The organism is Burkholderia sp. MR1-5-21, assembly GCF_053427715.1.
In genome coordinates this window covers 341643-398248 of sequence record NZ_JBSAXD010000004.1, presented here as the reverse complement: position 1 = coordinate 398248, position 56606 = coordinate 341643, and the positions used below count along the sequence as shown (strand labels likewise).

The 56606-nt window shown below is 67.2% G+C and carries 51 protein-coding genes (2 of these 51 cut by a window edge); 27 read left to right on the top strand and 24 right to left on the bottom strand.

Features of this window, described 5'->3' with window-relative positions; translation table 11 throughout:
• On the top strand, window positions 1-476 hold the 3' portion of the coding sequence (locus ACV229_RS08390) for a spherulation-specific family 4 protein (RefSeq protein WP_448082646.1). It extends 421 nt beyond the left edge of the window; only the last 476 of its 897 coding nucleotides appear in the window; its start codon lies beyond the left edge, outside the window; it ends in the stop codon at window positions 474-476.
• Between the two features lie 415 nt (window positions 477-891).
• Here ACV229_RS08390 and ACV229_RS08385 read toward each other — a convergent pair whose 3' ends face one another.
• The 6 genes from ACV229_RS08385 to ACV229_RS08360 form a co-directional block, all read right to left on the bottom strand.
• Complete coding sequence (locus tag ACV229_RS08385) at window positions 892-1383, bottom strand: hypothetical protein (RefSeq protein WP_448082645.1); 492 nt, start codon at window positions 1381-1383, stop codon at window positions 892-894.
• A 547-nt stretch (window positions 1384-1930) separates the two neighbouring features.
• On the bottom strand, window positions 1931-2143 hold the full coding sequence (locus ACV229_RS08380) for a hypothetical protein (protein ID WP_448082644.1): 213 nt from the start codon (window positions 2141-2143) through the stop codon (window positions 1931-1933).
• Window positions 2144-2174: 31 nt separating this feature from the next.
• Entirely contained in the window at window positions 2175-3710 is a 1536-nt protein-coding gene (gene opcM / locus ACV229_RS08375) for a multidrug efflux transporter outer membrane subunit OpcM (RefSeq protein ID WP_448082643.1), read from the bottom strand.
• Between the two features lie 10 nt (window positions 3711-3720).
• Window positions 3721-6906, bottom strand: a complete 3186-nt coding sequence (ceoB, locus tag ACV229_RS08370; RefSeq protein ID WP_448082642.1) for a multidrug efflux RND transporter permease subunit CeoB — start codon at window positions 6904-6906, stop codon at window positions 3721-3723.
• Between the two features lie 45 nt (window positions 6907-6951).
• On the bottom strand, window positions 6952-8169 hold the full coding sequence (locus tag ACV229_RS08365) for an efflux RND transporter periplasmic adaptor subunit (protein ID WP_448082641.1): 1218 nt from the start codon (window positions 8167-8169) through the stop codon (window positions 6952-6954).
• A gap of 124 nt (window positions 8170-8293) precedes the next feature.
• Window positions 8294-9145, bottom strand: coding sequence for an alpha/beta hydrolase (locus ACV229_RS08360; RefSeq protein ID WP_448082640.1), 852 nt, complete (start codon window positions 9143-9145; stop codon window positions 8294-8296).
• Window positions 9146-9318: 173 nt separating this feature from the next.
• Here ACV229_RS08360 and ceoR point away from each other — a divergent pair, with 173 nt between their 5' ends.
• Together ceoR and ACV229_RS08350 are read left to right on the top strand one after the other, a co-directional pair.
• Window positions 9319-10323, top strand: coding sequence for a putative multidrug efflux transcriptional regulator CeoR (gene ceoR, locus ACV229_RS08355; protein ID WP_448082639.1), 1005 nt, complete (start codon window positions 9319-9321; stop codon window positions 10321-10323).
• Between the two features lie 398 nt (window positions 10324-10721).
• Window positions 10722-11015 carry a DUF4148 domain-containing protein gene (locus ACV229_RS08350; RefSeq protein ID WP_448082638.1) on the top strand — a complete coding sequence of 98 codons (294 nt, stop codon included), beginning with the start codon at window positions 10722-10724 and terminating at the stop codon, window positions 11013-11015.
• Between the two features lie 178 nt (window positions 11016-11193).
• Here the strand turns inward: ACV229_RS08350 and ACV229_RS08345 are convergent, their stop codons facing one another.
• The 3 genes from ACV229_RS08345 to selD form a co-directional block, all read right to left on the bottom strand.
• A complete protein-coding gene (locus ACV229_RS08345; protein WP_448082637.1) occupies window positions 11194-12258 on the bottom strand; it encodes a purine-nucleoside phosphorylase in 1065 nt (354 codons plus the stop codon).
• Window positions 12259-12552: 294 nt separating this feature from the next.
• Window positions 12553-13143, bottom strand: a complete 591-nt coding sequence (locus tag ACV229_RS08340) for a LysE family translocator (RefSeq protein ID WP_448082636.1) — start codon at window positions 13141-13143, stop codon at window positions 12553-12555.
• A gap of 64 nt (window positions 13144-13207) precedes the next feature.
• Window positions 13208-14272: a selenide, water dikinase SelD gene (selD, locus tag ACV229_RS08335; protein WP_448082635.1), complete on the bottom strand. Its 1065-nt coding sequence runs from the start codon at window positions 14270-14272 to the stop codon at window positions 13208-13210.
• Between the two features lie 112 nt (window positions 14273-14384).
• Between selD and ACV229_RS08330 the strand changes: the two genes are divergently transcribed.
• Window positions 14385-15221, top strand: coding sequence for an EamA family transporter (locus ACV229_RS08330; RefSeq protein ID WP_448082634.1), 837 nt, complete (start codon window positions 14385-14387; stop codon window positions 15219-15221).
• A 25-nt stretch (window positions 15222-15246) separates the two neighbouring features.
• Here ACV229_RS08330 and ACV229_RS08325 read toward each other — a convergent pair whose 3' ends face one another.
• Window positions 15247-16350 carry a porin gene (locus ACV229_RS08325; protein WP_448082633.1) on the bottom strand — a complete coding sequence of 368 codons (1104 nt, stop codon included), beginning with the start codon at window positions 16348-16350 and terminating at the stop codon, window positions 15247-15249.
• Between the two features lie 349 nt (window positions 16351-16699).
• On the opposite strand from ACV229_RS08325, the gene ACV229_RS08320 reads away from it, so the two are divergent.
• The 3 genes from ACV229_RS08320 to ACV229_RS08310 are packed head-to-tail and all read left to right on the top strand — an operon-like array spanning window position 16700 to window position 19923.
• On the top strand, window positions 16700-17599 hold the full coding sequence (locus tag ACV229_RS08320; protein WP_448082632.1) for an N-formylglutamate amidohydrolase: 900 nt from the start codon (window positions 16700-16702) through the stop codon (window positions 17597-17599).
• Window positions 17596-18366, top strand: a complete 771-nt coding sequence (locus ACV229_RS08315; RefSeq protein WP_448082631.1) for an IclR family transcriptional regulator — start codon at window positions 17596-17598, stop codon at window positions 18364-18366. Before ACV229_RS08320 ends, ACV229_RS08315 begins: the two co-directional genes overlap by 4 nt.
• Window positions 18367-18396: 30 nt before the next feature.
• On the top strand, window positions 18397-19923 hold the full coding sequence (locus tag ACV229_RS08310) for a YfcC family protein (protein ID WP_448082630.1): 1527 nt from the start codon (window positions 18397-18399) through the stop codon (window positions 19921-19923).
• 149 nt (window positions 19924-20072) lie between these two features.
• On the opposite strand, the gene pdxR is transcribed toward ACV229_RS08310, so the two are convergent.
• Complete coding sequence (gene pdxR / locus ACV229_RS08305; RefSeq protein ID WP_448082629.1) at window positions 20073-21584, bottom strand: MocR-like pyridoxine biosynthesis transcription factor PdxR; 1512 nt, start codon at window positions 21582-21584, stop codon at window positions 20073-20075.
• Between the two features lie 128 nt (window positions 21585-21712).
• On the opposite strand from pdxR, the gene ACV229_RS08300 reads away from it, so the two are divergent.
• The 3 genes from ACV229_RS08300 to ACV229_RS08290 all read left to right on the top strand — a co-directional run bounded on the left by ACV229_RS08300 (window position 21713) and on the right by ACV229_RS08290 (window position 25937).
• Complete coding sequence (locus ACV229_RS08300; RefSeq protein ID WP_448082628.1) at window positions 21713-22996, top strand: 4-aminobutyrate--2-oxoglutarate transaminase; 1284 nt, start codon at window positions 21713-21715, stop codon at window positions 22994-22996.
• A gap of 76 nt (window positions 22997-23072) precedes the next feature.
• Entirely contained in the window at window positions 23073-24542 is a 1470-nt protein-coding gene (gene gabD / locus ACV229_RS08295) for an NADP-dependent succinate-semialdehyde dehydrogenase (RefSeq protein WP_448082627.1), read from the top strand.
• A 504-nt stretch (window positions 24543-25046) separates the two neighbouring features.
• Complete coding sequence (locus tag ACV229_RS08290) at window positions 25047-25937, top strand: hypothetical protein (RefSeq protein ID WP_448082626.1); 891 nt, start codon at window positions 25047-25049, stop codon at window positions 25935-25937.
• A 126-nt stretch (window positions 25938-26063) separates the two neighbouring features.
• Here ACV229_RS08290 and ACV229_RS08285 read toward each other — a convergent pair whose 3' ends face one another.
• Both ACV229_RS08285 and pcaF read right to left on the bottom strand, forming a co-directional pair.
• A complete protein-coding gene (locus ACV229_RS08285) occupies window positions 26064-27608 on the bottom strand; it encodes a methyl-accepting chemotaxis protein (RefSeq protein WP_448082625.1) in 1545 nt (514 codons plus the stop codon).
• Between the two features lie 350 nt (window positions 27609-27958).
• Complete coding sequence (gene pcaF, locus ACV229_RS08280) at window positions 27959-29161, bottom strand: 3-oxoadipyl-CoA thiolase (RefSeq protein ID WP_448082624.1); 1203 nt, start codon at window positions 29159-29161, stop codon at window positions 27959-27961.
• A 262-nt stretch (window positions 29162-29423) separates the two neighbouring features.
• Between pcaF and ACV229_RS08275 the strand changes: the two genes are divergently transcribed.
• Window positions 29424-30212 (top strand): IclR family transcriptional regulator, encoded by a 789-nt coding sequence (locus ACV229_RS08275; protein ID WP_448082623.1) that lies wholly within the window; start codon window positions 29424-29426, stop codon window positions 30210-30212.
• 177 nt (window positions 30213-30389) lie between these two features.
• On the opposite strand, the gene ACV229_RS08270 is transcribed toward ACV229_RS08275, so the two are convergent.
• Complete coding sequence (locus ACV229_RS08270; RefSeq protein ID WP_448082622.1) at window positions 30390-31505, bottom strand: succinylglutamate desuccinylase/aspartoacylase family protein; 1116 nt, start codon at window positions 31503-31505, stop codon at window positions 30390-30392.
• A 147-nt stretch (window positions 31506-31652) separates the two neighbouring features.
• Between ACV229_RS08270 and ACV229_RS08265 the strand changes: the two genes are divergently transcribed.
• Window positions 31653-32573 carry a LysR family transcriptional regulator gene (locus ACV229_RS08265; RefSeq protein WP_448082621.1) on the top strand — a complete coding sequence of 307 codons (921 nt, stop codon included), beginning with the start codon at window positions 31653-31655 and terminating at the stop codon, window positions 32571-32573.
• A 153-nt stretch (window positions 32574-32726) separates the two neighbouring features.
• Here the strand turns inward: ACV229_RS08265 and ACV229_RS08260 are convergent, their stop codons facing one another.
• From ACV229_RS08260 to ACV229_RS08250, 3 genes are all read right to left on the bottom strand, one after another.
• Window positions 32727-34073, bottom strand: coding sequence for an MFS transporter (locus ACV229_RS08260; RefSeq protein ID WP_448082620.1), 1347 nt, complete (start codon window positions 34071-34073; stop codon window positions 32727-32729).
• Between the two features lie 52 nt (window positions 34074-34125).
• A complete protein-coding gene (locus ACV229_RS08255) occupies window positions 34126-35313 on the bottom strand; it encodes a M20 aminoacylase family protein (protein WP_448082619.1) in 1188 nt (395 codons plus the stop codon).
• A gap of 214 nt (window positions 35314-35527) precedes the next feature.
• Window positions 35528-37336 (bottom strand): ExeM/NucH family extracellular endonuclease, encoded by a 1809-nt coding sequence (locus tag ACV229_RS08250; RefSeq protein WP_448082618.1) that lies wholly within the window; start codon window positions 37334-37336, stop codon window positions 35528-35530.
• A gap of 203 nt (window positions 37337-37539) precedes the next feature.
• Between ACV229_RS08250 and ACV229_RS08245 the strand changes: the two genes are divergently transcribed.
• Window positions 37540-38442 (top strand): LysR substrate-binding domain-containing protein, encoded by a 903-nt coding sequence (locus ACV229_RS08245; protein WP_448082617.1) that lies wholly within the window; start codon window positions 37540-37542, stop codon window positions 38440-38442.
• Between the two features lies 1 nt (window position 38443).
• Here ACV229_RS08245 and ACV229_RS08240 read toward each other — a convergent pair whose 3' ends face one another.
• From ACV229_RS08240 to ACV229_RS08230, 3 genes are all read right to left on the bottom strand, one after another.
• Window positions 38444-39331 carry a DMT family transporter gene (locus ACV229_RS08240; protein WP_448082616.1) on the bottom strand — a complete coding sequence of 296 codons (888 nt, stop codon included), beginning with the start codon at window positions 39329-39331 and terminating at the stop codon, window positions 38444-38446.
• A gap of 215 nt (window positions 39332-39546) precedes the next feature.
• Window positions 39547-40164: a glutathione S-transferase family protein gene (locus ACV229_RS08235; protein ID WP_448082615.1), complete on the bottom strand. Its 618-nt coding sequence runs from the start codon at window positions 40162-40164 to the stop codon at window positions 39547-39549.
• Window positions 40165-40249: 85 nt separating this feature from the next.
• On the bottom strand, window positions 40250-40615 hold the full coding sequence (locus ACV229_RS08230) for a hypothetical protein (RefSeq protein ID WP_448082614.1): 366 nt from the start codon (window positions 40613-40615) through the stop codon (window positions 40250-40252).
• A gap of 82 nt (window positions 40616-40697) precedes the next feature.
• Between ACV229_RS08230 and ACV229_RS08225 the strand changes: the two genes are divergently transcribed.
• Window positions 40698-41144 (top strand): MarR family winged helix-turn-helix transcriptional regulator, encoded by a 447-nt coding sequence (locus tag ACV229_RS08225; protein ID WP_448082613.1) that lies wholly within the window; start codon window positions 40698-40700, stop codon window positions 41142-41144.
• Between the two features lie 105 nt (window positions 41145-41249).
• Here the strand turns inward: ACV229_RS08225 and ACV229_RS08220 are convergent, their stop codons facing one another.
• From ACV229_RS08220 to ACV229_RS08210, 3 genes are read right to left on the bottom strand one after another with little or no spacing between them, the layout of a single operon-like run.
• Entirely contained in the window at window positions 41250-41666 is a 417-nt protein-coding gene (locus ACV229_RS08220) for a DUF1801 domain-containing protein (protein WP_448082612.1), read from the bottom strand.
• A 54-nt stretch (window positions 41667-41720) separates the two neighbouring features.
• Window positions 41721-42131 carry an SRPBCC family protein gene (locus ACV229_RS08215; RefSeq protein ID WP_448082611.1) on the bottom strand — a complete coding sequence of 137 codons (411 nt, stop codon included), beginning with the start codon at window positions 42129-42131 and terminating at the stop codon, window positions 41721-41723.
• Window positions 42128-42451, bottom strand: a complete 324-nt coding sequence (locus tag ACV229_RS08210; RefSeq protein WP_448082610.1) for an ArsR/SmtB family transcription factor — start codon at window positions 42449-42451, stop codon at window positions 42128-42130. Before ACV229_RS08210 ends, ACV229_RS08215 begins: the two co-directional genes overlap by 4 nt.
• Here ACV229_RS08210 and ACV229_RS08205 point away from each other — a divergent pair.
• The 4 genes from ACV229_RS08205 (at window position 42450) to ACV229_RS08190 (ending at window position 46158) form a co-directional block, all read left to right on the top strand.
• Window positions 42450-42848: a hypothetical protein gene (locus ACV229_RS08205; protein WP_448082700.1), complete on the top strand. Its 399-nt coding sequence runs from the start codon at window positions 42450-42452 to the stop codon at window positions 42846-42848. The two genes, ACV229_RS08210 and ACV229_RS08205, sit on opposite strands and share 2 nt — an antisense overlap.
• Window positions 42845-43765, top strand: a complete 921-nt coding sequence (locus tag ACV229_RS08200) for a LysR substrate-binding domain-containing protein (RefSeq protein ID WP_448082609.1) — start codon at window positions 42845-42847, stop codon at window positions 43763-43765. Before ACV229_RS08205 ends, ACV229_RS08200 begins: the two co-directional genes overlap by 4 nt.
• A 236-nt stretch (window positions 43766-44001) precedes the next feature.
• Window positions 44002-44784, top strand: coding sequence for an ABC transporter substrate-binding protein (locus ACV229_RS08195; RefSeq protein ID WP_448082608.1), 783 nt, complete (start codon window positions 44002-44004; stop codon window positions 44782-44784).
• A 258-nt stretch (window positions 44785-45042) separates the two neighbouring features.
• Window positions 45043-46158: a succinylglutamate desuccinylase/aspartoacylase family protein gene (locus tag ACV229_RS08190; RefSeq protein WP_448082607.1), complete on the top strand. Its 1116-nt coding sequence runs from the start codon at window positions 45043-45045 to the stop codon at window positions 46156-46158.
• Window positions 46159-46304: 146 nt separating this feature from the next.
• Here ACV229_RS08190 and ACV229_RS08185 read toward each other — a convergent pair whose 3' ends face one another.
• Window positions 46305-47114 (bottom strand): MetQ/NlpA family ABC transporter substrate-binding protein, encoded by an 810-nt coding sequence (locus ACV229_RS08185; RefSeq protein WP_448082606.1) that lies wholly within the window; start codon window positions 47112-47114, stop codon window positions 46305-46307.
• 306 nt (window positions 47115-47420) lie between these two features.
• On the opposite strand from ACV229_RS08185, the gene ACV229_RS08180 reads away from it, so the two are divergent.
• The 9 genes from ACV229_RS08180 to ACV229_RS08140 form a co-directional block, all read left to right on the top strand.
• A complete protein-coding gene (locus ACV229_RS08180) occupies window positions 47421-48572 on the top strand; it encodes a porin (RefSeq protein ID WP_448082605.1) in 1152 nt (383 codons plus the stop codon).
• 205 nt (window positions 48573-48777) lie between these two features.
• Window positions 48778-49038: a DUF2866 domain-containing protein gene (locus ACV229_RS08175; protein WP_448082699.1), complete on the top strand. Its 261-nt coding sequence runs from the start codon at window positions 48778-48780 to the stop codon at window positions 49036-49038.
• 114 nt (window positions 49039-49152) lie between these two features.
• Window positions 49153-49536: a DUF6232 family protein gene (locus ACV229_RS08170; RefSeq protein ID WP_448082604.1), complete on the top strand. Its 384-nt coding sequence runs from the start codon at window positions 49153-49155 to the stop codon at window positions 49534-49536.
• A gap of 210 nt (window positions 49537-49746) precedes the next feature.
• Window positions 49747-49974, top strand: coding sequence for a hypothetical protein (locus ACV229_RS08165; RefSeq protein ID WP_448082603.1), 228 nt, complete (start codon window positions 49747-49749; stop codon window positions 49972-49974).
• A gap of 347 nt (window positions 49975-50321) precedes the next feature.
• The gene (locus tag ACV229_RS08160; protein ID WP_448082602.1) at window positions 50322-52619 is read left to right on the top strand and encodes a TonB-dependent hemoglobin/transferrin/lactoferrin family receptor; all 2298 of its coding nucleotides are present in this window, start codon (window positions 50322-50324) and stop codon (window positions 52617-52619) included.
• A 49-nt stretch (window positions 52620-52668) separates the two neighbouring features.
• The gene (locus tag ACV229_RS08155; RefSeq protein WP_448082601.1) at window positions 52669-53757 is read left to right on the top strand and encodes a hemin-degrading factor; all 1089 of its coding nucleotides are present in this window, start codon (window positions 52669-52671) and stop codon (window positions 53755-53757) included.
• Window positions 53754-54662 carry a heme/hemin ABC transporter substrate-binding protein gene (locus tag ACV229_RS08150; RefSeq protein ID WP_448082600.1) on the top strand — a complete coding sequence of 303 codons (909 nt, stop codon included), beginning with the start codon at window positions 53754-53756 and terminating at the stop codon, window positions 54660-54662. The genes ACV229_RS08155 and ACV229_RS08150 overlap by 4 nt, the downstream gene beginning before the upstream one ends.
• Before the next feature lie 15 nt (window positions 54663-54677).
• Entirely contained in the window at window positions 54678-55775 is a 1098-nt protein-coding gene (locus tag ACV229_RS08145) for a FecCD family ABC transporter permease (RefSeq protein WP_448082599.1), read from the top strand.
• Window positions 55776-55906: 131 nt separating this feature from the next.
• On the top strand, window positions 55907-56606 hold the 5' portion of the coding sequence (locus tag ACV229_RS08140; protein ID WP_448082598.1) for a heme ABC transporter ATP-binding protein. 122 nt of this gene lie beyond the right edge of the window; 700 of the gene's 822 nt are visible here — the first part of the coding sequence; it begins with the start codon at window positions 55907-55909; the stop codon falls past the right edge of the window.

The window sequence follows — 56606 nt, the reverse complement described above, 5'->3', positions numbered from 1 at the left end:
TCAACCGCTATCTCGCGTTCTACGCGGTCGACGGCTTCTTCATCGACGAAATGGCGAGCGACACCGTCACCGCACATGTGCAGTACTACCAATCGCTGTACAACTACATCAAGGGCCTGTCCGCCGCCTATCAGGTCGTCAACAATCCCGGCACCCAGATTCCGGAAATCTATGCGAGCCTGCCGGTCGCGGACCGTTTCGTCGTCTACGAAAACGCGCAATCGAGCTACGGGAGCTATGCGCCCGCCGCGTGGCAAGCGAATTACCCGGCGAGCCGCTTCATCACGATCGTGTACAACGCGAGCGCCAGGCAGTTGAACGGCGACCTCACATTTGCGTCCGCGCATCGCGCGGGCGGCGTGTTCGTCACGTCGCTCAGGCTGCCGAATCCGTATAACGGCCTGCCGTCCTACTGGTCGCAGGAAGTCTCCGCGGTCGCTGCCGCCAACGCGGCGGCACGCACGGCCGCGAAGTAAGCGCGAGGGCACCCGCGTCCGACCGCATCGGACACGGGCCCGCACATCGCGACGCGCAATGTTGCCACGACGAACACGCGTTATACCGGCTGCCCAGCCTTGCGCGTCACCGCGTCCGGCAATCCGCGGCGATGAAATCTGAGCCGGTCGCGATCGCGGCGCCCCGCAGTTCGCCGGCGTCTGGCGAACTAGACCGTTAGTTGCAGTCTAAAGACGCGCCGTCGTGAGAAAGTGGCCTTTGTCGATTTGCGGGGATAGAGGGGGCTTGCCGAGCGTGACGTCATCGGACGATCGCACAATCAAGTGCGATCGTCATCCAATCAGGAATGCAGATGTTATCGAAAAAACGCTGCATCTCGCATGCCGGGTTGACACACCCTCATGTGTGCGGCGGCCGCAAGCGCCCCTGGACGGATCAACGTACTGCGGCCGAATAGCCGGGCAGGTTTTCCTTGATAACCCCCTGCGCGCCATTCAGCATCACTCCGCCAATTTCGCCGCCGATCCTGGAAGCGATGGTCGCCGTGCTCACTGCAGCACTCACGAGTTGCAGCCATGGCGATGGCGGAGGAGGGGGATTGTGAGTAAGCCAGTACAGGATGACGGACCACGGCACCGAGCCGCACGTGTCGTCGAAGAAGCCGGATGCGGCACTCTCGACGGTGCCGCCCAACTCCGCAATGCTGCCGTCCAGCGTTTCCAATTGCTGACCCGCCTGGAACAATTGAATGGCCTGCCACATGCTGGCAATCAGTTCTTGCGACATCAGTTCGTGCTGCGGTGTTTCAACGACCCTCAATGAGGCAAAGGCGGTGGGATGCGGACGGGGAATCGGTGGACGTCCGGGCGGCTTGGTGCCACACCAAGGGCCGTCTTCTGCGACCGCAACAAGCTCCTCGAGATTCATGTGATCCTCCATTGATCAAAGCGTGCTGTCCACTGCGTTTGAAGCAAGGCCACACCCTGCAAATCGCCACCTTATTCATCCTGGCCAATTTTCGGCCGCCCTTTCGGACAGCGCTTGCGGCGCTCGCCCTGGGCGATGGCGTACCTGACGATCTGAGTCGGGGGAGGCATCAAATGATCGTTCGTGACTTGCGCCGATTCCAATTCTCGACTGTCTCGAGCGGCAATCTCGCTCGGCATGGCGATCTTCTTTGAATTTTTATTGGAATTTGCGTATGCAAGGGTGCGTTAAGTAATCTAGGTTTACCACACCGCCATATCAACGCCGGGTAAACCCCTTTTTCATCCAATAGCACCGACATTCGGCGAATTCATAGATTACTTACTGAAGAAATGCTTGACGCTGCGTGCATGCCTGCCACGGTCGGCGGCACAGCAGCGAAAAACAGGGCGACGCATGGAAACATCTCCGCTCATTCCATGTCAGCCATATGAAACCGACAGGCAATGGACGATTTTCCGGAAAATCCGCCCCGTATATTTTCATGTCAATTACGACATTCACATAAATGCAATTTTTTTGTCGGTTTTTGCAGATTAAAAAGTGCCAGGGTAAAGAAGAGCAAACCACCGTTCCACGCCGCCCGTTTTCCGGTACCGATCATCCGTTGCGCGGCACGCTGATCCTGATATTGATTTGGCGAAACAAAACCCCGGTTACGCAGCTCTTCGCCGCGTGCCGGGGTTTCTTTCAGGATCATTCACGGGCGACGCATCGCCCGCCGTACACACTCAACGCGCGGCGACATCCTCCTTGCCGCTTGCCGCATCGCCGACCGCAGCCGGCGCGTCACCCCACCCGCCGCCGAGCGCGCGGATCAGGTTGACGGTCGACACCGCCTGCGTACCCGTCAGCGCATTCGCCTGCAGCTGCGACACGAGCACCGACCGCTCGCTGTCGATCACGTCCAGATAGCTGACCTCGCCTTCCTGGTACTGCGTGCGCGACAGCTTCGCCGCGCGGCGCGACGCGTTGACGGCCGCGTCCTGCGCGCGGATCTGGTCGTCGAGCAGACGCAGGTCCGCGAGATTGTCCTCGACCTCGCGGAACGCGACGAGCACCTGTTGCCGGTAGTTCGCGACCTGCTCGTCGTACTGCGCGCGCGCCTGCTGCACGCCCGCCGCACGCCGGCCGCCGTCGAAGATCGGCAGCGTCAGCGCGGTGCCCGCGAACGGCCCGAGCAGGAACGTGCGGCTCGACCACATGAACAGGCTGCCGAGCGTCGACGCCTCATAGCCGAACGCACCCGTGATGTCGAGCTTCGGGAAGTACGCGGACTTCGCGAGGCCGACGCGCGCGTTCGCCGCCGCCATCGCGCGTTCGGCCGCCGACACGTCGGGCCGCCGTTCGAGCAGCGCGGACGGCAGGCCCGCCGGAATCTTCACGCCGACCGGCACGATCGGCGTCTCCTTGAAGGTGAAATCCGCGGGCGCCTTGCCGAGCAGGATCGCGAGCGCATGCTCGGATGCCGCGCGGCGGCGCGCGACGCCGACCGCATCGGCCTGCGCGGTCGCCAGTTCGTTCTTCGCGCGCGACACGTCGAGCTCGCTGATGTCGCCTTCGTTGAAGCGGCGCTGCACGAGGTTCAGCGCTTCCTGACGCAGATCGACGGTGCGGCGATACAGGTCCTGATCGGAATCGAGCTGGCGCAGTTCGAAGTAGTTCTGCGCGACGTCCGCCTGCAGCGCGAGCTGCACCGAGCGGAACAGCGCCTGGCTCTGCGCCTCGTCCGCGCGCGACGCTTCGACGTTGCGGCCGACGCGGCCGAACAGGTCGGCCTCATACGACACCGTGCTCTGTGCACGCCACAGCGTCGCGGTCGTCGGCCCCGTGCCCTGCGGCTGGAACTGCGACGCCGACGACAGCCCCTCGCGCGTCGGCCCGAAGCCGACGCCGACCTGCGGGAACCACTGCGAGCGCGCGGCGCGCGTCGCCGCGCGCGCTTCCTCGACGCGCGCCGCCGCGGCCTTCAGGTTCTGGTTTGCAGCAAGCGCCTGCGTTTCGAGCGAGTCGAGCACGGGGTCGCCGAACACCTTCCACCATTCGCCGCGAAGCGCGGCATCCGACGGTTCGGCTGTCTTCCACGTGCCGGCCTGCTCGCCCGGCGCGAGCGCGGGCGCTTCCTTGAACGCGGCGGGCGTCGCGACGTCCGGCCGCTTGTAGTCGGGGCCGACCGCGCACGCGGCGAGCAGCGACACGAGCAATCCGCTCGCCGCCGCGAGCTTCGCGATGCGCATCAGGCCGTTGTTGTTTCGCATGTTGTCCATCTTGTTGTCCTCAAGCATCCGGAGCCGGCAGCCCGTAGCCGGCCGAGTCCTTCCCGGCGACGTGAATCTTGCCGCCCGCGAGCGTGCGCAGCACGACGTAGAACACCGGCGTCAGCATCAGCCCGAACAGGGTCACGCCGAGCATCCCGAAGAACACCGCGACGCCCATCGCATGCCGCATCTCCGAACCCGCGCCGGTCGACGTGACGAGCGGCACGACGCCCATGATGAACGCGATCGACGTCATCAGGATCGGCCTCAGCCGCAGCCGGCTCGCCTCGATCGCGGCCTCGAGCGGCGTCCTGCCGTCGTGCTCCAGTTCGCGCGCGAACTCGACGATCAGGATCGCGTTCTTCGCCGACAACCCGACCAGCACCATCAGGCCGATCTGCGTGAAGATGTTGTTGTCGCCTTGCGTCAGCCACACCCCCGTCAACGCCGACAGAATGCTCATCGGCACGATCAGGATCACCGCGAGCGGCAGCGTCAGGCTCTCGTACAGCGCAGCGAGCACGAGAAACACGAGCAGCACGCTGATCGGGAACACCCAGAACGCTGCGTTGCCCGCGATGATCTGCTGGTACGTCAGGTCGGTCCATTCGAACTTCACGCCACGCGGCAGCGTTTCGTGCGCGATCCGCTCGACCGCTGCCTGCGCCTGCCCCGACGAGTAGCCGGGCGCCGGGCCGCCGTTGATGTCGCCCGCCGTGTAGCCGTTGTAGCGCACCACCATCTCGGGGCCGAACGTCGGCGTCACGGTGACGAGCGACGACAGCGGCACCATCTCGCCCTTGTCGTTGCGCGTCTTCAGCTGCAGGATGTCGTCCGCGCGCTGGCGGAACGGCGCATCCGCCTGCACGCGCACCTGGTACACACGGCCGAAGCGGTTGAAGTCGTTCACGTACAGCGAGCCGAGGTACACCTGCATCGTGTTGAATACGTCGGTGACCGGCACGCCGAGCTGCTTCGCCTTCACGCGGTCGAGATCGACATTGAGCTGCGGCACGTTGATCTGGTAGCTCGTGAACAGCGGGCCGAGTTCAGGCGCCTGCTGCGCGCGCTTGATGAAGTCGTTGGTCGCATCCGCGAGTCGCGCGTAGCCGACCGCGCCGCGATCCTCGATCTGCATCTTGAAGCCGCCGAGCGTGCCGAGGCCGAGCACCGGCGGCGGCGGGAACACCGCGACGAACGAGTCCTTGATGCCCGCGTACTGCTGGTTCAGCGCACCCGCGATCGCGCCGGCTGACAGCGCCTTGCCGTGCCGCTCCGAGAACGGCTTCAGCGTGACGAACACGATGCCCGCGCTCGAGCTGTTGGTGAAGCCGTTCACCGACAGGCCCGGAAACGCGACCGCGCTCTCGACGCCCGGCTGCTTCAGCGCGATCGACCCCATGTCGCGGATCACCTTCTCGGTGCGGTCGAGCGACGCACCGTTCGGCAGCTGCGCGAACGCGATCAGGTATTCCTTGTCCTGCGCAGGCACGAAGCCGCCCGGCACCGCCTTCGACACGAGCACCGTCGCGCAGACGAGCACGACATACACGCCGAGCATCACCGCCTTGCGCGACAGCACGCCGCGCACGCCGTGGCCGTAGTGCTCCGCGCCGCGATGGAACACCTTGTTGAAGCGCTTGAAGAAGCCGCCCAGCGCACGATTCATCACGCGCGTCAGCCAGTCTTCCTTGTCGCCGTGGCCCTTCAGCAGGATCGCGGACAGCGCCGGCGACAGCGTCAGCGAGTTGAACGCCGAGATCACCGTCGAGATCGCGATCGTCATCGCGAACTGCTTGTAGAACTGGCCCGTCAGGCCCGACATGAACGCGAGCGGCACGAACACGGCGACGAGCGTCAGCGCGATCGCGATGATCGGCCCGCTCACTTCCTGCATCGCCTTGTAGGTCGCCTGCCGCGCGGTCATCCCGCTCTCGATGTTGCGCTCGACGTTCTCGACCACGACGATCGCATCATCGACGACGATCCCGATCGCGAGCACCATCCCGAACAGCGACAGCGCGTTGATCGAATAGCCGAAGCCGAGCAGCAGCGAGAACGTGCCGACGATCGACACCGGCACCGCGATCAGCGGAATGATCGACGCGCGCCACGTCTGCAGGAACACGATCACGACGATCACGACGAGCGCGATCGCTTCGAGCAGCGTATGGATCACCGCCTTGATCGACGAACGCACGAACTGCGTCGGGTCGTACACGATCTTGTAGTCGACGCCCGCCGGGAAGTCCTGCTTCAGCTCGGCCATCGTCTTGCGCACTTCGTCGGAAATCGCGAGCGAGTTCGCGCCCGGCGACTGGTTGATCGCCATCGCGACCGCCGGCTTGTTGTCCAGCAGCGAGCGCAGCCCGTACTCGGATGCGTCGAGTTCGACGCGCGCGATGTCGCGCAGGCGCGTGACGGCGCCGTCCGGCGCGGTCTTCACGACGATCTCGCCGAACTCGTCCTCGTTCTGCAGGCGGCCGCGCGCATTCACCGACAACTGCAGCGGCGTGCCCGGCAGCGACGGCGACGCGCCGATCACGCCGGCCGCGACCTGCACGTTCTGCTCGCGGATCGCCTGCACGACATCGTTCGCGGTCAGGCCACGCTGCGCGACCTTCTGCGGATCGAGCCACACGCGCATCGCGTAGTCGCCCGAGCCCCACAGCTGCACCTGGCCGACGCCCTGGATCCGCGACAGCCGGTCCTTCACGTTGATCAGCGCGTAGTTGCGCAGATACGTCATGTCGTAGCGGTTGTCGGGCGAGATCAGGTGCACGACCATCGTCAGCGTCGGCGAGCTCTTCACCGTCGTGATGCCGAGCCGCTGCACGTCTTCCGGCAGGCGCGGCAGTGCCTGGTTCACGCGGTTCTGAACGAGCTGCGTGGCCTTGTCCGGATCGGTGCCGAGCTTGAACGTGACGGTGATCGTCATGTTGCCGTCGCTGTTCGCCTGCGACTGCATGTACAGCATGTCCTCGACGCCGTTGATCTGTTCCTCGAGCGGCGACGCGACTGCTTCAGCAATCACCTTCGGGTTCGCACCCGGATACTGCGCCTTGACGATCACCGACGGCGGCACGACTTCCGGATACTCGGAAATCGGCAGCAGGAACATCGCGATCACCCCGCCGAGCAGGATGATGACCGATAGCACGCCCGCGAAAATCGGCCGGTCGATAAAGAATTTGGATATGTTCATGGATGGCTCTGTCTGGTTGAACGCGAATGCGTAGCGCGCGTGCGCTTACGAATCCGCCTTCGCCGGCGCAGCGGGCTTCGCGTTGGCCGCGAGCGGCGCGGACGGTGCATCTCCGCCCGTCATCGGCACCATGTGCGGCTTCACCTGCTCGCCCGGCCGCACGCGCTGCGTGCCGTTCACGATCACGCGGTCGCCGGCCGCGAGGCCGCTGACGATCACGCGCTGGTTGCCGTGCTGCAGGCCCGGCTGCACTTCGCGATACGACACGCGGCCCTGCTGGTCGACGACGAACACGAACTTCTTGTCCTGGTCGGTATTGATCGCCGAATCGTCGACGAGCAGCGCCGGGTGCGGCGCGCTGCCGCCGACCTTCACGCGTGCGTACAGACCGGGGACGAGCGTGCCGTCCGCGTTGTCGAAGCGTGCGCGTACGCGGATCGTGCCGGACGACGTATCGAGGCGGTTGTCGACCGAGTCGATCGTGCCGCTCCTCGAATAGCCGCTCTCGTTCGCAAGGCCGAGCTCGACCGGCACCTTGCGGCCGTCACGCGCACCGTTGATGTATTGCAGGTAGGTCTGCTCGTCCGCGTCGAACGATGCGTAGATCGGCGACACCGACACGAGCGTCGTCAGCGGCGCGGCCGATGCGCCGGCCGACACGACGTTGCCGAGCGTGATTTCCGCGCGCGACACACGGCCCGCAACCGGCGCGACGATCCGCGTATAGCCGAGGTTGATTTGCGCGGTCTCGAGCGCAGCCTCGGCCGCCTTCAGGTTCGCGGTCGCTTCGCGCGCCGCGTTCTGCTTCTCGTCGTAGTCGCGCTTCGCGATCGCGTTGTCGCCGATCAGCCGCTGCGCGCGCTGCCAGTCGCTTTGCGCGTAGCCGTTGCGCGCCTGCGCAGCGGCGAGCTGCGCGGCCGCGCGGTCGACTTCGGCCTGGTACGGGCGCGGGTCGATCACGAACAGCACGTCACCTTTCTTCACGAGCGCGCCGTCCTTGAAGTTGACCGACACGATCGTGCCGGGCACCTGCGGGCGCACGTCGACCTTCTCGACCGCTTCGAGGCGGCCGGAATAGCTCTGCCAGTCGGTGACGGTCTGCGGCACGACGGTCGCGACGTCGACTTCGGTCAGCGGCGGTGCCGATTTGTCCGGGGCGCTCGCGCCGACGCGCATCGCGCCGAACGTGCCCAGGCCGACGACGGCGAGCGTCACGATCGCGGCAACCGCGATTCGGGAACGTGGGGTGCGTAGGATGGCCATGTAGATCTCCGGTAAGCGTGGATTGGATTGGTTATTCGGTTCAATTCGCGGTTCAATTCGCGGTTCAATTCGCAGTTCGATTCGCGGTTCGCTTCGCAGTCCGATCCGCAGTCCGGTTCGCGCTTCAGTTGGGCTGGCGCGCCTGGAAGCGGCACTGGAAGAAGCGCACGGCCTCGTCGAAAGCCGCGTCGTGCGTCGCGAGCGCCGCGTGCGTGATGTCCGGGTAGCGGATCACCTGCGTGAGCACGCCGGACGAGATCAGGCAGCTCGCGTACTTCTCCGCCTCGACGTGCAGCACGTCGTTCTGCGCGGTGACGATCAGCGTCGGCGGCAGGCCCGCGAGGCGCACCGACTCGAGCGGCGCCGCATACGGGTGCATGCGCTGCGACGCCTGCGGCAGGTACGCGCGGTAGCACGCCGCGCATTCCCGCGCGGTAATGTCGGACGACAGGCGCTCCGCGTCGCCGATGCGCGTCATGCTCGGATCGAGCATCGGGCCGAACAGCGCCTGCGCGACGATCGGCACGTCGCCGCGGTCGCGCGCGATGAAGGCAAGACAGTTCGCGAGCTGCCCGCCCGAGTCGTGGCCCGCGACGCCGATCTTTTTCGGGTTGCCGCCGAACGCGCGCGCACGCGTCGCGGCCCACACCGCCGCGCGATACGCATCCTCCGGCGCAGCCGGAAACGGATAAGCCGGCGCGAGCGAATAATCGACCGACACTACGAGAGCTGGTAAGCGTTCTGCTAAAAAGCGCGCAGCGAAATCGGCGTCGTCGAGCGTGCCGCGCACGAAGCCGCCGCCGTGGAAATAAAGCACTACTGGCAACCCGGTCTTGTCCGCGCGGCGATAGAGCCGCAACGCGATGTCCTGCGCGTAGCCGGGGATTTCGACCTCGGCGACCGTCAGAGCCGCGCCGCTATTGGCTTCGGCCGGCAGTGCGGCTTTCAGGAATTTGCTGAATTCAGAAGCGTCCATGACGATGCAGCGTCCATTTCGAGATGGAACGAATTCTGGGTCCGGCAGACATCCGGATAAATGCCTATAATCCGGCAACACAATTCAACGACCCCGAACAATCAGAGGCTGCGTCGCCTACAAAGCGACGCGGCCTCTTTGTTCCGTCTGTCCAGATAAGTACGGAGGTTGTGATGGACCGGCTTCAGGCCATGCAGGTGTTTACTCGCGTCGTCGACACGAACAGCTTCACCAAGGCGGCAGAAACGCTCGCCCTGCCGCGCGCATCCGTCACGACGATCATCCAGAATCTCGAAGCATTCCTCGGCGTGCGGCTGATGCACCGGACCACGCGCCGCCTGTCGCTGACGCCCGACGGCGCCGCGTACTACGAACGCTGCGTGCGGATCCTCGCGGACGTCGAGGAAACCGAGGCGAGCTTCCAGAACAACAACCGCAAGCCGCACGGAAAGTTGCGTATCGACATGCCGGGCTCGATCGGACGGCAGCTCGTGATCCCTGCGCTGTGCGAATTCCGTTCGCGCTATCCGGACATCGACCTGCAGCTCGGCCTGTCGGATCGTCCGGTCGACCTGCTGCAGGAAGGCGTCGACTGCGTGATCCGCGTCGGCGCGCTGCAGGACTCGTCGCTCGTCGCACGCCGCATCGGCCTGTTCGAAGGCGTCTCGGTCGCATCGCCCGCGTATCTCGACAAGTACGGTGAACCGCAGTCGATCGAGGACCTGGGCCAGCACCGCGCCGTCAACTATTTCTCGAGCCGCACCGGCCGCACGATCGACTGGACGTTCCTGATCGACGGCAAGGAAGTCGAGGTCAAGATGGAAAGCGTCGTGTCGGTGAACGACGCGGACGCGTACGTGACCTGCGGGCTCGAGGGCTTCGGGCTGATCCAGCCGCCGCTGTTCATGGTGCTGCCGCATCTGCGCGAGGGCCGGCTCAAGGAAGTCCTGCCCGGCTACAAGCCGCTGCCGATGCCGATCTCGGTCGTCTATCCGCACAGCCGCCATCTGTCGCCGAAGGTGCGCGTGTTCGTCGACTGGATCGCCGAAGTGTTCGACCGCTGCCCGCTGTTGAGCGGCAAGGGCTCCCTCGACGCGACGTGCAGCAAGCGCACGTTCGAGGAAGCCGAGCGCGCGCCCGCGCTCGACACGCCGGTCGTCAACGAGTGGGTGGCCTGATCTTCTGAACAAGGACACGCCGGCCGCGCAGCCGGCGCGTTGGCGATGCGCGGCCGCGCGCCGCACGGAACGCGCGCGTTCCGTCACCCGATCTTCTCCGGTCTTCCGGAATTCACACCACACCTTTGCAGCCGCAGACATAATCGCGCGCGCATGGTTCGCGTGCGCCGGAACGCGGCATCGACAACCGCGCGCTCGCCGCGTCACCCGCGTAACACAAGGGTTCCCGCGGGATTCCCGCGCGTTCATGCGATAACCCTGCCGGCAATGCGGATCGCGATTGTTCCTGTCCGGCGACAATTCAATTCACCGCAACGCCATTTATCGTCGTGACGTCGGCCCATAGAGTAGATCCTGTCGCGCAGCAGCATGCGCACCGAATCGACAGGAGTCCCATCATGAAACGCCGCGGTCTGCTCTCCGCTCTCGCCCTCGCACTCGTCGTGTCCGCGCCGGCTTTCGCCGACACCGACACGGGCCACGCCGGCGATTACGGCAACACGTCCTGGTACACGCAAAGCAACGGCCCCCGTACCCGCGCCGAAGTACGCGCGGAACTCGAACAGGCGCAACGCGACGGCACCGTCGCCTACATCCGCAAGGCCACGTCGTACGCGCAAGGGCTCGATCTCGTGCCGCGCCCGTATCGTCCGACGCAGGAAGGCAACCAGCTCGCCGGCGCGGGCCGGTAAACGAACAACGCCGCGCGTCGGGTCGCCCCGCGCGCGGCGTCGTGAATCCCATCAGTCAATCAGTTGCAGGAGTTTCGCATCATGAACGATCAACTGCCCTCGCCGCTCGACCATTGGAACAGCGATACGCCGGTGTGGACGCCGTTCCGCCCGTCCCACCAATCGCACTGAAGCCGCATCACCGGCGCGGCACCCCGCCGCGCCATTCGCCCCAGTGCGTGACGATGTCCTGCACGAGCGGATTGCCCGCACGGTACAGGTTCTCGGTCGCCGGGGCGAAGCCGCCCTGGTCCGCATAGTTCAGCAGGTTGTCGGCGCTCGTCTGGCCTTGATAGGGCCGGTCGAAGTCGGAGCCCGTGCGCAGCACCGCGACGCGCGACAGGTCGACCCGTTTCACGCTCGCCGCACGCTTGAGCGCTTCGAACGTCGCGTTGTCCTCCTGCGCGGTCATGCAATAGGTGCCCTTGCCGTCCGTCAGGATCTTCGTCCACTGCCGTGCGCGCTCGCCGAGCAGCGTGCCGGAGAACCACGTATTGCCCGACGACGTGTCGCAGCGGATCACCGACGGCGGCTGGTTCGCGGGCGCGTAGCTGAATTTCGCGCGTGTGGCCTGCGCCTGCGCGCTGTCGGCGAGCGTGACGTTGCGCGACAGCGCGTACGCGGCATCCGCGAGCTGCGGATTCAGCTGGAACACTTCGGTGCGGTAGTCGAGCGGCGGCTTGTCCGTCGGGCTCTTCGTGTTGATGCCGAGATAGCCGGTGTTCCAGCCGGCGGGGATCTCGCGCGCATCGAGTTCCCATTGCAGGCCGAAATCGACGAGGTAGTTCGCCCACGCGGCGGAGCCCACTGTCCCTTGCGCGGGGTCGACGCCCGCGATGCCGGAGATCAGGAAGTACGTGTTGCGCAGATCGAAGCGCGACGAGAACGTCAGCGCCATGATCGACGCCGCGGCATTCGCGTAGCCCATGCCGGTCGTGATCACGCACACGTCCTGCTTGTTGCAGTGGACCGCGGGGTAATCGGGCGACAGGCCCGGCACCGTCACGTCGCGCCACGGGCCGAGACGGTCTAGCCAGGCCTGGCCCTCCGGCCCGAACATCGTGATGATCATGACCTTGACCGGGCGGCCCTGTGCACCGGTGTCGGCAAACGCATTGTTCCCGTTGTCCTGCGCGATCGACGGCGCGGTCGCGCAAGCTGCGAGCGAGAACGCAGCGGCAGAAAGAATGGAGCGAGTCAGCATCGGCGTTCCTTGTGTAGGTGATGTTGAAGTGAGAACGACTCTCGGAGACTGCGCCGGGAGTATAAATCGGCCAATGCCCGACAAGAAATTCATTTGCGGTCGATACGGTCATCCGGTTCAGGAAGACGACGATACGCACGGGGGAATTTCAGGCACATGGCAGATCGCACAACAACCTAAGGAATGCCATCTAATTGGTCGAAGCGGGCGTCACACCCTGCATCTCGCGCGGCAGACAGTCGCTTTCGCGCCAATGGATTGCAGATTCGTCGCATTCCGCTGCAACGCTGCGGCCTACAGCCGCGCGAGCCCCGCGACGCCGTACCCGAGCACGACGAGCGCCGCGACGACATGGCTCGCGGCGAGCAGTGCGGGCGACTTGACGATGCGGCCGATCACGCTGCCGCCGAACGCGAACACGAGCTGGCCCGTGAGGCTGCCCGCGAACACGCATGCGGCGCCGAGCAGCCAGTGGCGATGCCCGGCGGCAGCGGCGGTCGCGTAGCCGTAGAACAGCAGGATCGTGAGCGGATTCGCGAGCGTGACGAAGAACATCGACGTAAACGGGCGGCTGCCCGGTGGCGTTGCGTGGCCGTCGAGCGTGCGGCGGCGGTCGCGCAGCGCCTGCCACATCATCCGCGCGCCCATCGCGAGCAGCACGAGCGCACCAACGAGACGGAACAGCGACAGGTGCGACGCGAGCGTGCTCGCGAGCATCGCGCCGATCGTGAACGCGACGACCGCGTAGCAGCCGTCGGCCGTCGCGACGCCGACCGCCGCGCGCACGCCGCTCGCCGTGCCCGCGCGCATGCCGTAGTTCGCGATCATCAGCGCGACAGGCCCGACCGACAGCGCGATCATCAGCCCGAACAGGAAATCGTTCATCGGGAATCGACGTTCAGCGTGCAAAACGCCGATTCTAGCGATCGCCGCGCGCGCGGCAAACCTGTCAATTTACGTCGACGCGGGCCGGCCCGTCCGTCATCTCGCCGATCACCGCCGCGCGGTCGAAACCGTCCGCACGGAAGCACGCGAGCACGTCGTCGACCGTATCGGGCGCACACGCGACGAGCAGGCCGCCGGACGTCTGCGGATCGGTCAGCAGCGCCTGCGCGACGGGCGGCAGCGCGTCGCCGAGCCGCACGTCCGCGCCGTAGGCCGTCCAGTTGCGCCCCGACGCGCCCGTGAACACGCCGGCCGCCGCCAGCGCCTCGACGCCCGCGAGCCATGGCAGCGCCGCATAGCTCACGCGCGCGGTGAGCCCCGCGCCGCGCGCGAGTTCCAGCGTATGGCCGAGCAGGCCGAAACCCGTCACGTCGGTCAGCGCGTGCACGCCCGGCAGCGCGGCGAGCTCGGTGCCCGGCCGGTTCAGCTTGGTCGTCGTCGCGATCATCTGTGCATAGCCCGCATCGTCGAGCTGGTTCTTCTTCAGCGCCGCGGACAGCACGCCGACGCCGAGCGGCTTGCCGAGCACGAGCACGTCGCCCGCGCGCGCCGCCGCGTTGCGCTTCACGCGCGACGGATGCACGACGCCGATCGCGGCGAGCCCGTAGATCGGCTCGACCGAGTCGATCGAATGGCCGCCCGCGACCGGAATCCCGGCTTCCGCGCACACGGATTCGCCGCCGCGCAGCACCGCCGCGATCGTCTCGTGCGGCAGCACGTTGATCGGCATGCCGACCAGCGCGAGCGCGAGCAGCGGCTTGCCGCCCATCGCGTACACGTCGGACAGCGCGTTGGTCGCCGCGATCCGGCCGAAGTCGAACGGATCGTCGACGATCGGCATGAAGAAATCGGTGGTCGCGACGATCGCCTGCTCGTCGTTCAGGCGGTAGACCGCGGCATCGTCGGACGTCTCGGTGCCGACGAGCAGGTCAGGGAACAGCGCGGGCGGCGTCGCGCGCTTCAGCAGCTCGGACAGCACGCCCGGCGCGATCTTGCAGCCGCAGCCGCCTCCGTGCGACAGGCTCGTCAGGCGCGGAACGGCGGGCGGGGTCTGGGTGGTTTCGTTCATCGTCGGCATCCGGTGAATAACAACGTTCTATTATCGACAATTCCGCGCCCGGGTGCCGGCCGCCCACATAATGACGGCGCCGCTTCGTCCCTCCACCCGTCGACCGTCTTCCATGGATCACCTGTTCATCGGCCTCGTGCTGTGCTCGGCGCTGCTGCACGCCGTCTGGAACGCCTTCCTGCACGTCAGCGAGGACCGGCTCGTGCAGCTCGGCACGATGTCGCTGCCGTATCTCGCGTTCGGCCTTGCGGCCGCATGGCTGCTGCCGGCGCCCGATCGCGCCGCGTGGCCGTACATCGCCGCGTCCGCCGCGCTCGAGGTCGCGTACTGCTTCACGCTCGCGCGCGCGTACCGCAGCGGCGAATTCGGCCAGATCTACCCGATCGCGCGCGGCCTGTCGCCGCTGCTGGTGTCGGGGCTCGCGTTCGCGGCGCTGCACGAGCGGCCGACGCCGTTCGGCTTCGCCGGCATCGTGCTCGTGTCGTTCGGGATCATGTCGCTCGCGCTGCGGCGCGGGTTCAGGTTCTCCGGGGAAAGCGTGCCGTATGCGCTGCTCACGGGCGTGTTCATCGCCGCGTATTCGATCTGCGACGGCATCGGCGCGCGCGCGGCCGGCAACGCACTCGGCTACGTCGCATGGGTGTACCTGCTGTGGAGCGTGCCGCAGATCGTGCTGGTATGCGCGGTGCGGGGCGGCCCGCGCGGCGTGTTCGGCTCGCGCGACGCGGTCCGGCAGGGCATGGTGGCCGGCACGATCTCGCTCGTCGCGTATGGCATCGTCGTGCTCGCCTACCGGCACCTGCCGGTCGCGACCGTATCGGCGCTACGCGAAACGAGCTCGATCTTCGCGGTCGCGATCGGCTGGTTCGCGATGCGCGAGCGGCCCTGCGCGCAGCGGCTCGTCGCGTGCGCGCTGGTGGTCGCGGGCGCGGCGATGATCCGGCTGTAATCGCGCGCGCCCGGCCGGTGCGGCGTCAGAACTTGTGGCGGATGCCCGTCACCGCGACGATCTGCGTGCGCGTGCTCGACGGGTTCGAAATCCCCTCGATCGCCGCGACCGCGTTCGACGACGCGCGCTGGTAAAACGCGTTCAGGTAGACGTCGGTGCGCTTCGACAGGAAGTACTGCGCGCCGGCGCTCGTCTGCAGGTAGTGCGAGCTGGGCGTCGGGCTCTGCGACGCGAGCACCTGCGTGTAGGTCTCGCCGAACGCGACCTGCAGCGCCGGTGTCACCATGTAGTGCACGCTGCCCTCGAAGTTGTTGAAGCGCTCCGCGCCGCCCGTCTGCAGGTTGAACAGCGAACTCGTGTACAGCAGCCCGAACGTCGCGTTGCCCCACGCATACGCACCGCCCGCGCCCCAGATCTGCTGGCGCGTCACGCCCTTGATGAACGTGTAGTAGTTGTCGGATGCGACCGCGCCCGTCGTGTCGAGCGCCGGATGGTCGACGCGCACGTACGCCGCACCGAGCTGCAGCGGCCCGTGCTCGTAGCTCGCGCCGACGCTCCACACGCGGTTCTCGGCGAACGACGTCGTGTTCGAGAAGCCGACCATGCCGATCGCGCGCAGCCCGCCCCACGACGGCGTCTGGTACTGCACCGCGTTGTTGGTGCGGAACGTGTTGTTCAGGTCGTCGGTGTCGAACGGATGCAGCGCGTACTGCGTGAGCGCCGTCGTCGCGCCGATCTGCAGCGGCTCCAGCACTTCCTGCGCCGCGTTGTACTGGCGGCCCATCGTCAGCGTGCCCCAGCGGTCGTTCGCGAGGCCCACGTACGCGCGGCGCCCGAACAGCCGCCCGCCCTGGCTCGCGGCACCCGTCTCGATGTTGAAGCCGTTCTCGAGCCGGAACACCGCACTCGTGCCGCCGCCCAGGTCCTCCTTGCCGGTGAGGCCCCAACGCGTGCCCTGCTCGTTGCCGCCCGTCGCCTGCCAGGTCGCGTGACCCTTCTGGTTGTTCGTGTACGTGATGCCCGAATCGACGATCCCGTACAGCGTCACGCTCGTCTGCGCGCAGGCATGCGATGCGCCCGCCCCGAGCGCGACACCGATCAGCGCCGCCGCCATGTCCGTCCGTTTCATCTCTGACCCCTTTGTCGGTTTGTATGTGGGGAGCGATTCAATTCGCTCGAAACGTGTTTTAATGAATAAAACATCGTCTTATTAATTGTCGATTTTGGATGTTTCGGGCGTCAATCGATCCCAAAATTCGCGCACATGCTTGCGCCATGGCCTGTTCCGCCACCGTTTCGATGAATGAAACAAACCCAATACAACAAAGGGAAAGCGGGGAATCAACCGGCCCAGACGTAGCGCCGCAAAAAGCGCTTGACCGGATTTTTCAGCTGTTGTGAAATATTGATACGCTGTTTTAATGATTAAAACGCTCATTCGGAATGAGCGGAGAAACTAGGTAAAGAACCTGATCCCCATGGTGACGTTTAATTGCAACACCGCCGCTTCCGGCGAGCCGCCCGCGTTCTTCGTCGCGCAGCCGGCGGCGGCCGCGCTGCCGATCGTCGTCGACTCCCCGCACAGCGGGATCGCGTATCCGCCGGACTTCGCGCCCGTCGCGCCCGACGACGCGATCCGCACGTCGTGGGACGCGTACGTCGACGAGCTGTGGGCCGGCACGCCCGCGCGCGGCGGCACGTTGATCGGCGCGACGTTCCCGCGCGCGTACATCGACCCGAACCGCGCGGAGACCGACATCGACGCCGAGCTGCTCGCCGAGCCGTGGCCGGCGCCGCTCGCGCCGCAGGTCTACACGCAGCGCGGGATGGGGCTGATCCGGCGCTTCGCGCTGCCGGGCGTGCCGCTGTACGACCGCAAGCTGCCGCTCGACGCGGTGCGCCGGCGCATCGACGCGTACTACCGGCCGTACCGCCGCGCACTGGCCGACGCGGCCGAGCCGCTCTACGCGGCACACGGCGCGCTGTGGCACATCGACTGCCATTCGATGAAATCGCGCGGCAATGCGATGAACGCCGACGTGGGCGCCGAGCGGCCGGACGTCGTCGTCAGCGACCGGCGCGGCACGAGCGCGGACCCGGCGTTCACCGCGTGGACCGCGCAGTGGTTCGCCGATGCCGGCTATCGCGTGCAGATCAACGAGCCGTACCAGGGCGGCGACCTGCTGACCGCGCTCGCCGATCCGGCGCGGCGGCGTCACAGCATCCAGATCGAATTCAACCGGGCGCGCTACATGGACGAGGCGAGCTTCGACAAGCATGCGGGCTTCGATGCGCTGAAGCGCTCGGTCGACGCGTACCTCGATGCGCTCGCGGCCTACGTGCGCATGCAGCTCGCCCAACCCGGAGGCACGCGATGAACTACATCGTCGATGCGGTCGACAGCGCGCTGAAGCTGCTGACCTACGTGGCCGAGCACCCGAACCTCGGCGTGACCGAGCTTGCGTCGCAGCTCGGCATCAACAAGTCGCGCACCTACCGGATGCTGTGCACGCTCGAGCTGCACCGCTTCGTCGTGCAGGATCCGCGCTCGTCGACCTACGCGCTCGGGCCGCAGGCGTTCGTGATCGGCGTCGCCGCGTCGCAGCAGAACGCGCTCGTGCGCGCCGCGCACCGGCACATGCTCGCGCTCAACCAGGCGATCAACGAAACGATCGTGCTGCGCGTGCGCGAAGGACTCGAATCGGTGTGCGTCGCGCGCTGCGAGACGACACACGCGGTCCGCACGGTCGGCTCGGTCGGCAACCGCCGGCCGGTCAGCTTCGGTGCATCGGGCAAGGTGCTGCTCGCGTTCGCGCCCGATGCGTTGCGCGACGAGTTTGTCGCGCAGTTGGGCAAGCGCGGGCTGGCGGCCGATCCGGCGAAGCTCGCCGCCGAACTCGATGCGGTCGCGCGCAAGGGGTACGCGGTGAGCAGCGGCGAGGTGACGCCCGGCGCCGTCGGGATCGCGGTGCCGGTGCGCGACCTGACCGGCGCGACGGTTGCGTCGGTCAGCGTGACGGGCCCGGAGGTACGCGTGAGCCATGCCGACATCCCCGACTACCTCGAACGCCTGCAGGCCTGCAGCCAGGCGATTTCCGCCGAACTCGGCTACGTCCCGGCGCGCGCCGCGCTGCAACCGGCCTGACGGCCCTATCCCCGACTCCGCGAGGACCCGATGCTCGCCTCCTCCCCGAACCCGTCCGGCGCACGCGCGGCCGAATCCCCAGTCGACAGCCCGGCCGCGAACGCGCCGCACGGCGGCTTGCCGAGCGCCGGCGCGCGGCCGGCCGGCGAGCCCGCCGGCCGTGAGCCGCGCCCGCCCGGCAAGATGCTGCATCCCGTCGTGATGATGCTGTGGGTGCTCGCGGCCGCGATCGCGCTCACGTGGAGCGTCGACTCGGGCCGCTTCGAGCGCAACGGCCGGCTCGTCGTGCCGGGCACCTACCACGTCGTGCCGAAGACGACCGCGCTCGCGACGCTCGTCGCGCCCGCCGTCAGCCGAAGCACACCCGAGCATGCGATGCCCGCGAGCCTCGTGTCCGCGTTCGTCGCGGTGCCGCAGGGCCTGCTGAAGAATGCGCCGCTGATCGTGATGGTGATGTTCGTCGGCGGGATGTTCGGCGTGATGCGCCGCACCGGCGTCGTCGATGCGGGCATCGACCGGCTGCTGCAGCTCACCGGCAACAACGCGTACCTGCTGACGCCGCTGCTGATGATCCTGATCGGGCTCGGCAGCACGCTGCTCGGCTTCATCTCCGAGTACCTCGTGATCATTCCGATGGTGATGGTGATCGCGCGCCGCCTCGGGCTGTCCGACCTGTTCGCGGTCGCGCTGGTCGCGATCGCCGCGAAGGTCGGCTACATCGCGTCGGTCACGAACCCGCTCGCGCTCGCGGTCGCGCAGCCGCTCGTCGGCGTGCCGCTGTTCAGCGGCGTCGCGCTGCGCGCAGCCGTGTTCGTCGTGTTCCTGACGGTCGGGATCCTGTATCTGCTGCGTCACGTGCGCAACAGCGGCTATCGGGCGGGACAGTCCTCCGCGGGCGCGCAAGCGCCCGCGAAGCTGTCGCTCCGGCACAAGGCGACGCTCGTCGTGTTCGCCGCGGCGGTGGCGATGCTGATCGTCGGCACGCGCGACCTGAAATGGGGCAATGTCGAGCTCGCGGCGTTCTACGTGTTCGTCAGCCTCGTCACCGCGGTGATCGGCGGGCTCGATTCTCGCAGCGCGTCCGACGCGTTCGTCGACGGGATGAAGAACATGATGCTCGCGGCGCTGCTGATGGGGCTCGCCGCGTCGGTCGAGCTGCTGCTGCAGAACAGCCTCGTGCTCGACACGCTGATCCACTTTTTCACGCGGCTCGCGGACGGCCAGTCGCCGGTGTGGGTCGCGAACGGGCTGATGGTCGTGCAGATGGTGCTCGACGTGTTCATTCCGTCGGTGTCCGGCAAGGCCGCGGTCAGCATGCCGATCATCGGGCCGATCGCGCAGCTGTCGGGCGTGAGCGGACAGACGTCGGTGCTCGCGTTCGTGCTCGGCGGCGGGCTGACGAACCTCGTCACGCCGACGTCGGGGATGCTGCTCGCGTATCTCGCGACGGCGCGCGTCGATTTCGGCGTGTGGATCCGCTTCGTGCTGCCGCTGTTTCTGACGCTGCTCGCGCTGTCGTGCGCGGTGCTGACGTTTGCGGTCTGGAGCGGGTATTGAGGTTCGGGGACGGATGCTCGCGACAGGGGGAGCGATCGCGTGGCAAGCGGGAATTCACGCCGCAGTGCGGAGAGAATTCAACCGGCAGGCCGGTCGCCGCATGCGCAACGGCGTACGGCGCGACACTTCGCAGCCATTGCCCGTGCCCGTCAGGCAGCCACGACACCCGCACGCCCGAACGCCCGCTCGTCGATCGCCTCGGCAAGCGTCGCGAACGCCGGCGCGATCTCTTCCTCCGGCACGCACGCATAACCGAGCAGCAGACCCGACGCCGCGCGCGACCGGTCCGCGTAATACCCGGACAGCGGCCGCACGACGATGTTGCGCGCGAGCGCGGCCTGCGCGACCGCGCGATCGTCGACGCCGTCGGGCAGCCGCGTCACGAGGTGCAGCCCGGCATCGCTGCCGGCCGCCTGCAGCGTGTCGCCGTAACGGCGCGCGACCGCGTCGAGCAGCATTTCGCGGCGCTGCCCGTACAGCGTGCGCATCTTGCGGATGTGCGACACGAAGTGCCCTTCCGCGATGAATTCCGCGAGCACCGCCTGCTGCAGCAGTTGCCCTTCGCGATACAGCTCGGCGCTCGCCGTCGCGAAACTCTCCGCGAGCGGCTCGGGCGCGACCAGGTAGCCGACCCGCAGCCCCGGGAACAGCGTCTTGCCGAAGCTGCCGACATAGATCACCTGCCCGGCCGTGTCGAGCCCCTGCAGCGATGCGAGCGGCCGGCTGCCGTAGCGGAATTCGCTGTCGTAGTCGTCCTCGATGATCCAGCAGCGGTGCTGCCGCGCGTATTCGAGCAGCATCCGCCGGCGCGCGAGGCTCATCACCATCCCGAGCGGGTACTGGTGCGACGGCGTGACCAGCATCAGCTTCGGCGGCTCGGCGAGATCGTCGGCCGACGGCGCGATCCCTTCGTCGTCGACCGGAATCGGCCGCGTCGTCAGCCCCGACACGTTCAGCACGCTGCGCACGCCCCAGTAGCACGGATCCTCGGTCCAGATCGCGTCGCCGGGATCGGTCAGCAGGCGCACCGCGAGGTCGATCGACTGATGAATGCCGGTCGTGATGACGATCTGCTCCGGCGTGCAGCGCACCGAGCGCGACGTGCGCAGGTAGTCGGCGAGCGCCTCGCGCAGCAGCGCGAGCCCGCCGCCCGGCGCATAGGTCAGCAGATCGGGGCGCAACCGCCGCCAGTATTTGTTGTGCAGCCGCGTCCACACGCGCGCCGGAAAGCGGGACACATCGGGCACGCCCGGCATGAACGCGCCGCCCTGCCGCTTCGACACGCCCGCGCCCTCGACGAGCCGCGCGCCGCGCGCGGACAGCGGCCGCGCGGCCGTCGGCAGCGCGACGGCCGGGCTCGCAGGGTCCGGCGGTGCGCCGACGATCTCGTCCGGCGCGCTGTCCGCGACGAACGTGCCGCGCCCGGTCGCCGAACTCACGTAGCCTTCGAGCGCGAGCTGCTCGTACACCTGGGTAACGGTGTTGCGCGCGATCCCCAGTTCAGCCGCTAGCAGCCGCGACGACGGCACCCGCGTGCCGGCCGGCAATTCCCGCGACAGGATTGCCTGCTGCAGCAGCCGGTGCAGTTGCCGGTAGATCGGTTGTCCGCCGCCGCGCACGAGACGCTGTGCCAGCCAGTCCGACAACACGCTTGCCCGCATGATTGGCTCCTAACTAATTATTGAAATGGCTCTGAAGTTCAGAGCCAAATGTGATTATAGTCGCCTCCATGGGCAGCCGGAGCGCGCCCGACTCTTCCCACCGGATACGAACCATCAAGGAGATGACCGTGAAGAATGCCGACCTGCAGGCCCGCAAGAACGCCGCCACCCCGCGCGGCGTCGGCGTGATGTGCGATTTCTACGCAGCCCGCGCCGAGAACGCGGAGCTGTGGGACGTCGAAGGCCGCCGTTTCATCGATTTCGCTGCCGGCATCGCGGTGCTGAACACGGGCCACCGTCACCCGAAGATCGTCAAGGCGATCGCCGACCAGCTGAACAGCTTCACGCACACCGCGTACCAGATCGTCCCGTACGCGTCGTACGTCGAGCTGGCTGAAAAAATCAACGCGCGCGCGCCGGGCGACTTCCCGAAGAAGACCGCGTTCTTCACGACCGGCGCCGAAGCCGTCGAAAACGCGATCAAGATCGCACGCGCGTCGACCGGCCGTCCGGGCGTCATCGCGTTCTCGGGCGGCTTCCACGGCCGCACGATGATGGGCATGGCGCTGACCGGCAAGGTCGCGCCGTACAAGCTGAACTTCGGCCCGTTCCCGGGCGACGTGTTCCACGCGCCGTACCCGAACGCGCTGCACGGCGTGACGACGGCCGACTCGATCAAGGCGATCGAGATGCTGTTCAAGGCGGACATCGATCCGAAGCGCGTCGCCGCGATCATCTTCGAGCCGGTCCAGGGCGAAGGCGGCTTCAACCCGGCGCCGGCGGAATTCGTGCGCGCGCTGCGCAAGATCTGTAACGAACACGGCATCCTGCTGATCGCCGACGAAGTCCAGACCGGCTTCGCGCGTACCGGCAAGCTGTTCGCGATGCAGCACTACGACGTGCTGGCCGACCTGATCACGATGGCGAAGAGCCTCGCGGGCGGCATGCCGCTGTCGGGCGTCGTCGGCCGTGCTGACGTGATGGACGCGGCGGCCCCCGGCGGCCTCGGCGGCACGTACGCGGGCAACCCGCTGGCCGTCGCGTCGGCGCATGCGGTGCTCGAGATCATCGACGAAGAGAAGCTGTGCGAGCGCGCGACGCAGCTCGGCGACGTGCTGAAGGCGAAGCTGAACGCGCTGCAGGCCGACGTGCCGCAGATCGCCGACGTGCGCGGCCCGGGCGCGATGATCGCGGTCGAGTTCCTGAAGCCGGGCACGGGCGAGCCGGACGCCGACTTCACGAAGCGCGTGCAGGCACGTGCGCTCGAGCGCGGCCTGCTGCTGCTCGTGTGCGGCGTGTACTCGAACGTCGTGCGCTTCCTGTTCCCGCTGACGATTCCGCAAGCCGTGTTCGACGAAGCGCTCGTCATCCTCGAGGAAGTGTTGAAGGAAACGGTCGGCGTGCCGGCCTGAGGTCCCGCCCACTGATCGCGCCGCCGCCGTCCGTCCGGGCCGCGGCGGCCTTCGACTCTGCAAAACAGGCACCACCATGAGCACTGTTCAAGAAACCCTGGCACTGAAAGATCCGTCGCTGTTCCGTCAGCAGGCGTACGTCAACGGCGAATGGCAAGGCGCGGCGAACGGCGAGACGTTCGAAGTCCGCAACCCGGCGACGGGCGGCCTCGTCGGCACGGTGCCGGCGATGGGCACGGCCGAGACGCGCCACGCGATCGATGCCGCGAACGCCGCATGGCCGGCATGGCGCAAGAAGACCGCGAAGGAACGCGCGGCGATCCTGCGCAAGTGGCACGACCTGATGATGGAAAACGCCGACGACCTGGCGCTGATCCTGACGACCGAGCAAGGCAAGTCGCTGGCCGAGGCGAAGGGCGAGATCGGCTATGCCGCGTCGTTCCTCGAATGGTTCGCGGAAGAAGGCAAGCGCGTGTACGGCGACACGATCCCGACGCCGGCGAGCGACAAGCGCATCGTCGTGACGAAGGAGCCGGTCGGCGTGTGCGCGGCGATCACGCCGTGGAATTTCCCGGCGGCGATGATCACCCGCAAGGTCGGCCCGGCGCTCGCGGCAGGCTGCCCGATCGTCGTGAAGCCGGCCGAGGCGACGCCGTTCTCGGCACTCGCGATGGCCGTGCTAGCCGAGCGCGCGGGCGTGCCGGCCGGCGTGTTCAGCGTCGTGACGGGCGACCCGAAGGCGATCGGCGGCGAGCTGACGTCGAACCCGGTCGTGCGCAAGCTGTCGTTCACGGGCTCGACGCCGGTGGGGCGCCTGCTGATGGCGCAGTGCGCGCCGACGGTCAAGAAGGTGTCGCTGGAACTCGGCGGCAACGCGCCGTTCATCGTGTTCGACGACGCGGACCTCGACGCGGCGGTGCAGGGCGCGATCGCGTCGAAGTACCGCAACAGCGGCCAGACCTGCGTGTGCACGAACCGCTTCTACGTGCACGAGGCCGTGTACGACCAGTTCGCGGAGAAGCTCGCGGCGGCGGTGGGCCAGCTGAAGGTCGGGCGCGGCACCGAGCCGGGCGTCACGCAGGGCCCGCTGATCAACGAAGCGGCCGTGCTGAAGGTCGAAGCGCACATCGAGGACGCGCTCGCGAAGGGCGCGACCGTCGTGACGGGCGGCAAGCGCCACGCGCTCGGCCACGGCTTCTTCGAGCCGACCGTGCTGACGGGCGTCACGCCGGCGATGAAGGTCGCGAAGGACGAGACGTTCGGCCCGCTCGCGCCGCTGTTCAAGTTCAGCAGCGACGATGAAGTGATCCGGTTCGCGAACGACACCGAGTTCGGTCTTGCCGCGTATTTCTACAGCCGTGACATCGGTCGCGTATGGAAGGTCGCCGAAGCGCTCGAGTACGGGATGGTCGGCGTGAACACGGGCCTGATCTCGAACGAAGTCGCGCCGTTCGGCGGCGTGAAGCAGTCGGGCCTCGGCCGCGAAGGCTCCCACTATGGGATCGACGATTACGTCGTGATCAAGTACCTCTGTCTCGCTGTCTGACATCGTTTGACACCGGCCGACGCTGTCTGACGGCCTGGCCGCCCGGCCGGAAAACCGGGCAGCCCGACGCGGGCCGGTGCCCCTCTCCGCCGTGCCCGCGTCATCTCCCCTGCATTCGATGTCGACACGTTCTACGTGCGCGACTTCGATGCCGCCTCCGCCACGCGTCGTTTTGCGCGCGAATTTCGTTCAGGTCTCATTTCTCGTTCCGGCGGAAGCCGATAGATTGAGCGTTCTGCCTCGATCCGGTTTGCCCACACATGAACGCTTCGCCCGACGGTTCCGCCTGCGCGCGACAAACGCGCCGCGCCCTCATTCCGTTTCCTCGCGCTTGCCCCGACATCCGCATCGCGCGCCGCTCGCTTCACCGCGTCGGCGACATGAATCGGTACGGTCGCACGCTTGCCGACACCTGTATCGCGCCGTCGCGCAGCCAGGGGCAGGGACGCCATGACGCGAACATCGGATCGTCGAAGCCTCCCTTCGACGGTAAACTCCAGCGATATGAGCAATCACGAACAGTTCAATGTCGTCTACGACGGCCCTGCACTCGCCGAGCATCGGATGGACGTGCGCGACCTCGCTCCGGCGCTCGTCGCGATCGCCGATCTGTTCTCGGCCGCCAACAAGGAACTCAACGGCGACAACACCGAGGTCCGCCTCGAGGTGAAGGGCAGCTTCAAGTCGGGCTCGTTCCACTCCGAGCTGATCTTCATCCAGTCGCTCGCGAGCCAGATTCGCGACATATTCGCGGGCCCGAGCGCCGGCGCGTTCAGCAACGCACTCGCGATCCTCGGCGCACTCGGCATCGTCGGAGGCGGCGGCCTGATCGGCCTGATTCGAAAGCTGCGCGGCAGGAAGCCGCACCGCATCGAGCCGGCCGGATCGGATATCCAGATCTGGATGACGGAACAGGAATCCTTCTCCGTCGATGAAGCCGCCTATCGCCTCTACCGAAACCGGACGGTCCGCGCCAGCCTGCAGAAAACGCTGTCGCCCCTCGAACGGGAAGGCATCACCAGCTTCGGCATCGTCCGCGGCGATGCCGTGGAACTCGCGATCGAGAACGACGAACTCGGCGCCTTCGCAAGTAGCGACGACATCGGCGAAATCGCAACGGACACAGTCGCGCGCAAGGTGCTGCTGCTCGAATCCGTCGTATTCAAGGACGGCAACAAGTGGCGCGTTCACGACGGTTCGTTCGCGTTCTTTGCCGCGCTGGACGACGAGCAGTTTCTCGCGAAGGTCGACGCCGGGGAGCGCTTCGGGAAAGGTGACGTGCTGGTAGTCGATCTCCGCCAGACGCAGATCATCACCAACGAAGGGCTCCGGAACGAATACCGTATCGTCAAGGTTCACGAGCATCGCGCACCGTTGCAGCCGTCGCTGATCTGACGGTCGGCAACGTTCGCCGCACGGTTCGGCGGTGCGCCGCGCGGCGCCCGCCGGTCCGCAGCGATCGTCGGTATGACGCGCGGGCCGGTGCCCCTCTCCGCCGTGCCCGCGTCATCTCCCCCGCGTTTAGCGAAACACATTCACCGCATCGACGAGCCGCGTCGCCTGCTGCTTCAGGCTCTCCGACGCCGCCGCGCTCTGCTCGACCAGCGCCGCGTTCTGCTGCGTGATGCTGTCGAGATGCACGACCGCCTGGTCGACCTGCGAGACGCCCGAACTCTGTTCGGTGGTCGACGCGCTGATTTCCGCGATCAGGTCCGACACCCGCTTCACTTGCGCGACGATGTCCTCCATCGTCCGTCCCGCGTCGTCGACGAGCTGCGCGCCTGACGCGATCCGCCCGACGCTGTTCTCGATCAGCGTCTTGATCTCCTTCGCCGCGTTCGCGCTGCGCTGCGCGAGCGCGCGCACCTCGCCTGCGACGACCGCAAAGCCGCGCCCCTGATCGCCCGCGCGCGCGGCCTCGACCGCCGCGTTCAGTGCGAGGATGTTGGTCTGGAACGCGATCCCGTCGATCACGCCGATGATGTCCGAGATCCGGCGCGAGCTCGCGGTAATGTCGTTCATCGTATTGACGACCTCCGACACCGCGTGCCCGCCGCGCTCGGCCGCGTCGCTCGCGGACACCGCAAGCTGGTTCGCCTGCAGCGCGGTTTCCGCGTTGCTGTCGACGGTCGCCGTCATCTCCGCCATCGACGCCGCCGTTTCCTGCACGCTCGATGCAGCCTGCTCGGTACGCGCGCTCAGGTCGTTATTGCCCTGCGCGATCTCGTTGCTCGCGCGCTGCACGTTGTGCACCTGTTCGCTGACGTCGTCGACGAGCCAGCGGAACATCAGCCCGAGCTGGTTGATCGTGCGCAGCGTCATGCCGATCTCGTCGACACGGTTCATCCGCACGCCGCGGCGGCTCTCGCCGGTCGCGACGTTCAGCGCCTGGTCGCGCAGCCGCTTCAACGGACGCACGATCTGCGCGTCGAGCCACGCGCCGGCCGCCACCGCGATCCCGGCCGTCGCCGCCGCGAACGCCGCGAGCGGGCCGCCCGTCAGCCCGCAAGCCCAACCCGCGCCGATAACGGCCGGCGCCAGCACGAGCAGCGCCGAATGGATCCGCCAGCGCACCGACATCGTCTGGAACAGCGACGCGATGCGGAACGGGCCCGTGCGGACGATCAGCCCCTTGTGGAAACGGCGGTTGCCGGCCTTGCCTTCGCGGAATTCGCGATACAGCGCTTCGGCGGCCGCGATCTCGTCGCGCGGCGGCTTCGTGCGCACCGACATGTAGCCCTGCGGCTCGCCGTTGCGCATCACCGGCACCGCATTCGCACGCACCCAGTAGTGATCGCCGTTCTTGCGGCGGTTCTTCACGAGCGCGGACCACGCCTCGCCACCCTTCAGCGTCGCCCACATGTCGGCAAACGCCTCCTTCGGCATGTCCGGGTGACGCACGGTATTGTGCGGCTGGCCTTCGAGCTCGTCGCCGGTAAATCCGCTGACCTGGAGGAAGGTCGCGTTTGCGTAGGTGATGATGCTGTCGGCATCGGTGGTCGACATCAGCGTCGCGTCATCGGGAAACTCGAATTCGCGTTGCGTGACGGGCTGGTTGTTGCGCATGGTGCAGGGCTCCGAATGGCGGGTCTCGCGCCCGCTTCAGGATTAACGATTCGGGACCGATCGCATGCGGGACGCGTCCGCACGGTTATGGTCCGACCCCTGTACTTTCGGCAATCTTTTCGAAAACCTTACCCCTCGCGCGGAGAAACACGCCGAAAACCTGCATGTTTTGATTTGCGTCAATCGTCGCGTCCGGCAATCCGGCCGGAGCCCGTCCTGGACGGCCGCTCCCGGTCAGCGCGACTTATTGCGGGTCTCACTGGCGCGCTCACCCATGCGCGGCGCCACAATCAAAAACGGCGAAGCGGCCCGCCACAGGCCGCTTCGCCGCTTCACCGAGTCGTCACGCGTCAGACGCGCTCGATCGCGATCGCGATGCCCTGACCGACGCCGATGCACATCGTGCACAGCGCGTAACGCCCGTTCGTGCGATGCAGCTGGTACATCGCGGTCGTCACGAGACGCGCGCCGGACGCGCCGAGCGGGTGGCCGAGCGCGATCGCACCGCCGTTCGGGTTCACGCGGGGATCGTCATCCGCGACGCCGAGCATGCGCAGCACCGCGAGCCCTTGCGACGCGAACGCCTCGTTCAGCTCGATCACGTCGAACTGGTCGATCGTCATGCCGAGCCGCGCGAGCAGCTTCTGCGTCGCCGGCGCCGGGCCGATGCCCATCACGCGCGGCGCGACACCCGCCGTCGCGATACCGAGCACGCGCGCACGCGGCGTCAGGCCGAAACGCTTCGCGCTTTCCTCGTTTGCGAGCAGCAGCGCGGCCGCGCCGTCGTTGACGCCCGACGCGTTGCCGGCCGTCACCGTGCCGTCCGGGCGCACGACACCCTTCAGCTTCGCGAGCGCTTCGAGCGACGTCTCGCGCGGATGCTCGTCGCGCGTGACCACGAGCGGATCGCCCTTCTTCTGCGGAATCGTCACGGGCACGATTTCCTGTGCGAGCGTGCCATCCTGCTGCGCGCGCGCGGCCTTTTGCTGGCTGCGCAGCGCGAACAGGTCCTGGTCGGCGCGGCTGATGTTGTAGTCGGTCGCGACGTTCTCGCCCGTTTCCGGCATCGAATCGACGCCGTGCAGCTGTTTCATCAGCGGATTGATGAAGCGCCAGCCGATCGTCGTGTCGAAGATGTCGGCTTGCCGCGCGAACGCGCTGGCCGACTTGCCCATCACGAACGGCGCGCGCGTCATGCTCTCGACGCCGCCCGCGATCATCAGCGCGGCCTCGCCGGACTTGATCGCGCGCGCGGCGGAGCCGACCGCGTCCATCCCGGAGCCGCACAGGCGGTTGATCGTCGAGCCCGGCACGGCCTGCGGCAGGCCCGCGAGCAACAGCGACATGCGCGCGACGTTGCGGTTGTCCTCACCGGCCTGGTTCGCGCAGCCGTAGATCACGTCGTCGACCGCGGACCAGTCGACATCGCGGTTGCGCTCGACGAGCGCCTTCAGCGGCACCGCGCCCAGGTCGTCGGCGCGCACGCCGGACAGCGCGCCGCCGTAGCGCCCGATCGGCGTACGGATCGCGTCACACAGAAATGCTTCGGTCATCAATGTCTCCAGTCGAACGGAGTTGGCGCATTAGCGCTTACTCCGGTCCCATGCAAAGCTGGGTAATGGAACGGGCGCCCCCGTTGCATTGATCGCCGGGATGCGCTTAAATGTTCTATATACGAACATAAGATCGTGTATCGAACGTTCAGGGCATCATAGGGAGTGCAGGGACGACCTGTCAAGCGCCGGCGGCCGCCGCGCGGTTGGCGTGTCTGGCCCCATGCGCTATCTTCTCGGCTGCACGATATTCCGACAGGTCATGACTACCGACGACATCCACGCCAAACCCGGCGATTCCTACGTCCAGTCGTTCGCGCGCGGGCTCGCGGTGATCCGCGCGTTCGACGCGAACCGTCCCGAACAGACGCTCACCGAAGTCGCGTCGGCGACAGGCCTGACGCGCGCGGGCGCGCGCCGGATCCTGCTCACGCTGCAGACGCTCGGCTACGTCGAGGCGGACGGCCGGCTGTTCCGGCTCACGCCGAAGATTCTCGAGCTCGGCTTCGCGTACCTGACGTCGATGCCGTTCTGGAACCTCGCCGAACCGGTGATGGAGCAGCTGTCCGCGCAGATTCACGAAAGCTGCTCGGCGGCCGTGCTCGACCGGACGGAGATCGTCTACGTACTGCGCGTGCCGACGCACAAGATCATGACGATCAACCTGTCGATCGGCAGCCGGCTGCCCGCGTACTGCACGTCGATGGGCCGCGTGCTGCTGTCGTCGCTCGACGACGCGGCGCTCGACGAGACGCTCGCGCAGAGCAACATTCGCGCGCACACCGCACGCACGGTCACGGACCTCGGCGAACTGAAGGCCGCGATCGCGCAGGTGCGCCAGCAGGGCTGGGCGATCGTCGACCAGGAACTGGAAGTGGGCCTGCTGTCGATCTCGGCGCCGATCCGCAACCGGCGCGGGCAGATCATCGCGGCGATGAACGTCAGCGGCAATGCGCAGCGGCATACCGCAAAGCAGATGGTGAAGGAATTTCTCGAGCCGTTGCAGCAGGCTGCGCAGACGGTGTCGGAGCTTGTTGCGAGGCGGGGGTGAGCGAGCGACCGGTTGCGGCGCCGGCCTGACGAGCCTGAGCAATCTGCAACATCAAAGGCGGCCAGCATCCCGCTATCCAATTGTCGTATCAGTGATACGACAATTCGCACATAAAAAGACGGGCAGCAGGCCGCCCGCTCAACTCGCTGACCGGACGCGTTTCGCTACCCGCGCCGCTCACGCGCCAAGCAGCACCCCGCTGCGCACCGGCACCGCTCCCGTCACGCGGCCGAGCGGCGCGCCGGCCGTCACGAAGCGGATCGCGCGCCGCATGTAGAACACGCCGTCGGTCTGGCTGCGCACCGTCGTGATCGCTTCGGTCAGCGGATCGACGATGTCGAACAGCGGGTCGCCCGCGCGGATCGTCGCGCCGACGGCCGCACGATGCACGAGGATGCCGCTCGCCGGCGCGTAGAACTGCTCGCTGCCGGCGAGCGGCGTCGCGGGCGTCGCGAGCGACGGCAGCGGCGCGGGCTCGCCGCGGATCGCATCGCACCAGACGAGGTAATCGACGAGCGCATCCGCGTCGCGCTCGGCGAGCGCATACGTGACGTCGCGCTGGCCGCGGCATTCGACCGTCACGGCCACGGTGCCGGCCGCGAGCGGCGTACCTTCCGGCAAATGCTTGCGCAACTGCGACCACAGCAGGTGGTGCGCGTCGTCGAACGCATGCCCGCCCGAATCCTCCGCAAGCAGCGACACCTGCGCGCCGAGATAGCGCGCGAGCGGTTCGACCTGTGGCCACGCAGTATCGCTCGTGTACACGTGCATCACCGCTTCCAGCGAACAATGCAGGTCGATCACGACGTCCGCATCGTGCGACAGCTTCAGCAGCGCAAGCTGCAGCGCGTCGAATTCGGTGCGCGGCACGATCGCGTCGAGCGCGCTGCCGACACATTCGCACACGATCGCGCGATTGCGTACCGGGTCCGCGCCAAGCCGCTCGCGCGCGCGTTCAGCAATCGTCGCGAGCGGCAGGAAGCCGCGATTGAAATTGCGGCCGCTCGCCAGGTCGAAGCGGCCGATGAACTGGCCGAGCACGTGATGATTGAGGCCGACCGGATTCGCGACCGGCACGAGCACGATCTCCGCGGCGAGCCGCCCGTCCGCATCGAGTTGCGCGAGCCGCTGCTTCAGCATGAACGCGGTCAGCATCGCCGGCGTCTCGTCCGCATGCAGCGCGGCCTGCAGATAGAACTTGCGGCCGCTGCCGGCCGGCCCGAAATGAAAGCTCGTCAGCGAGCGTTGCGTGCCGATCGACGGCGACAGGAGCGGGGTGGTGCGAATCTGCATCGGCAATCCCGGTGAGGACGGTTCGGAAGGAGGAACGGTGGACAGGCGGCGCGAGCCGGACTGCAGACGATCGTAGTGCGCGCGCCGCCGCCCGGGAATCTGCGCCTGCCTTATCATGATCAGTCTTTCCGATCACCAGCCCCCTCCATGGCGCTTACGCTGTCGCAGCTCCGCATCTTCCGGGCCGTCGTCGAACACGGCAGCCTGCGCGCGGCGGCACGCGCGCTCGATCTCGCGCAAAGCGGCGTTACGCAGCAACTGCAAGGCCTCGAAGCCGCGCTCGGCGCGACGCTCGTCACGCGCACCAACCGCGGCATCGTGCCGACGCCCGTCGGCCAGCGGCTGCTGCTGCGCTCCGGCGCGATCCTCGGCGAATGCGAGCAGGTCGAGCGCGAAATCCGCCAGTTGAGCGGCGCGTACGAAGGCACCGTCACGCTCGGCCTCGTGACCGAGCCGCTGATCGACGCGTTCGCGCCGGTGCTGACCGCGTTCCGCGCGCGCTTCGACCGGATCGACGTGCACCTGCGCACCGGCACGTCGCGAATGATGATCGGCTGGCTGCGGGAGAACACCGTCGACTTCGCGATCGCGCTCGTGTCGAAGGAAACCGACACGACCGATCTCGCGGTCACGCCGCTCTATGCGTCGGCGCCCGTGATCGTCTGCCGCAACGGCCATCCGAACGCGCACGCGCGCTCGCTCGCCGAGCTGGCGGGCTGCGCGTGGGTCTCGACGCGCTCGCCGAACCTGAGCGCCGATCCGGTCGTCAACCGGCTGCTCGCGTATTTCGACACGCACGGCGAACCGCCGCCGACGATCCTCGCGACGGTCGAAGGGATGTTCGAGACGTTGCAGCTCGTCACGCAGACCGATTGCCTGTCGCTCGAATCGGAGGCCGTGACGCGCCACGGGCCGTTCGCATCGTCGCTCGCGGTGGTGCCGGTGCGCGAGCGCGCGGCGGCGCAGGACGTCTGCCTGCTGCAGCGCGCCGCCGTGCCGCTGACGCCCGCCGCGCAGGAACTCGCGTCGATGCTCGCGTCCTATCTGCGGATGGTGCGCAGCAAGTAAGCGGGCGCCATGCGACCGGCAAGCGGCCGACCGCGTCGATGCGGTCGGCGCAGCGCGCCCTTTACGCCCTTTACGCCCTTTACGCCCTTTACGCCCTTTACGCCCCTTACGTCCCTTACGCCCGCCGCGCCGCGCACGCGGTTTCAATCCGCTTCACTCGCCCCCGTCCCGCGCCGTCTCGCGCAGCATCGACACCGCCGCCAGCGACACCAGCACGCACACCGCGACATACCCGGCCGGCGCGAGCTTGCTGCCCGTCGCCTGGACGAGCCACGTCGCGACGAGCTGCGACGTGCCGCCAAAGATCGTCACCGCGAGCGCATACGCGATCGAGATGCCCGTCGCGCGCACGTGGCGCGGGAACGACTCGCACATCAGCGCGAACTCCGACGCGGAGCCCATCGAATAGAACACCAGCATCAGCGCGGTCGCCGGCATCATCACCGACAGCGTCGGATGGTGGTTCATCAGCCAGAACGCCGGAAACAGCAGCGCGACGAGCACCCCGCGGCCGACGAAGATCGGCAGGCGGCGGCTGCCGATCCGGTCCGACAGCCAGCCGAACAGCGGACACATCACCAGCGTCACGCATCCCGACGCGACGCCGACGAACATCGACAGCTTCATCGGCAGCCCGAGCGTATGGATCGCATAGGTCGGCATGTAGAAGGTCAGGATGTATGTCGACACCGTGCCGCCCATCACCGTGAGCGTCAGCAGCAGCACCGTGCGCCCGTGCTGGGCGAACAGCTCGCGCAGCACGCCGCCGTCGAGCCCATGGTGGCCGTCGCCGGGCGCATCGTCGGCGAGCCGCCGGCGCAAGTACATGCCGACCGGCGCGATCAGCACGCCCGCGAAGAACGGCAGCCGCCAGCCCCAGCTTTCGAGCGCGTCCTTCGCGAGCGTGTTCGACAGCAGCGCCGCGAACCCCGAGCCCATCAGCGCCGCGCCGCCCTGCGTCGCGAGCTGCCAGCTCGCGCGGAAACCGCGCCGCGACACACCGCCCTGCTCGAGCAGCGTCGACGTCGCCGCACCGAACTCGCCGCCCTGCGAGAAGCCCTGAATCAGCCGGGCGAACACGACGAGCAGCGGCGCGGCCACGCCGATCTGCGCATACGTCGGCGCGATCGCGATCAGGCCCGTGCCGAACGCCATCAGCATGATCGTCAGGTTCAGCGCGGCCTTGCGGCCCTTGCGGTCCGCATAGACGCCGAGCACGATGCTGCCGAGCGGCCGCGTGAAGAAGCCTGCAGCGAACGTCGCGACCGACAGCAGCAGCGACGTCGTCGGGTCGCTCGACGGGAAGAACAGCTTGCCGATCAGCACCGCGAAGAACCCGTACACGGTGAAATCGAAGAACTCCAGCCAGTTGCCGATCACCGCCGCCGCGATCGCGCCGCGCCGGGGGACCACCGGCGCATCCGGCCAGGCATCCGCGGTCACGGTCGCCGGCGGTACGGCCGGCGCAGTCGCATGCAGCGCGAGATTGTCTTTCTGCATCGTCAGGTCTCCTCTCGAAGCGGCCGGAGGCGCCGGCCGCGCCCTGCCGCCGTCACCGGCCCAGATAGCGTTCCACGAGGCGCGTCCAGAACGCCGCGCCGATCGGCAAGTTGCGATCGTTGAAGTCGTATTTCGGGTTGTGGACCATGCAGCCGTCCTCGCCTTCGCCGTTGCCGAGCCGCACGAACGAACCCGGGCGCTGCTGCAGCATGAACGCGAAATCCTCGCTGCCCATCAGCAGGTCGGTCTGCTCGACGACGTTCGCGTCGCCCACCAGCTCGCGCGCGACCTGCGCGGCGAAATCGGTTTCCGCATCGGAGTTGACGACGACCGGATAGCCTTCGATGTACTCGACGTGCGCGGTCGCGCCGTAGCTCGCGGCCTGCGATTCGGCGAGCTCGACGATGCGGCGCTTCAGCAGCGCGCGCACGTCGGGGCTGAACGAACGCACGCTCAGTTCGAGGCGCGCGCCGTGCGGGATCACGTTGTTCGCGGTGCCCGCGTGCATCGAGCCGACCGTGACGACGGCAGGCTGCGCGGGATCGATGTTGCGCGCGACGATCGTCTGCAGCGCCATCACGATGCTCGCGGCGACGACGACCGGATCGACGCTCAGGTGCGGCCGCGCCGCGTGGCCGCCGACGCCTTCGATCGAGATGATCGCCTTGTCGCCCGCCGACATGAACGGGCCGCGCCGCGTCAGGAACACGCCGGGCGCCGCGCCCGGATGGTTGTGCATGCCGAACACCGCGTCGCACGGGAAGCGCTCGAACAGTCCGTCGTCGATCATCTTCTTCGCGCCGCTGTCGACGCCGTGCTCTTCCGCCGGCTGGAAATACAGGTGCACGGTGCCCGAGAAATTGCGCGTCTTCGCGAGCTGCTGCGCGGCGCCGAGCAGCATCGTCGTGTGGCCGTCGTGCCCGCACGCGTGCATCTTGCCGTGCGTCGCGCTCGCGTACGGCAGGCCGGTCGCCTCGTGGATCGGCAGCGCGTCCATGTCCGCACGGATGCCGATGCTGCGCGTGCCGTCGCCCACCCGCAGCGTGCCGACCACGCCCGTCTTGCCGACGCCGCGCGTGACCTGCCAGCCCCATTGTTCGAGCCGGTCGGCGACGAGCGCGGCCGTCTCGACTTCCTCGTAAGCGAGTTCCGGATGGCGGTGGATGTGATGGCGGATCTCGCGCAGCCCGGCGGCGGCGGGCTGCAGGTCTTCGATTTCGGTGAATCGGGTGTCGGTCATGTCGTGGCTCCGGCTTCTTGTCTGGCGTCCCGGCGCACGTGCGTGCGACAGGACGAAAGCGAGCCACTATATCGAGCCGATTTCGATTCAATAAGATGTGAAATTTTTCACCCCGATAACATTTTTTGATCAGGGTTATCCCTCGACGCGCCAACAACGCGCGGCATGACACGCATGCCGCACGATCGAAATCATTCGGCCGCCAATCGGCCGATCAGCGACCGCCCGGCAGCGCTATGTCGACGAGCACCGGATCGTGATCCGACGAGCGGTACGCATCGGGCGCGTAGTAGGTCCGTTGCTGCTCGGCCGTCTTGTACGCGAGCGTGTACTGCAGCGCGACCGGCTCGTCCGCGTTGATGTGCCATTCGTGCACGGCCTTCACGTGCGCCGCGAGCGGCAGCGACGCGAGCGCGTGATCGAGATAGCCTGCTTCGCCGTTGTACACGTAGCTGTATGCGTTGGCGCCGACCCAGCGCGACACGAGGTTCCGGTAGCCGCGCGACTCGAGCAGGCGGATCGGATCTTCATGCGTGTAGCTGTTGAAATCGCCGATCAGCAGCACGCCCTGACCCTGCACGCCGGTCGGTGCGCCAGCGAGCCAGTCCGCGAGCTTCGCCGCCGCGCGCGTGCGCGTCGCGTTCCAGCAACCTTGGCCGTCGCCCTGGTCGAGATCGTCGCTCGCCGCGTCCGGGCAATTCTTCGATTTCAGATGGTTGACGGCGACCGTCAGCGCCTGGTTTCCGCCAACGCGCCGGAACGATTGCGCGAGCGGCTGGCGGTTCTTGTCGTCGATCGCGAGCGTCGCCACGCGGCCGACCGGTTCGACCTTGCGGCTGTCGTAGATCATCGCGACCGCGATCGCGTCGCCGCCGAGCCTCGACGTGCCCGGATCGACGACGCGCCAGCTGTCGCCGAGCTTCGCCGCGAGCTGACGCACCGCGCTCAGTTCGCCGTAGCCGTTGTTCTGGATTTCCATCAGGCCGATCACGTCGGCGTCGAGCGCCTTCAGCGCGCTGACGATCTTCGCGTCCTGGCGAACGAATTCCTGGTAGTTCTTCGCGCCACGGTTGTTCGGATCGTCGAAGCCGCCGCCGAGGCCGTTGCCGTTGAAGTAATTGAGGACGTTGAACGAAGCCACCCGCAGGTTCGACTTCGGGTCGCGCGCAGGCGCCGCGGTGCGCGGATTCGCGCGCGCACTGAACGCCGGCGCGGCCGCGCCGGGCACCGGCTGCAGGCGCCACGTGCCGTAGCGCATCTCGAGCACGCCTTCGACGTTGCTGACCGTGTAGCCCGCACGCAGCGTGTTCGCGGCCGAGAGTTCCGGCGCCGGATACGGCACGGTCGCCGGGTTCTGCTTGTTCGAGCCGTCGTCGAGGATCAGCCGGTTGCGCGCGTTCGCGTCGATTTGCGTCTGCGCTTGCGCGGGCGGCACGACGCTCGTCGGCGTGCGCAGGCGGCCGTTGCTGAGCATCACGCTGCCGTAGCGGCCGAGTTCGTAGATGTCGGTGACGGTCAGCGTCTGCGGCAGCCGCACGAGCATGCCCTCATACGCGGCGAAGTCCGACGTCGACGCGACCGGCAGCGTGAGCGTCGCGGGCGTGACCGTCTGGCCGTTCGCGCACACCGCGATCGCGCCGGACAGCGTGAGCTGCGTCTGGCCGTACTTCTCCTCGACCTTGCCCGTCACGTGGACGAGATCGCCCGCCTTCGCGCGCGCTTTCGGCGAGTAGACGAACAACCCCTCGGAGACGCCCGGCTGGTTGCGGCGCTGCGGATCGGCCTGCTGGACGAAGAAGCCGCCGAAGCCGTCGGTGCCGCCGAAATCGGCGGTGACGACCGCTTCGATCGACACGTTCTGGCCGGCGAGCGGCGACGGCGCGCCCGGACCTTGAATCTCGGCGATCGGCGTCGTGCTGCCGCCGCAGGTCGCGCTGACAGGCGCGGCGGTCGCCGCGAACACCGGCGTGGCAAGGGCGGGCAGGAGCAACAGGGTGACAAACAGCGGCGTCGGCGTGCGCATGGCGAGATCCGGGTTGTGAGGGTGTCGAAAGCTTAGCGACGCACGATGACAGTTTTTGGTAAATACAAGACAGCAATATGTAATGAATTGGCGAGTCCGGACGGTCCGCCATGCGGCAGCGCGCGGATCTGCAACCCCGTTCGAAATCGGGTTAGTCTGGAGCCCTTCCAGCCATCCGAAGCCGTTCCCGATCGAATACGCAGATGAGCAAATCGTTACCCCTGAGCGCGCTGCACACGTTCATCGAAGTCGGCCGATGCGGCAGCATGAAGCGCGCGGCCGACGTGCTTTGCGTTTCCCCCGGCGCGGTCAGCCAGCAGATTGCGAAACTCGAGGATCGGTTGATGGTCCGCCTCTTCACGCGAACAAGCCGCGAAGTCGAGCTGACGGCGTCGGGGCGGGCGTTGTTCGAGCAGTTGCTGCCCAAGTTCGACGAGATCGAGGCGATCTGGTCGAATGGAATGGCCACGGACCTGCGCGTCGTCCGATTGACGATCAGCACGACAGCATCGTTTGCCGATGCATGGCTGGTGCCGAGGCTCGGCCATTTCAACGCGCTCCATCCGGACATCGAGATTGCCGTCGACAGCAGCCCGCGGCTGCTCGACCTGCGTCGCGACTACGTCGATATCGCGATTCGCCACGGACTGGGCACCTACCCGGGACACGCGGTCTTCAAGATCTGGACACCCGAGCTGCTGCCGGTCTGCAGTCCGCGCCTGCTGAGTCCGGACCGGCCGATTGCAGGCCCGCAGGACTGCCTGGGCTATCCGCTGTTGCAGGACGCCGACCGGGCCGACTGGACGCTCTGGCTCAAGGCATTCGGCATCGAAGACAAGCGCGCGCAGCGCGGCACGAGCTTCACCGACGATTCATTGCTCGTGAAGGCGGCGATCTCCGGACAAGGCATCGCGCTCGTAAGGGATGTCTACGTCCACGACGAGATCGCGGCGGGGCACCTGGTTCGGGCGCTGGATCTGCCGTGGCCCACGCAGTTCGCTTACTACGTCGTCTGCAGCGACCAGCGAGCGGACGAATGGAAAATCGACGCGTTCCGGACCTGGATCCAGCGCGAAATCCTGCAGGACCGGAACGCAAGCGCGTGAGTCAGGACTGCCGCTTCATCCTCAACGCTCCCGACAGACCGGTGATCTTGCCGGCCGCAAGCGCGGTCCCGAGCAGGATCACGACGCAGCCCAGCGACGCCTGCACCGTAATGCGTTCGTGGAGAAAGATCGCCCCCCAGACCACGCCGAAGATCGGGATCAGAAACGTCACCGATGCGGCGTACTGGGCACCGGCGTTGCGGATCAGCCCGAAGTAGAGGATGTAGGCAACCGCCGTGCAGAGCCCGCCCAGCAGCGCGACCGCCACCCAGTCGATCGCATGGATCGGCGTGTGCGGCCAATACAGGTACGCTGCGGGCGCCAGCGCGAGCGCGGCGAACAGCTGGCTGCCGAACGCGGAAACAAAGGGCCGCACGCCGGCGAGCCTGCGTTTCGAATAGTTTGCGGCAAAGCCGTACGACAGTGTCGCGAGCACCGCCGCCGCGACCGCACCGAGCACCCCGTTGCTGCCTGCGCCGATCGCATCCCACGCCAGCATCACCACGCCGGCGAACCCGACCAGCAATCCCGCGACCTGCGCGCGCTTGAGCGGGGTACCCAGCCACAGAAAGGCAACGATTGCCGTCCACATCGGCGTCGTCGCGTTCAGGATCGAGTCCACGCCGGCCGATACATAGAGCGCCGCATAGGTCAGCAAGCAGAACGGCAATGCCGAATTCATGATGCCGACGACGAACAGCGGCCCGGCGTGTGTCCGGAACTCCGTGCGCGCGGCGGCGTTTCGCAATACCGGCAACAGCAGCACGGTCGCGATCCCGACACGCAGCGCGATCAGCGGAATCACCCCGAACGCGGGCGCCCCCATCCGCATGAACAGGAAGGACGCGCCCCAGATTGCAGCGAGTGAAATCAGTTGAATCGCGTTCATGGCGAAGTCTCTAGCGGAGTTCAGGGTCCGGCCTGACGGCCGGAAACGATGACGGTTGCTGCTCGAGACAATGTGACGGCACCGGTCCGCAAGGACAAGCGAGCTTTTCGTGCAGTGACTTCAGATTTTCTGCATTGACGTGTCGGCGCGGTGCGTGCGGTGCGATCGGATGACGCGACGTCGCAGACGCAGCGTCGCGCCGACGTCCGTCGCGCTCAAGCCGCCCTGCGCGTCTCCGCGATCCGCTGCGGCGCCTTGGGCCGCGCATACAGGCGTTCGAGATACGCCTGCAATTGCGGGAATGCATCGATCAGGTGGAATTCGTTGGCCCAATCGATCAGATAGACCGTCACGCAATCGGCCACCGTCAGCGTGTCGCCGACGATGAATTGGCGCCCTTCGAGATGCCTGTCGAGGATCGCGGCCATCGCGGCGAACTCCTCCCGCGCCAGCTCGATATCGGCCGGGCTGCGCTTCTCCGGCGGATAGAGCATCGAATGCCGAGTCATTCTCCACAGTGGCTGTTCGAGTTCCGTCACCGCGAACATCACCCAGCGATACACGTGCGCCCGCTCGGCGAGATCGTCCGGCAGCAACGCCTTCTCCGGATATTTGTTCGCGAGATACAGCACGATCGCCGCCGATTCGGGAATCACGAGGTCGCCGTCCACCAGCACGGGCACCTTGCCGGCGGGATTGATGCGCAGGAATTCGGGCCGCTTGTGCTCGCCCTCGAGCAGGTTGACCGGGATGAATTCGAAGTCCGCGTCGAGTTCCTTGAGCCCCCAGAGCGCGCGCTGCGTCCGGGTTCCGGCGAATCCGTAAAGCTTCATGACGAATCTCCAAAGTGTCGTGTAGATCTGCTGCTGGCGGGCGACATTCGCAACGGCCCTCGTGACGCCCGCAACCCCATGCGGCTCAGGCGCCGGGAATCGGCAGGACCGGCATCACGTCGATCGACTCACCCGGGAAGATCGAGAAATGCGGGTGGCCTTCGAACATCCTGGCCGCCTCCTCCTGCGACGCGGCTCGCACGACCGTAAAGGCGGTCAGCGCATTCGCCGTATCGGCGATGCCGCGTTCGTCGATGGTCTTGGTCTTGCCGAGCGGCCCGCCGATCTCGACGATCGATGCCTGATGCCGGTCGACCCACGCCTTCCATGCCGCAATGCCTTCCTTTTCCTTCGCCTGCCGATCCTGTTCCGAAAGCGACATCCACGCCTTCATGCGCGGGCTGTCCTTGCTGCCGAGAAATACGGCGAGAAACAACTGCTGTGCGCTCATGCGTCCTCCGTCTGTTGATGGGCGCGACGGGACATCGCCCATCGCCCTTGACAAGATAGGTTGATATCAACACAATTGCAACATGTCACGTGCAGAAAGACTCCCCTTCGAAACGACGCTGATGGTGCGCGATTGCTGCCTGTGCCTGCACATGCAGCGGGCAGCGCGCAACCTGGCGCGGATATTCGACGACGTCCTGCGTCCGCTGGATCTCACCAACGGGCAGTTTTCGCTATTAATGTCGCTGAACCGGCCCCATCCGCCGGCGATGAAAGCGGTGTCGTCGCTGCTGGCAATGGATCGCACCACGCTGACGGCCGCGCTCAAGCCGCTCGAGCGCCGCAATCTGGTCACGATCCAGCAGGATCCGGACGACAAGCGCAGCCGCCTGCTCAGCCTGACACCCGCCGGCCACCGCCTGCTGGCCAGAGCGTTCCCTCTTTGGCAGCAGGCGCACGCCGAAATCGAAAAGCCGTTTGCGCCGGGCGAAGTCGATCAACTGCGTCGCCAGTTGGCCGCGCTTTCCTGATGCTTGCGACGCGGATCGATCGCGCCTCGTCATTCGTCATCCGAAACAATCGACCGTAGAATACGGGGTCCGACGCAACCCGAGAAGGACGCCCGACTCCGTGCATCAGCTTCCGGCCTTGGTTCTGGATTTGGCTTTGGACCGGTTCAGCGTCACGGCCGCGCGAACGAGCGTCTTCAACGCATCCTCGTCGATCGCCTCGCCTTCGCGGATATCGATCGCACGCCGCGTGTTTCCGTCGAGACTCGAGTTGAAGAGGCCCGCCGGATCCGCGAGCGCCGCGCCTTTGGCGAACGTCATCTTCACGACGCTCTTGTAGGTCTCGCCGGTGCAGATGATGCCGCCGTCGGACCACACCGGAACGCCTCGCCACTTCCATTCCTCGACGACGTCCGGGTCGGCTTCCCGGATCAGCGCGCGCAGCCGGCTGAGCGTCTCGCCGCGCCAGTCTGCGAGTTCCTCGATTCTGCCGTCGATCAGTTGGGACGGCGACTTGTCATCCTGCGGCCCGCCATTCTTCATGTCCTTGTCTCCTCGAGGGTCAACGCCAAGCCTGCGGCGCGATACCGGCCGCCTTCAGTCGATCCGCGCGAGCACCTGCTCGAGCGACGCGAAGAACTTCTGCCAACCGTACTGCGCGCCCTGGTACGCCTGCTGCTGATCGTGCCGGAAGCCCGTCTGCTCCATGCGCAACAGCGTGCCCGTCTGCGTCGGGGTGAGCGTCCACGTGACGACGCTGTCGACACCATAGGCCGCCCACGTGTACGCGAGCGTCCGGTTCGGCTCGACGGTCAGCACCTGACAGTCGACCGCGCCCCAGTCCGCGCGAAGATTGAAACGGTGCGCGACGACAGGCACGAAATCGTTCTGCATCAGCCACTCGGCGATCAGGTGCGGCTGCGTGAGCGCGCGCCAGATTTTTTCCGACGGGAAAGGCATCTCCCGTTCGACGACGACGGAGCGCGTTTCGGTCGAGATATTGCTCATTGGTCCATCCTCTTCAGCAGATCTTCGAGTTGGTCGAACCGGCTTTCCCAGAAGCCGGTCATCTGGCTTGCCCAATCGATCAGCGGCGCGAGCGCACCGAGCTGCGCGCTGTAATGCGTGTGCCGGCCCTCGTGGCGGTCGCGCACGAGCCCGGCCTGCTTCAGCGCACCGAGATGCTTCGACACGGCCGGCTGCGAGATCCCGGCTTCGGCCGTCAGCGCGCCGACCGTCTGCTCGCCGTCACGGCACAAGCGCTCGAAGATCGCCCGCCGGGTCGGATCGGCAAGCGTTCTGAAAAGGACATCGTGAGCGTTCTGCATGTTGCAATTCATAACCAGCGAGTTATGGATGACTATAGTCGAACCGGCGAACGAGTCAAGCGCGAGCGCGATCCGATCGATACGGGCACGCGTCGCGGCCGGTCACCGCCGCACCCTCCGCCGCCCCGCGTCGATGCCGTCGCGCCGCCGATGCTACGATCGCGCTTTACGCCAAGGAACCTCAATGAACGCGCTCGGCATCGTCTCCGGATCGGACACCAGGACCTCGGATCTCCGGCCGCCGTTCATTCCTTCGTTCGGCTTTTACGAGGTGCACGAATCGAAGCCGATCGACGCCGATCCCGCGTGGATCATCGATACCGTCGCATCGCTCGACATGCGCACCGATCCGGCCGGCGCACACGCGCCCCGACGCCTTTCCGGACCCGATCGATGACCCGCATCCGCAACCACCTGAACATCGCGCAGCTCCAGGCGTTCGTCTCCGCCGCGCACCACAAGAGCCTGCGCGCCGCCGCGCGCGAACTCGGCGTCACGCAGCCCGCGATCACGCATACGATCCGCGAGCTCGAAACGGCGCTGAACGCGGAGTTGCTGGTCCGCAGCGTCCGCGGCGTCGATCTGACTGCCTGCGGGCACGCGCTGCTGCCGCGCGCCGAGCAGTTGCTCGGCGACATGCGCCGCACCGTCGAAGCGGTCGAGCAGGTGAAAGGAGAGATGTCGGGACGCGTCGCGGTCGGCACGATGCCGTCGATCGCGCTGACTGCGTTGCCGTACGCGGTGACGGCGTTCCGCCGGTCGATGCCGCGCGTGAACCTGCATCTCGAGGAAGTGACGGTGCCGGACGCGCTCGCGCAGTTGCGCAACGGCACGCTCGACATCGCTGCGATGCACCATGTCCCGGCGCTCGACCGCGATTTCACGCAATGGCCACTGTTCTCGACCGAATTCGCGGTCGTGATGCGCGAAGGCCATCCGCTCGCGCATGCGCGCCGGTTAGAGGAATTGCTCGAGGCCGAATGGATCGTCACCGTCGGCGCCGACGAATTCCCGCACAGCGTGGTGCTGACGATGTTCGACGCGCGCGGCCTGCCGCGGCCGACGCGCCTGCTGCGCTCGCCGATGTCGTTCGCGGTAACGCTCGGGCTCGTCGCGCGCTCGGACGTGATCGCCTGCTTCACGCGCCCGCTGGCCGCGACGGTCGCGCCGCTCGGCATCCGCACGGCCGACCTCGACGAAAACATGCCGCGCTTCGACCTGTCGATCATCGCGCGCCGCGACCTGCTGCCGACGCCGGCCGTCACGCAATTCGTCACGTGCCTGCGGCAGGCCGTCAACGAAACGCTCGGCTGAATCGTTCCTGTGCTCAAGACGGTTGCGCCGACGTGGTAGCGCCGCTGTCGGGCCCGGCCGACGGCTATCGGGGCATTTCCTAGGCGCCCTGCCGGTATTTTGTCTTGATAATCTCCGCACGTCGCGCGCCCCTATCGGGCAAGCGAAACGGACAGTCCGACGCGAAGCCGCGCCGGACCGAAGGCTTACGGCGCGGCACAACCGCGCACCCATCGAACAAAACGAGGAGTCACCGAGTGAAAAAAGTTCTTGCGGCAGTGACGGTTGCCCTGCTTGCCGTGTCGGCCGGCAGCGCGTACGCGAAAGACTGGTCGACCGTGCGTTTCGGCGTCGACGCAAGCTACCCGCCTTTCGAATCGAAAGGCACGGACGGCAAGGTCATGGGCTTCGACGTCGATCTCGGCAACGAGATCTGCGCGCGCCTGAAGGCGAAGTGCGTATGGATCGAGAATGACTTCGACGGGATGATCCCGGCGCTGAAGGCCCGCAAGTTCGACGGCGTGCTGTCGTCGATGTCGATGACCCCGGCGCGCGAGGAGCAGATCGCGTTCTCGACGAAGCTGTTCAACACGCCGACGCGCCTCGTCGCGAAGAAGGGCTCGGGCCTGATGCCGACCGACGCGGGCGTGAAGGGCAAGCGCATCGGCGTCGAGCAGGGCACGATCCAGGAGACCTACGCGAAGGCTCACTGGGCACCGGCCGGCGCGACCGTCGTGCCGTACCAGAACCAGGACCAGGTCTACGCCGACCTGATCGCGGGCCGCCTCGACGGCGCGCTGCAGGACGCGGTGCAGGCCGACATCGGCTTCCTGAAGACGCCGCGCGGCGCGGGCTTCCAGTTCGTCGGCGGCGACATCGACGATCCGAAGACGCTCGGCAACGGCGCGGGCATCGGCCTGCGCAAGGAAGACACCGACCTGAAGGCAAAGATCGACAAGGCGATCGGCGACATGCGCAAGGACGGCACGTACGACAAGATCGCGAAGAAGTACTTCGATTTCGACGTCTACGGCAAGTAAGCGCGCGGTCTCCGCGCATGCAGACGGGCTCCGCGAGGAGCCCGTTTTTTTATGCGCGCGCGCAACGAAACGCGCGGCGCGCATCGGCGCACGCGGGTCCTTTCATCGGCGCACGCTGATTTTTTCCGCGTTAACCGAATGATTCGAAACGGAAAAACCCGTGTTCCGGCGCCGGTTTGATGGGTTCGTGAAAGGCAACGTACAATCGATCTCTCCCGCACACCGGATCATTCGCGGCTGCGCCGCACACTTCTCATCATGCAAACGCAGACCCATCCGCTGATTTCCCCCGCCGTCGGCACCGAACGCCAGATCACGAGCTTCCACTACGGCCCGCGCGGCGGCAAGAAGGTCTACATCCAGTCGTCGCTGCACGCCGACGAGCTGCCCGGCATGCTGGTCGCCGCACTGCTGCGCCGCAAGATCGCGGCGCTCGAAGCCGCCGGCAAGCTGCGCGGCGAAGTCGTCATCGTGCCCGTGCCGAACCCGATCGGGCTGTCGCAGCACGTGTTCGGCGATCACCTCGGCCGCTTCGAGCTCGGCTCGATGCAGAACTTCAACCGCAATTTCTACGATCTCGCCGCGCTCGTGCTGCCGCGCGTCGAAGCCCGCCTGACGCACGACGCCGAGCGCAACGTGTCGATCGTGCGCGCGGCGATGCGCGAAGCGCTCGACGAGCAGAAGCCGCGCACCGAGCTCGAATCGCAGCGCCTCGCGCTGCAGAAGCTGTCGTTCGACGCCGATATCGTGCTCGACCTGCATTGCGACAACGATGCGGTAATGCACCTGTACACGAACCCCGACCTGTGGGACGACGTCGAACCGCTCGCGCGCTACCTCGATTCGCAGGCGTCGCTGCTCGCGCTGAACTCGGTCGGCAATCCGTTCGACGAGATCCACAGCTTCTGCTGGTCGGATCTGCGCGACCGCTTCGGCGACCGTTTCCCGATTCCGAACGGCGCGATCTCGGTCACCGTCGAGCTGCGTAGCGAACGTGACGTGTCGTACGAGTTCGCGGAAAAGGATTCGCAGGCGATCGTCGAGTACCTGACCGAACGCGGCGTGATCGACGGCACGCCCGCGCCGCTGCCGCCGCTCGCCTATCCGGCGACGCCGCTCGCGGGCACCGATCCGCTCGTCGCGCCGGTGTCGGGCGTGATCGTGTTCCGCACGCCGGTCGGCGTGTGGATCGAGGCCGGCCAGGATGTGGTCGATATCGTCGATCCGCTGACCGATCGTGTCGTCACGCTGAAGAGCAGCGTGTCCGGCATGCTGTATGCGCGGCAGGTCGTGCGCTTCGCGACGGCCGGCATGGAAGTCGCGCGCATCGCCGGCGCGACACCGTTCCGTTCCGGGTCGCTGCTGTCGGCCTGAGCGGCCAGCCGATCCGCGCCTGCCGGGCGGCTTGACCGTTCCCGGCGGGCTGGCCGGCTTGGAAACGACATCGCCCGCTTGCGCGGGCGATGTCGTTTTCACCTGGCGACGTGGCGGGGCGCGCGCGCCCCGCCACCCATCCGCATTCAGAACGCCGGCACGATCGCACCGCCGAACTTCGCGTTGATGAACTGGCGCACGTCGTCCGACTCGTAGGCCGCGACGAGCTTCTTCACCCACGGCTTGTCCCGGTCCTGCGCGCGCACCGCGATCAGGTTCGCGTACGGGCCTTTCAGGTCCTCGATCGCGATCGCGTCCTTCACCGGCGTGAGCCCCGCCTTCACCGCGTAGTCGGTGTTGATCGACGCGGCGTCGACATCAGGCAGCGCGCGCGGCAGTTGCGCGGCATCCAGCTCGACAAGCTTGATCTTCTTCGGATTCTCGGCAACGTCGAGCGGCGTCGCATTCACGCCGTTCGTGCCGGCGCCCGGCTTCAACTTGATCACGCCATACTTCTGCAGCAGCAGCAGTGCACGGTTGCCGTTCGACGGGTCGTTCTGAATACCGACCTTCGCGCCGACCGGCAGGTCCTTCAGCGACTTGAGCTTTTTCGAATAGAAGCCCATCGGCGACGTGTAGGTCAGGCCGACGTTGACGATCCGGTAGCCGCGCTGCTTGATCTGGCTGTCGAGGAACGGCTGGTGCTGGAAGCCGTTCGCGTCGAGATCGCCCGCGTCGAGCGCGGCGTTCGGCTGCACGTAGTCGTTGAATTCGATGACCTTGATCGCGAGGCCGTCGCGCGCGGCGACCTTCGTCACCTCGGACCAGATCTGCGCGTCCGGGCCGCTCATCGTGCCGATTTTCAGGGTTTGCGATTCAGCGTACGCGCCCGGCGCCGCGAATATCAGGGCCGCGCCAAGCGCAGCAAAGCCAGTCAACCAGATCGAGCGTCGCATGGGGTGTCCTCTGTCCCGTGTCGTTGTGAGAGCGTGCATCGTCGCATGGGGTCGGACCGGTACCAACCAAGCGAATTTCATGTGCATATTCCCGAGCCGGATCAAACGACAGCCGAAATCGATATAACCGCGGCGAGTGCAACCGAGCATCATTTGGTGTCGCATCGACGCCACACTTCAGCAATATGACAAGAGCTGTCACATTCAATACGTGACGCGCCGATAAAGTTGCCGCCGGTCCACAAGAGCGCCGCCAGAGCGCCGGAACCGCAACTGGACACGCCATTTACTCGCTCGGAGAATCCTTTGAACAAGAAACTGTTGACCGCCGCGATCCTCGCAGCAACGGCTAGCGCGGCACACGCACAAAGCAGCGTCACGCTGTACGGCATCATCGATGCAGGTATCAGCTACGTGAACCACAGCAAGACCGCCAACGGCGGCAGCGGCAAGATGTTCAAGTACGACGACGGCGTTGCCCAGGGCAGCCGTTGGGGCCTGAAGGGCACCGAAGACCTCGGTGGCGGCCTGAAGGCGATCTTCGTGCTCGAAAACGGCTTCAACAGCGGCAACGGCACGCTCGGCCAGGGTGGCGCGATGTTCGGCCGCCAGGCATACGTCGGCCTGAGCACCGCCCAGTACGGCACGGTCACGCTCGGCCGCCAGTACTCGTTCTCGACCGACATCCTCGGCTCGAACTACTCGACGGGCGGCAACACGGTCGCGGGTAACTACGCGTACCACGTGAACGACATCGACCAGCTCACGTCGAGCCGCATCAACAACGCAGTGAAGTTCCAGAGCGCGAACTACGCCGGCTTCACGTTCGGCGCGTTGTACGGCTTCTCGAACTCGACCGACTTCGCAGGCGCACCGGGCTCGGGCGCCACGAACACCGGCGGTTCGTCGCGTGCATACAGCTTCGGCCTGAACTACGCGAACGGCCCGCTGTCGGTGGGCGCCGCGTACACGGACATCCGCTTCCCGAGCCAGTCGACGCCGGCGTTCTCGACGTCGATCGCGAACATCAGCACGGGCAACGTCCGCGACCTGCGCACGTATGGCGTCGGCGGCCGCTACATCTGGGGCCCGGCAACGGCATGGCTGCTGTGGACGCGCACGCAATTCTCGACGGTCTCGGGCGCAAACGGCACGTTCTACAACGCGTATGAAGCCGGCCTGAAGTACGCGCTCACGCCGGCACTGTCGGCTGCAGCGGGCTACACGTACACGAACGCGACGCAAACCGGCGCGTCGGCTCACTGGAACCAGGGCGACCTCGCGCTCGACTACGCGCTCAGCAAGCGTACGGACGTGTACGGCCTCGTGATCTACCAGAAGGCGTCGGGCAACAACGTGCAAGCGCAGATCGGCTCGAGCACGAGCTACTTCAACACGTCGGGCAACGGTTCGTCGAACCAGATCGCCGCACGTGTCGGTATCCGTCACAAGTTCTAAAGCGTTCGCTTAACACGCGGATCACCACGGCAAAAAGCGCCCCGCTTCCATGCGGGGCGCTTTTTTATGCGCTTTTAAGTTTCGCTTAATTCTGGGCTGAGAGGATGCACTCACCCCCCCTGTTGGCCGCCTGAGCATCGGCGGCTTTTTTTTTAGAGCGGTGGCGCAGCCGCCGTTCAACCCAAGGACAGGACCGGAAGCCATGATGATCGAAGATACCGTTTTCAGCCATCTGCACACGCTTCTGACGCGCCAGCATTCGTTGCCCGTCCAGAGTTGCCGTGTGTCAGTCGAAATGCAGCGCCCGTGGGGACGTCCCTACCGGCTCGTCGAATGGACGATGCATCTCGACGCGCCCGCGCGGCGCCAGGTCGTGCCGGCCGACGCGACCGACGAGGAAATCGCGGAAGTCGTCGCATCGCACGTGCCGGGACGCCTGTACGGCGACGGCCGTCTGCAGTTCTGACACCCCGCCCTTTCGCGGCCGGTCAGGCCCGCAACGCCCGCGTGCGGTACTCGGTCTCGTTTGACGCGCCCACGAAGTCTGTTACGCTGCGCGTTTTCGTCCATGCAACACACGATGGAAAACGCTTTCAACGAACGAGGCGTGACGGTCACGCGCAACGGCCTGTCGGCCGCCGGCCAAGTCTTCGCACTGCGTGACATTCGCCGCGTCGACGTCGTCACGATCCGGAAGAACAAGCTCGTCCCCTCGCTGATCTCGCTGGTCGGCGCCATCGCGGCCGCTGCGGGCGGCGTGGCCGGATCGAGCGCCGCGCTCGTCGTCGGCGTGATGCTGGTGGTGGTCGGCTATCTCTCGTGGGCAACGCAGGACGTCACGTACCGGCTCATCGTCGACATGCCCGACGGCAAGCGCGAAGCGCTGTCGAGTATCGACGCGGAATTCGTCGAGCGGGTCGCGCAGGTCGTGCGCGATGCGCAGGCAGGCGCCGCGGCCGCCTGAGTTTCGCGTTTCAATTCCCTCTCCCTGTTGTCCTGCCGTGTCCTGTGCGGGCGATGCGTCGCCCGCCGGGCGCATGCGGTCGCGTAGCGGGGCTTCTCCGCTTCTCCATTTTCCCGCCACGTCACATCGTCAGCGATCCCGACATTCATGCGGCAACCGCCTAGTATGGAAAGACCGGCGCCCGGCGCCGCATCGATCGAAGAGGTGTGCATGAACGTCCAATCGCTGTCCGGCATGCTCCGCGCGCAAGAATTGCTGCTCGTCTCGATGATCCGCGCGCTTTCCCCCGACGCACGCCGCGCGCTCGGCGAAATCTATGCGGAGCAGATCGCGTTCGCGGAAGACGCCAGTATCGAAGTCCGCGGCGAGCGCGACATGCACGAAGCGTTCATTGCGCACGCGCGCAATCTGCTGATCCGTCTCGAATCGCTGTCGTAGCGCAGCGGGTGCGGGGCCGAAAGCAGCCTGCTTCCGTCGGGCTCGTGGTACGCCCGCCGAGGTCGCGAACCTGTCCACAGGCGGTCGCGGCGTTTGTGCTTGGAATATCAGGCTTGGCACCAGGCGACCGCCCGCCGCAGGCCCCGCCTGACACGCGCCGTCATGCCCCCTTGCCCGCACACACGCGTTGTCGAGCTTGTATTGCGAATAGTTCTCATTTACACTTCGGCAACTTGTCATATTCCTTTCAATCAGCCGTCCGCCGCGCACCGCGTGCGGACGCGCCAGCCAGGTGAACGCGTCACCCAGCCAGCCTTCGGGCCTGTTTCATCACTGGGAGACCACCTGTGCATTGCTATTCGCTGGCGCGGCGGCCGATGTGTGCTGCGCTGTTCGGCGCCTTCGGCGCCACCGTCACCCCGGTTTTTGCCGATTCGCCGCAGCACCATGCGGCCACATCAGCGGCCATTTCAGCGGCCTCGTCGCCCGCCGTCATCGCCGCTGCGTCGACGCGCGGCGCCTCCGCGCTGCTCGACCCCGTCACCGTCACGGCCACCCGTACCGAGACGACGGCGAGCCGCACGGCCGCGTCCGTCTCCGTGATCACCGACGAGGATCTCGAGGAACAGCAGGCGGTGAACATCAAGGATGCGCTGCGCTACGAGCCGGGCGTCACGGTGCGCCGCACTGCGTACCGGCCGGGCACCGCCGCGCTCGGCGGCGGCCGCGACGGCGATTCGAGCATCAACATCCGCGGCCTCGAAGGCAACCGCGTGCTGCTGATGGAAGACGGTATCCGCCTGCCGAACGCGTTCTCGTTCGGGCCGCTCGAGGCGGGCCGCGGCGATTACGCAGACCTCGACACGCTGAAGCGCATCGAGATCCTGCGCGGCCCGGCATCGGCGCTCTACGGCAGCGACGGCCTCACCGGCGCGGTGAACTTCATCACGAAAGATCCGCAGGACCTGCTGTCGATCTACCGCAAGCCCTACTACTTCTCGTTCCGGCCGAGCTACGACTCCGCCGACCGCAGCGTCGGCGCGACCGTATCGGCCGCGGCCGGCAACGATCGCGTGCAGGGGATGATCATCGCCGACGGCCGGCGCGGCCACGAGGTCGACACGCACGGCAGCAACAACACGGCGAGCACGCTGCGCACGACCGCGAATCCTCAGGATGTCTATTCGGAATCGCTGCTCGGCAAGCTCGTCCTGAAGCCGACGTCGCGCGACACGATCAAGTTCACGGCGGAAACCGTGCAGCGTCGCATCGGCACGAACGTGCTGTCGGCGATCAACCCGCCCGCGACGCTCGGCCTCACGACGAGCGACCGCCTCGAGCGCAACCGCTTCAGCGTCGACTACGACTTCCGTGACGATGCGTTCCGCTGGCTGCAAAATGCACACGCTCAGTTCTACTACCAGGACGCGACGCAGGACCAGTACGCGTTCGAGACGCGCGGCACGCAGCGCTCGCGGTCGCGCGACAACCGTTACGAGGAGCGCACGTTCGGCGGCTCCGCGTTCGCGGAAAGCGGGTTCGCGACGGGCCCGTTTGCGCACAAGCTGCTGTATGGCGTCGACGGCAGCCTGTCGCGCATCACCAATTACCGCGACGGCACGGTGCCCGGTGTCGGCGAGGCGTTCCCGAACAAGGCGTTCCCCGACACCGACTACACGCTGCTCGGCGCGTTCGTGCAGGACCAGCTCGGCTACGGACGGCTGCTCGTCACACCGGGGCTGCGCTTCGACGCATACCGGCTGAGCCCGACCGGGAACGATCCGCTGTTCACCGGCAAAGCCGTGTCGACGAGCGCGCGCGAACTGTCGCCGCGCGTCGCGGTGCTGTACGAAGTGACGCCCGCGCTGATCCCGTACGTGCAGTACGCGCACGGCTTCCGCACGCCGACACCCGACCAGGTCAACAGCAGCTTCTCGAATCCGGTCTACGGCTATACGTCGATCGGCAACCCCGACCTGAAGCCCGAGACGAGCGACACGTTCGAAGCGGGCCTGCGCGGCAAGGCGGGCACCGGCTACGGCGTGGTGCGCTACGGCGCCGCCGCGTTCACGGGCCGCTACCGCAATTTCATCTCGCGCAGCACGATCGCCGGCAGCGGCCGGCCGAACGATCCGTTCGTGTTCCAGTACGTGAACTTCGCCGACGCGCGCATCCACGGCCTCGAAGGCCGTGCGGAATGGATCATGCCGAACGGCATCACGCTGAAGACCGCGCTGGCCTTCACGAAGGGCTCGACGCAGAACAACGGCGCGGCCAGCCAGCCGCTCGACACGATCAATCCGTTCACCGCGGTATTTGGCGTGCGCTACGAACCCGGCGAGCGCTGGTTCGTGCAGACCGACCTGCTGTTCCAGGCCGCGAAGCGCGACAAGGACATCGCCGCGGACGCATGCTCGGAGAAGAAAAAACCGTGCTTCGCACCACCGTCGTCGTTCGTCGTCGACGTGCGCGGCGGCTACCGCTTCAACAAGCATGTGAGTGCAACGATCGGCATCCGCGACCTGTTCGATCGCAAGTACTGGAACTGGTCGGATGTGCGCGGCATCACGTCCGATTCGCAAGTGCTCGACGCATACACGGCGTCTGGCCGCACCGTCGCCGTCAGCATGAAGGTGGATTTCTGATGCGCGCCGCCCGCGTTCCCAACCCATCCGTCACATGAAGGAGTCCGACATGATGCAATCCGCCCTTCCCGGCCAGCCGGCCACGCCGCTTCGCTCGGCCGCCGCGCTGCGCGACGCGTTCGTCAAGCTGAAGGCCGAGTGCCAGCTCCGCAACCGCGACGCCGCGCAGGCGCTCGGCGTCAGCGAAGGCGAAGCGCTCGCCGCGTTCGTCGGCGAGCACGTCGTCCGGCTCGACGCGCGCTTCCCGGCGATGTTCGAGGAAATGCCGCGCCTCGGGCGCGTGATGGCGCTCACGCGCAACGAAACGGCCGTCCACGAGAAGGATGGCGCGTATGCGCAGATGAGCCACGACGGCCCGGTCGGTCTCGCGCTCGGCGATATCGACCTGCGCATCTTCTACCGCCACTGGGCGTCCGCGTTCGCGGTTCGCGACGAGACCGCGCACGGCACGCTGAAGAGCCTGCAGTTCTTCGATGCGCATGGCGATGCGATCCACAAGATCTATCTGCGCGCGCACAGCGATCACGCGGCGTACGACGCGTTCGTCGAACGCTGGCGCGCGCCATCGCAGGAACCGGGGCTCGCGGTCACGCCGATCGCACCGAAAGCGCCCGAGCGCGCCGACACCGATATCGACGTCGCCGGCTTCCATGTGGCGTGGGACGCGATGACGGATACCCACCAGTTCTTCGGGATCACGCAGCGTTTCGGCGTGAGCCGGATGCAGGCGCTGCGGCTTGCCGAGCCGCGGTATGCGTACCCGGTCGATACCCGCGCGCTGCGGCATGTGCTCGAACAGGCGGCACGCAGCGCGCAGCCGATCATGGTGTTCGTCGGCAACGCGGGGATGATCCAGATCCACACGGGGCCGGTCGAGAACGTGCGCGATGTCGGCGCGTGGATCAACGTGCTCGATGCCGGCTTCAACCTGCACGTGCGCGAGGACATGATCGCCGCCGCCTGGGTCGTGAAGAAGCCGACGAGCGATGGCATCGTCACGTCGCTCGAACTGTTCGACCGGCACGGCGAGCACGTCGCGCTGCTGTTCGGCGAACGCAAGCCCGGCCAGCCCGAGCGCGACGACTGGCGCGCGCTCGTCGCCGGCCTGCCGTCGGCGGCGCGCGGAGACGCACGGTGAGCGGCGGGCCGTCCAACCGCCATCGCCGGATCTGGCTCGCGAGCGCGGCGGCCGGCGCGCTCGCAGTCACGCTGCCGGGCCGCTCGCGCGCGCAGACGCAGGCGTTGCGCGTCGTCGTGATCGGCGGCGCGCTCGCGGAAACCGCGTACGCGCTCGGCGGTGCCGACACCCGCAGGTTTCAGCTCGTCGGGGCCGATACGACGTGCACGTATCCGGACGCCGCGCGCCGCCTGCCGAAGGTCGGCTATCAGCGTGCGCTGTCGGCCGAGGGCCTGTTGTCGCTGCGCCCGGACCTCGTGCTCGCATCCGCCGAGGCCGGTCCGCCCGCCGTACTCGCGCAGGTGAAGCGCGCGGGCGTCACGGTGACGACGTTCGACGAACGCCACGACGTCGAATCGGTGCGCGCGAAGATCGCCGGCATCGCGCAGGCACTCGACGTGCGCGACGCCAGCACCGCGCTGCTGCAGCGCTTCGACCGCGACTGGCAGGCCGCGCGCGACACGGTGGCTGCACGGCCGCCCGGCGGCGCACCGGCGCCACGCGTGCTGTTCGTGCTCAACCACACGGGCAACCAGGCGCTCGCGGCCGGCCAGCGCACCGCCGCCGACGCGATGATCCGCTACGCGGGCGGGCGCAACGCAATGCAGGGCTTCGATCACTACAAGCCGCTGACGACCGAGGCACTCGCCGCGGCCGCGCCCGACGTCGTGCTGATTTCCGACGAAGGGCTCGCGGCGGTCGGTGGACGCGCGGCGCTGCTGGCCGCGCCCGGCTTCGCCGCGACGCCGGCCGGCCGCGCGCAGCGCGTCGTGTCGCTCGACGCGCTGCTGCTGCTCGGCTTCGGCCCGCGCCTGCCGCTCGCCGTCACGACGCTGTACCGGCGCCTGTCGGCAAGCGTCGCCTGATACCGGATCGCACCGATGTCCGTTCATGCCTCCTCCTTCTCCACCGCGCCACGCACGACATCGTGCGGCGCGGCGCGCCTGCGTGCGTCGCGCCGGTTCGCGCCGCTTGCGCTGGCCGTGCTCGCCGTCATGGTCGTCGCGGCTGCCGTCGCCGCGCTGTGCGTCGGCGCGTACCGCCTTTCGCCCGCCGAACTCTGCGCCGCACTGACCGGCGACGCCGCCGCGCAGCACGCACGCGCGGTCCTGTTCGATATCCGCGCGCCGCGCGTCGCGCTTGCGCTGCTGGTCGGCGGCGGATTCGGTGCGGCCGGCGCCGCGATGCAGGCGCTGTTCCGCAATCCGCTCGCCGATCCGGGGCTCGTCGGCGTATCGAGCGGCGCGGCGCTCGGCGCGACGACGATGATCGTGCTCGGCCCCGTGCTGTTCTCCGCGCAAGCCGGCGCGTTGCCAGTCGCCGCGCTGCCGGTCGCCGCGTTCTCGGGCGCGCTCGCGGTCGCCGCGCTCGTCTACCGCCTCGCCGCGTCACGCGGCCGGCTCGCGCTGCCGCTGCTGCTGCTCGCGGGGATCGCGATCAACGCGCTCGTCGGCGCGGCGATCGGGCTGCTCACGTTCGTTGCGGACGACGCGCAGTTGCGCTCGCTGACGTTCTGGAGCCTCGGCAGCCTCGGCGGCGCGCAGTGGCCGGCGCTCGCGGCGGTCACGCCATGCGTCGCAGTCGGCTGCGCGCTGCTCGCGCGCGAACGCGACGCGCTGAATGCGCTGCAGCTCGGCGAGACCGAGGCGCTGCACCTCGGTGTGCCCGTGCAGCGCCTGAAGCGCCGCGTGCTCGTCGCGGTTGCGCTTGCCGTCGGCGCGCTCGTGTCGTGCGCCGGCATGATCGGCTTCATCGGGCTCGTCGCGCCGCACTGCATCCGCCTCGCGTGCGGCCCCGACCAGCGGATCATGCTGCCCGGCGCCGCGTTGCTCGGCGCGCTGCTGACGCTCGCCGCCGATCTCGCGGCGCGCACCGTCGCCGCGCCGGCGGAGATTCCGCTCGGCGTGCTGACCGCGCTGCTCGGCGCACCTTTCTTCCTGGCGCTGCTGTGGAAAAGCCGTGGCGCGCTGCGGGGATGAACATGCCGGATCGATCCGATCAACGCCACTGACGATTGCCTTGTCATCGCTCGCACCGCCGACCAACGACGCGCTGCCCGACGCGGCGTAACGCCCGCGCCGCTTTCCGCGCCAGCCACGCCTTCACGACCATGCTGATCGCCCACCACCTCGAAGTCGCGCGACGCCGCGCCGTCATCCTTCGCGACCTGTCGCTGTCGATCGAACCCGGCTGCGTCACCGCGCTGCTCGGTCGCAACGGCGCGGGCAAGAGCACACTGCTGAAGACTTTCGCCGGTGAGCTGACGGGCAGCGGTGCGCCGAACGGCGTACGCGTGTCCGGGCGCGTGACGCTGAACGGCGAATCGCTCGCGCGCATCGACGCGGCACGGCTTGCATGCCTGCGCGCCGTGCTGCCGCAGGCCGCACAGCCGGCGTTTCCGTTCAGCGTCGACGAGATCGTGCTGCTCGGCCGCTATCCGCATGCGCGCCGCAGCGGTGCGGCGTCGCGCCGGGATCGCGACATCGCGTGGCGCGCGCTCGAACGCGCGGACGCGGACACGCTGGTCGGCCGCGACGTCACGACGCTGTCGGGCGGCGAACTCGCGCGCGTGCAGTTCGCGCGCGTGCTTGCGCAGCTGTGGCCCGACGACGGCCATGACACGGCACAGCCCCGCTATCTGCTGCTCGACGAACCGACCGCCGCGCTCGATCTCGCGCACCAGCACCGGCTGCTCGACACCGTGCGCACCGTGGCGCGCGAATGGCGGCTCGGCGTGCTTGCGATCGTCCATGACCCGAACCTCGCCGCGCGGCATGCGGACCGCATCGCGATGCTCGCCGACGGCACGA

What these genes read in the sequence shown, in the direction of transcription:
- ACV229_RS08385 (WP_448082645.1), bottom strand. Translation starts at nt 1,383, where the DNA reads ATGAATCTCGAGGAGCTTGTTGCGGTCGCAGAAGACGGCCCTTGGTGT.
- ACV229_RS08380 (WP_448082644.1), bottom strand. Translation starts at nt 2,143, where the DNA reads ATGATCCTGAAAGAAACCCCGGCACGCGGCGAAGAGCTGCGTAACCGG.
- opcM (WP_448082643.1), bottom strand. Translation starts at nt 3,710, where the DNA reads ATGGACAACATGCGAAACAACAACGGCCTGATGCGCATCGCGAAGCTC.
- ceoB (WP_448082642.1), bottom strand. Translation starts at nt 6,906, where the DNA reads ATGAACATATCCAAATTCTTTATCGACCGGCCGATTTTCGCGGGCGTG.
- ACV229_RS08365 (WP_448082641.1), bottom strand. Translation starts at nt 8,169, where the DNA reads ATGGCCATCCTACGCACCCCACGTTCCCGAATCGCGGTTGCCGCGATC.
- ACV229_RS08360 (WP_448082640.1), bottom strand. Translation starts at nt 9,145, where the DNA reads ATGGACGCTTCTGAATTCAGCAAATTCCTGAAAGCCGCACTGCCGGCC.
- ceoR (WP_448082639.1), top strand. Translation starts at nt 9,319, where the DNA reads ATGGACCGGCTTCAGGCCATGCAGGTGTTTACTCGCGTCGTCGACACG.
- ACV229_RS08350 (WP_448082638.1), top strand. Translation starts at nt 10,722, where the DNA reads ATGAAACGCCGCGGTCTGCTCTCCGCTCTCGCCCTCGCACTCGTCGTG.
- ACV229_RS08345 (WP_448082637.1), bottom strand. Translation starts at nt 12,258, where the DNA reads ATGCTGACTCGCTCCATTCTTTCTGCCGCTGCGTTCTCGCTCGCAGCT.
- ACV229_RS08340 (WP_448082636.1), bottom strand. Translation starts at nt 13,143, where the DNA reads ATGAACGATTTCCTGTTCGGGCTGATGATCGCGCTGTCGGTCGGGCCT.
- selD (WP_448082635.1), bottom strand. Translation starts at nt 14,272, where the DNA reads ATGAACGAAACCACCCAGACCCCGCCCGCCGTTCCGCGCCTGACGAGC.
- ACV229_RS08330 (WP_448082634.1), top strand. Translation starts at nt 14,385, where the DNA reads ATGGATCACCTGTTCATCGGCCTCGTGCTGTGCTCGGCGCTGCTGCAC.
- ACV229_RS08325 (WP_448082633.1), bottom strand. Translation starts at nt 16,350, where the DNA reads ATGAAACGGACGGACATGGCGGCGGCGCTGATCGGTGTCGCGCTCGGG.
- ACV229_RS08320 (WP_448082632.1), top strand. Translation starts at nt 16,700, where the DNA reads ATGGTGACGTTTAATTGCAACACCGCCGCTTCCGGCGAGCCGCCCGCG.
- ACV229_RS08315 (WP_448082631.1), top strand. Translation starts at nt 17,596, where the DNA reads ATGAACTACATCGTCGATGCGGTCGACAGCGCGCTGAAGCTGCTGACC.
- ACV229_RS08310 (WP_448082630.1), top strand. Translation starts at nt 18,397, where the DNA reads ATGCTCGCCTCCTCCCCGAACCCGTCCGGCGCACGCGCGGCCGAATCC.
- pdxR (WP_448082629.1), bottom strand. Translation starts at nt 21,584, where the DNA reads ATGCGGGCAAGCGTGTTGTCGGACTGGCTGGCACAGCGTCTCGTGCGC.
- gabD (WP_448082627.1), top strand. Translation starts at nt 23,073, where the DNA reads ATGAGCACTGTTCAAGAAACCCTGGCACTGAAAGATCCGTCGCTGTTC.
- ACV229_RS08290 (WP_448082626.1), top strand. Translation starts at nt 25,047, where the DNA reads ATGAGCAATCACGAACAGTTCAATGTCGTCTACGACGGCCCTGCACTC.
- ACV229_RS08285 (WP_448082625.1), bottom strand. Translation starts at nt 27,608, where the DNA reads ATGCGCAACAACCAGCCCGTCACGCAACGCGAATTCGAGTTTCCCGAT.
- pcaF (WP_448082624.1), bottom strand. Translation starts at nt 29,161, where the DNA reads ATGACCGAAGCATTTCTGTGTGACGCGATCCGTACGCCGATCGGGCGC.
- ACV229_RS08275 (WP_448082623.1), top strand. Translation starts at nt 29,424, where the DNA reads ATGACTACCGACGACATCCACGCCAAACCCGGCGATTCCTACGTCCAG.
- ACV229_RS08270 (WP_448082622.1), bottom strand. Translation starts at nt 31,505, where the DNA reads ATGCAGATTCGCACCACCCCGCTCCTGTCGCCGTCGATCGGCACGCAA.
- ACV229_RS08265 (WP_448082621.1), top strand. Translation starts at nt 31,653, where the DNA reads ATGGCGCTTACGCTGTCGCAGCTCCGCATCTTCCGGGCCGTCGTCGAA.
- ACV229_RS08260 (WP_448082620.1), bottom strand. Translation starts at nt 34,073, where the DNA reads ATGCAGAAAGACAATCTCGCGCTGCATGCGACTGCGCCGGCCGTACCG.
- ACV229_RS08255 (WP_448082619.1), bottom strand. Translation starts at nt 35,313, where the DNA reads ATGACCGACACCCGATTCACCGAAATCGAAGACCTGCAGCCCGCCGCC.
- ACV229_RS08250 (WP_448082618.1), bottom strand. Translation starts at nt 37,336, where the DNA reads ATGCGCACGCCGACGCCGCTGTTTGTCACCCTGTTGCTCCTGCCCGCC.
- ACV229_RS08245 (WP_448082617.1), top strand. Translation starts at nt 37,540, where the DNA reads ATGAGCAAATCGTTACCCCTGAGCGCGCTGCACACGTTCATCGAAGTC.
- ACV229_RS08240 (WP_448082616.1), bottom strand. Translation starts at nt 39,331, where the DNA reads ATGAACGCGATTCAACTGATTTCACTCGCTGCAATCTGGGGCGCGTCC.
- ACV229_RS08235 (WP_448082615.1), bottom strand. Translation starts at nt 40,164, where the DNA reads ATGAAGCTTTACGGATTCGCCGGAACCCGGACGCAGCGCGCGCTCTGG.
- ACV229_RS08230 (WP_448082614.1), bottom strand. Translation starts at nt 40,615, where the DNA reads ATGAGCGCACAGCAGTTGTTTCTCGCCGTATTTCTCGGCAGCAAGGAC.
- ACV229_RS08225 (WP_448082613.1), top strand. Translation starts at nt 40,698, where the DNA reads ATGTCACGTGCAGAAAGACTCCCCTTCGAAACGACGCTGATGGTGCGC.
- ACV229_RS08220 (WP_448082612.1), bottom strand. Translation starts at nt 41,666, where the DNA reads ATGAAGAATGGCGGGCCGCAGGATGACAAGTCGCCGTCCCAACTGATC.
- ACV229_RS08215 (WP_448082611.1), bottom strand. Translation starts at nt 42,131, where the DNA reads ATGAGCAATATCTCGACCGAAACGCGCTCCGTCGTCGTCGAACGGGAG.
- ACV229_RS08205 (WP_448082700.1), top strand. Translation starts at nt 42,450, where the DNA reads ATGTTGCAATTCATAACCAGCGAGTTATGGATGACTATAGTCGAACCG.
- ACV229_RS08210 (WP_448082610.1), bottom strand. Translation starts at nt 42,451, where the DNA reads ATGCAGAACGCTCACGATGTCCTTTTCAGAACGCTTGCCGATCCGACC.
- ACV229_RS08200 (WP_448082609.1), top strand. Translation starts at nt 42,845, where the DNA reads ATGACCCGCATCCGCAACCACCTGAACATCGCGCAGCTCCAGGCGTTC.
- ACV229_RS08190 (WP_448082607.1), top strand. Translation starts at nt 45,043, where the DNA reads ATGCAAACGCAGACCCATCCGCTGATTTCCCCCGCCGTCGGCACCGAA.
- ACV229_RS08185 (WP_448082606.1), bottom strand. Translation starts at nt 47,114, where the DNA reads ATGCGACGCTCGATCTGGTTGACTGGCTTTGCTGCGCTTGGCGCGGCC.
- ACV229_RS08175 (WP_448082699.1), top strand. Translation starts at nt 48,778, where the DNA reads ATGATCGAAGATACCGTTTTCAGCCATCTGCACACGCTTCTGACGCGC.
- ACV229_RS08170 (WP_448082604.1), top strand. Translation starts at nt 49,153, where the DNA reads ATGGAAAACGCTTTCAACGAACGAGGCGTGACGGTCACGCGCAACGGC.
- ACV229_RS08165 (WP_448082603.1), top strand. Translation starts at nt 49,747, where the DNA reads ATGAACGTCCAATCGCTGTCCGGCATGCTCCGCGCGCAAGAATTGCTG.
- ACV229_RS08155 (WP_448082601.1), top strand. Translation starts at nt 52,669, where the DNA reads ATGATGCAATCCGCCCTTCCCGGCCAGCCGGCCACGCCGCTTCGCTCG.
- ACV229_RS08145 (WP_448082599.1), top strand. Translation starts at nt 54,678, where the DNA reads ATGTCCGTTCATGCCTCCTCCTTCTCCACCGCGCCACGCACGACATCG.